Below are 56,885 nucleotides of genomic sequence, written 5' to 3'. Positions count from 1 at the left end.
GGTCTTCGGAACCCCTGCCTGCAGATCGAGAGGTATCAGGTGGGGTTGCTGAAACACGTCCTGTCCAAAGACGCAACCGGCATCGTGGTACGGAAGGCCGGAGTAATGGGTGTAGTTTTGATTGGGGGTGTCGTGCATGCCGGTGATGCGATTGCGATCGGAGTGCCGCCCGGACCGCCACACCCGCTGGGACCCGTCTAGTTCACATCGACCTGCGATGGCGCATTTGAGAGACGAGGAGGGACACGAAATGGCTGACACCGAGACGCGCACCGACTCCCGGGCTTCGGGCCCATCCGCCTTCGTCATGCTGGCTGTAGCGGCCGTAGTCATCGGTTTGGCCGGGTTCATCTTCCTGATGGCTCCGCGGTTGGAGTGGACGCTCGGTTGGATCTACGTGGGGATCATCGTGGCGACCTATATTGTCAACCTGGTGTGCGTGTTGCTCTGGAACCCCGAGCTGATCCGACGCCGTGCCCGCCTGGGTGCGGGCAAGGGGACGAAGTCCTGGGATGTGGTGTGGTTGTTGCTGTTCGGTCCCGCGGTGATCGCAGTCTATATCGTCGCAGTACAGGATCTGCGCAGTGGAGAGGCCAGCGCGCCAGGGGTCGAGTGGCTGCTGGGCCTCGCCTTCTTCGTCCCCGGATGGGCCCTGGCCATCTGGTCCATGGTCGTGAATCCGTTCTTTGAAAAGACGGTGCGCATCCAGACGGAACAAGGGCATCACGTGATCGACACCGGGCCCTACGCCTATATGCGCCACCCCGGCTACGTGGGTTTCGCGGCCTGGATGATCTCGACGCCGCTCATGCTCGGGTCGACCTCGTCTTTCGTTCCGGCCATGCTCGCGGTCCTCTTGCTCGTGATTCGCACGGCGCTCGAGGATCGCACGCTTCGTGCCGAACTCCCCGGCTACGCAGAGTACGCGGCCCGGGTTCGCTTCCGTTTGGTCCCAGGCGTCTGGTAGACGCTGTCGTGTCTCGGATTCCGCGGTGGGCGAATCCTGGACCGGCGAGCTACTTCCCCGTCTTCTCCCAGACCGAAACGTGGGATTTGCTCTCGTCGCTGGAAGGCTCGCGGTTCCAGTCGGCCCAGCGTTCTCGCAGAGTCAGGCCGGCGAGGCGCGCCATCAGGTCGAGTTCCGAGGGCCAGACGTAACGGTAGGGCGCCGAGAAGGTCCGGAGGGCGCCGTCGTCGACCCAGTAGTGGTGCGAGTACAGGATCTGGCCCGCGAAATCGGTGTACTCGTCGAAGCCGAGGTGGGTGCGACCCACATCGAACGCTCGCACGCGTTCTCCCGGCGGCACACGACGCAGTTCGGGGATGAAGACTTCGATGACGAAGCATCCGCCGGGTTCGAGGGAGTCGGCCGCGTTCTGGAAGCAGGCCACCTGCTCGTCCTGCGTGATCAGATTGGTGATCGTATTGAACGCCAGGTAGACGAGCTGGAAACTGCCTTCGACCCGTGTTCGTGCGATGTCCCCGGCCGTGACCGCGACCCGCTCCGAACCCGGTTTTGCGCGGAGCTGTTCGAGCATCGGCTCGGAGATGTCGATACCGTGCACGGGTACGCCGCGTTCGCTGAGCGGCAGAGCGATTCGTCCGGTGCCGACTCCGAACTCGAGAGCGGCACCGCCGCCGGCCAGTTCCTCGAGGAAGTCGACCGCCGGAGTGAGCACCTCGGGTCGGTACATATGGGGCGAGTCCTCGTCGTAGCGTGCAGCAATCTTTTCGTCGAACCGGACCTCGGTCACGCTTACATCCTTGTTTCGACCGCTTGGGTCGTCTGCCGGAACATCGATCTCGCCCGGAAGGCTAGCAGGATCGTCTCGCTGCACCATTCGCTGCTTTCATACTCCATCTGGTCCGCTACCGAATCGAGGCGGTCGACAGGGTATAGTGGATCGCCAGAAGTCAGGGGCGGTTCGACGAAGGGCCACCGATCGACGGGAACTCGGCAGAAAGGCGGCGAGAATTCATGATGTCCGTACACGAGACGGCCGGCCACGGCTCGCTGGCCATCTTCGTAGTGTTCGGTGTGATTCCGCTTCTCATCGTAGTGGCCGCGCTCACCTTCGACGGTCGTCCCCATCATCAGGAGATCGCCGTTGAAGCGCTCTCAGCTGGCAATCCACTCGGCGGTACCCCGTTGCGGATCCTCATCGATCAGGGCGCCACGTGCGATGGAGACGCGTACGATCTTACGGCCGACAGCAGAGGGGTCGCGGGAGTATCGCATGCCGCCAGACTCGGAGTTCTCACGGATCGCGAGCAATCGGTCTCGGTCTGCTTTCCCGATGAGGACGAGTGGGTCCTCGCGTGGTCGAGTCATCACGAGTCGGCGCGAGCGAACCTCTCGATTACATGTGATGTGATGGATGTGAGCGCTCCAAGGTGCGAAGCCAAGTTCGAGAAATGAGCGTCTTCGATTCCTGGGGATGATTCGCGCCGCTGCCTGCGCCTGATTGTCGCTCCGTTCGAACGCGATGAGTATTAGAACCGGTCAAACATCGTAGCGGAAGCAACTGGTCAGGTGATCGTTGACCAGTCCCATGGACTGCATATAGGCATAACAGATCGTCGAGCCCACGAACTTGAAGCCGCGCTTCTTCAGATCGCGGCTCATCTGTTCGCTCTGCTGGGTCTTGGCCGGAACATCGCCCTGGCGGCGGAAGCGGTTCTTCTTGGGTTCGCCGTCGACGAAGCGCCAGATGTACGCATCGAAACTCCCAAACTCTTTTTGGACCTTCAGGAACGCCCGCGCGTTCAGTACCGCGGATTCCACCTTCAGGCGGTTGCGCACGATTCCTTCGTTCAGCAGCAGCCTGGCGCGTCGTTCTTTGGAGAAGCGTGCGATCCTTGCGGGATCGAAGTCGGCGAAAGCCTTTCGGTAGTTCTCGCGCTTCTTCAAGATCGTGATCCAGGACAGTCCGGCCTGTGCTCCTTCGAGGATCAGGAACTCGAAGAGCGTGCGGTCATCGTGAGTCGGCACTCCCCATTCCCGGTCGTGGTAGTCCAGATAGAGCGGATCCGAACCCGCCCAGGCACAGCGCTTCTCGTCCTTCACGCCAGGCAGTTGCGCGCGAGTCGTTCGCAGTTGACGCGCGATCCGATGTGCGCGAGCAGCAGATAGCTGCCTGCGATCTTGCGGTGCACGAAGAGCAGTTCGGCGGGTGGCTGCGGGAGTCCGCGCTCCGTGTACGCCTGCAAGCCCAGTTCGCGGACGCGGCGTGGCAGATCCGAATCGCCGAAGTCGTAGATTCCCTTGCCCCGCAGGGGTTCGGCCACCTGTTCGCATAGATCGACGAAGGCCGCGCGCGCGTCGACGCCCTCGTCTCCGCGCAGGAAGCCGATCTGCTCGCCGATCTGAACTGCCTTTGGGCCGTCGCGTTCGATCGTCGCCAGGACCAGTTCGCGATAGGCGTCGGTGAATTCACTCGAGAGTCGGCGCACGGCGCCGAAGTCGAGCAGGGCCACGCGCTCGTGCTTGGGCTCGTACAGATAGTTGCCGAAATTCGGATCCGTCTGCATCAGGCGGAAATCGAAAAGCTCCTGGAAGACGAGACGCAGGAGTCGCTCGCCGATGCGATCGCGGCGTTCGCGCGTGTGCTCGGGGGAGCGCAGGTCTTCGATCGGCAGAGCGCGCACGCGTTCGCTGGTCAAGAGTCTCTGTGTCGACAGATCGGCGTGCACGCGCGGTACGAGTACGCTCGGATCGTCACCGACCAGCGCGCGATAGGCTTCGGTGTTCTCGGCCTCGCGCTTGTAGTCGGCCTCTTCTCTCAGGCCGCGTTTGAGTTCAGGAACCAGCGCATCCACGTCGATTGCAGCCGGAATCAGGCGCAGCATGCGCAGACTCAGCGCCAGGTTGTCGACGTCGCTGTCGATACTCTTCTCGACGCCGGGGTACTGCAGCTTCACGACTATGTCGCGGCCGTCCGCGGACTCGGCTGCGTGTACTTGTCCGATCGAAGCGGCCGCCAGGGGCTCGAAGTCGAACTCGGCGAAGTGTTTGTCCCAGTCGCGTCCGAGTTCGTTTACGAGTACCTCACGCACCTGTGTTTCTGGCATGAAGTGCGCCTGGTTTTGCAGACCTGCCAGGATCTCCTGCAGTCGCGCGGGCAATACATCGTCGCCCTGAAGCGAGAGGAGCTGGCCCAGCTTCATGGCGGCGCCCCGCAGATCGGCCAGGGTATCGACGAGTCGTTCGGCGTTCGCCTTGGTCAACAGGACGGAGGTGTCCTCTTCCCCGGATCCCGTCGCGCGGCGCAGGACTTCGAGTGCGGATTCGCCCGCCATGCCCGCGAGCATCGAACCCAGCTTCGCAATGCGCTCCGCACGTCCTTCGGGCACGCGAGCCGAGCGCCGCTTCCTGTCGTCCGTTGCGCCCATTCGTTCCGCTAGCGCCCCTTGAAGACCGGTGCGCGCTTTTCGAGGAGTGCCTGAATGCCCTCCTTGGAGTCCTCGGTCTCGATCGTGCGCGATTGTGCGTGTGCCTCGTGCTCGGCCGCAGTGCGCGGATCCCAATCGATGCCGCGGTACAGCGAGCGCTTGGTCCAGCGCACGGCGATCGGCGCCGCACTCGCGATCTCTCGCGCCAGTTCCCGCGACTTCTCGAGCACTTCGTCACCCGCTACGGCGTAGTTTGCAAGTCCCTGCTCGGCGGCTTCGCTGCCTTCGATGATGCGTCCGGCGAAGAGCAGTTCTGCAGCGCGCGGCAGGCCCACGAGTCGCGGCAGGATGTAGGTGCAGGCCATGCCCGGATGCAGACCCAGGCGGGTGAAGTTGGCGCCGTACTTGGAATCGCGGTTTGCCACACGGATATCGCAGACGATTGCGAGTCCGAGCCCACCGCCGATTGCGTGCCCCTGCATCGCGGCAATCGTGGGAACTTCGATGTCCAGGATCGAAAGGAAGGGGGAGTACATGGCGAAGGAGCGTTCATTGGGAGAGCGAAACTCCGCGGCGCTCCCGTCATCGCGTTGCACCCCGCTCTTGAAATCCGCACCGGCGCAGAAGCTCTTTCCTCGACCGGTGATGATCACGCAGCGCACATCGGGGTCCTGGCGAACTCGCTCGACGCTTTCGCGCAGACCTTCCAGGACGTCATTGGTCATGCTGTTGCGGTTTTCCGGCCGGTTCAGCGTGATCTCGGCGATATGGTCTTTGGCTTCGAAAAGGACGGCGGGTTCGCTCATCGGGCTTCCTTCGCTAGTTCGGTCAGCAGGTCCATGGTTCGCTCGCTGCGTCCGTTGATCGGAACGATGGCTGCATTCAGGTCGGTGACGCCGATATCGCGCAAATGCATCAAACGTGATCTGACCTGTTCGGCCGTGCCCATGATCGCGACGTCGGCAGGTCCCTGCGCGCCTTCGCGATCGAGCATGGCGCGGTAGGAGGGCAGTTGACCGTAGATCTGCAGTGTGCGGTTTACCGCTTCTCCCGCGGCGTCGACGTCATCGGTCACCACGACCGGGAAGCCCGCGACGATGCGCGGTCCGGGTCGGCCCGCTTCCTGGGCTGCCTTGGAAATCGTCGGGATGATGTGACTCTCGAGCGTCCGGGGTCCTGTCATCCAGGTGATCGTTCCGTCGGAGAGTCTCCCCGCCAGACGCAGCATCTGCGGTCCGAGCGCCGCGACCAGAAGCGATACCGCAGGTGCGTTTGCCACCTGAAGCGCCCCCGAAACCCGGTACTCCTCACCTTTGAACTGCACGCCTTCGCCGTGCAATAGCGGGGACAGGACTTCGAGGTACTCGCGCATATGGCGCGCCGGTCGCGCGTAGGACATGCCAAACATGTCTTCGATCACGATCTTGTGCGACAACCCGATGCCCAGAACGAAGCGTCCCCCCGAGGCGGCCTGCGCGGTCAGGGCCTGCTGGGCCATGGCCATCGGGTGGCGCGGGTAGGTCGGCACGACACCCGTGCCCAGTTCGATGTGGTTCGTCTCGTGTCCCGCCACGGTCAGGGCCCCAATCGCGTCGAGTCCGAAGATATTGGGCATCCAGAGTGCCTGGAAACCGTCGGCTTCCGCACGCCGGGCCTCTCCGAGAAGCAGATCGATTCGCCCGTCTGCGCCTGCGCCGATCCCGATTTTCATGCCTTCCTCCGCCCGGTTCCAGCCGGGTTCTCCGATCTTACTCCCCCAGCAGTCCGGGTGCCTGAGTCGGTTGCAAGTGTCTGAAAAAGCGCGTGATTCCCGACCTCTCGAGAGTCCTGGTTCTTGGGATATGACTGTCAGTATCATTTGTATACTGGTGTCGATTTCCGTAGAGTCGGTCTCGAAGTATGACTTCGAAACCCACCAAGACTCCTCCGGTTACGGAGGATGCCGACGGGCTGGAGGAATCGGGTCCGCTCTTCGACCCGGTCGGGCGCGCGCTCGACTTGATCGGTGAACGCTGGACCCTGGTTCTGGTGAGCCATCTTCTCGGGGGCGCGCGGGGCTTTCAGGAGTTGCGCGAACGCACCGGCATCGGCCCGCGCAGTCTCAGCACGCGCCTTCGTCAGCTCGCCGAGCGCGAGCTGGTGGAGTCGGTCCCCCAGGGCAATCGTTCCCTCTACGCCCTGACACCGCGCGGTCATTCACTGGAGCCGCTGATTCGCGAGATGGCGCTGTGGTGGGTGCAGAACTTCATGAAGGGCTCCGGTCCGTTTCGCGAGACCACGGCTGCGACCGTCGTCGAGTCTCTGCCTTTCCTGCTACGCGAGGAGCGCGCGCGGGACGCACGCATCACCTACGAGCTGCGCCTGAAAGGGAAGGGCGGCGGCGTCTGGACGGTGACGATCAATGACGGCGCCTGCCGGGTGAACGAGGGTTTCGCCGAGCGCGCGAACGTCCGCTACACGGCCGATGCGCGCGACTGGACGCTACTGGCCATTGGCTTGATCGATGACCGTGAAGCTTTCAGCGATGGCCGACTGACCAAGGATGGTCAGGGCGGTTCGATCGCATGGTATTTCCACCAACCCTATACGCCTTCGCGTAAACCAACAGGAGACTAGAAATGATCTCATTCGGACTAACGGAGGAGCAGGAGCTCATCCGAGACACCGTCCGCGAGTTCGCGCAGTCCGAGCTGCGCGAGATCGCGCGCGATTGCGACGAGAAATCCGAGCTGCCGCAGGACCTGCTCGACAAGACCTGGGAGCTGGGCCTGGTCAACGGCGGAATCCCCGAAGAGTTCGGTGGTGGCGGCATCGGCCGTTCCCCGATCACCAACGCATTGGTGCTCGAAGAACTGGGCTGGGGAGACGTTCCGCTGGCGACGGCTGCCATGGCACCGAGCCTGTTCATTCAGCCACTGATCGATTTCGGTACCGATGAGCAGAAGAAGGAATTCCTTCCGCTGTTCACGACCTCCGAATTCCACACGGCTTCACTGGCTCTGCACGAGCCGAACTTCACGTTCGACGTAACCAATATGCAGACGACCGCCGAGCCCAAGGGCGATACCTTCGTGCTCACCGGCAAGAAGCGCTTCGTTCCGTTGGGAGATCGCGCCAGCCACTTCCTGGTGGTTGCGCGCAGTGGACGCGAAGGGATTCAGGGTCTGGACGCCTTCATTGTTCCGCGCGATGCATCGGGCCTGACGATCAGCTGTGCTTCCGAGAAGACACTCGGATTCCAGGCCGTACCCATGGCCACGATCGAACTCGAAAAGGTCGAAGTGCCCAAGGGCCTGCGACTCGGTGGTGACGGCGGTATCGACGCCGCGCGCCTCGTGAACATGCTTCGCCTCGGCACTTCGGCGCTCGCGCTGGGTCTGGCTCGCGGCATGATGGAACTGGCGATCCCCTACGCCCAGGAGCGTGTTGCTTTCAGTCAGCCGATCGGCCAGAAGCAGGTCATTGCCTTCATGCTCGCCGATATGCACATCGAGGTGAACTCGATGCGCAATCTGATCTGGAAGGCGGCGAGTCAGCTCGAGCAGGGTGTCGATGCCACGCGTATGACGACGCTGGCACAGACCTACACCCGTCGAGAAGCCATGAAGGTGGCGGACAACGGTCTACAGGTCTTCGGCGGCCATGGGTTCATTCGCGACTACCCCGTCGAAATGTGGTATCGCAACGCGCGCGCGCTTACGGTCACCGAAGCCGTAACGGCGCTCTAGGTTCAGGAGAAAGAAAATGATTGATTTCTCACTTTCCAAAGCTGATCAGGCGGTTCTCGACGCAGTGCGCGAGCAGGCGCTGATCTGTCGCAAGTATGCACGCTATTACGACGATCACGAGGAAGAGTTCGCACCCGACGAACTCGAAGAAGCCAAGTCCACTTCTGACCCGTACTCCCTGTACGAGCATAATGACTACAACACCAGCCTGGGTTGCCTGGCGATGCTGGTTTCCGCGGGTCAGACCTGGGGCGACTACACCGTGCGCATGCGCCGGGGTAGCGGTGCGCTGGGCAACGCCGCCCTGCGGGCCTCGGGCACCGACGAGCAGCAGGCGCGTTGGAACGGTACGACCCTGGCAATGGCGATCACCGAGCCCGGTTGCGGCTCCGACTCGAAGGCGGTGCAGACCACCGCTGTGCTCGATGGTGACGAGTGGGTGCTCAACGGAGAGAAGATCTTCGTGACCACCGGTTGTCGTTGTGAGGGCGTGGTGGTCTGGGCGACGATCGACAAGAGCGCGGGCCGCGGCGGTATCAAGAGTTTCGTCGTCATGAAGGACACCCCGGGTTTCGAGGTGACCCACAAGGAGAAGAAGCTGGGCATCCGCGCCGATGACACGGCAGCCATGGTCTTCAAGGACTGTCGTATTCCTCGTGACTACCTTCTGGGTGGCAATGAGGACGTGGTGTCCAAGGGCGGTGGCGGCTTCAAGGGCGTCATGAAGACCTTCAACATGACGCGTCCCGGTGTTGCAGCGATCGGTCTGGGCATGGCTCAGGCGGCGCTCGATTTCACCAAGGACGTACTCGCGCAAGAGGACGTCGAGATCGACTGGGTTGCCGGCCAGCACTCGCGCTCCGCAATCCAGCAGGAGCTGATCGAGATCGAGGCCGACGTCGAGGTCGGCATGCTCAATACTCTGCAGGCGGTCTGGATGTCGGGTGAAGGCAAGGCAAACAACACCGAGGCGTCGATCTCCAAGGCCAAGGGTGGAGAGGTCTCGCGCACCGCGACTCAGCGTTGTCTCGAGATCCTGGGAAGCCTGGGCATCTCGCACGACTACCTGTTGGAGAAGTGGTTCCGCGATACGCGAATCACCGACATCTACGAGGGTACCGGTCAGATCCAGCGTCTGATCATCGCCCGCGAGATTCTGGGCTATTCCTCGGCCCAGCTCAGTTAGGACCGAACACCACAGGAACGCGAGACCCGGCGACGGCGCAAAATGCCGTTTCCGGGTCTCGTTATTTCAGCTGCTGATTGCCGGCGCGGTCGATCGACTGCGCAACCCGCCTCAGGCAGGTCAGGGTCGAAGCGCGAGCGGCCACAGGTAGTAAAAACCCGCTGACAGCCCGGTGGACTTCCAGGGCCACAGGTTCACATTCAGTTCTACGGGGCCTCCGGGAAGCCGGCTGTAGATATTGTCCTTGGTTCGATTCGCCCGGTGGTACATCACGACCTGCGATTCCTCGATACCGGCCAGCTCTTCCAGTGCCTCGACTGCGTCTTCCAGGTAGCCGATCTCGTCGATCAATCCGACGGCCAGCGCCTGGTTCGCCGTGTAGATGCGTCCGTCCGCCAGCTTTTCGACTTCGGCCCGATCGAGTTTGGGCCGGCCCGTATCCACGACCTCGGTGAAACGTCGGTACAGATCGTCGATCACGGCTTCGATCTGCGCGCGTTCATCGGCGCGCATGTTTCGCACACTCGATCCGGTGTCCTTGAAGGCACCGCTGGTGAACGACTGGTCCTTGACTCCGTAACGCGACATCAATTCCGAGAAATTGAGACCGGGCATGATCACGCCGATCGATCCCGTGATCGAGGTCGGATGTGCGATGACTTCATCTGTCGCCATGGCTACGTAGTAGCCCCCGGAAGCCGCCATGCCGTTGAAGTAGGCGACCAGCGGCTTCTCCGTCTCTCTGGCCCAACTCGTCAGCTCGTGGTAGACGGTCTCGCTCGCTGAGACGGTTCCGCCCGGACTGTTGATGCGCAGCAGCAGACCCGCCACATCGTCATCGTCTGCGGCGTAGTCGAGCCATGATCGCAGCTCCGAAACCGGACTCGGGGTAGGACGCAAGCCGATCGGGTTGCTGGTCGGCTGGTCGCTGATCAGCCCGGTCAGCTCGATCAATGCGAGCTTGGGCCCGTCCTCGCCGAGTACGGTCGATTCTTCGACTTCTCCGGCGGCGCCCAATGCGCCCAGGTCGACCGGTGCGTAGATGATGCAGCCGCTCAGCAGGAGTGCAGCCGATGAGATTGCGATCCGCCAGATGAGCATTGGAAACCTCCTGATAAATGACACCCGAAGTCTATCCACTCTCTCCGCCCCGCGCGAAGGTTCTGCTCGAAACGGAGCGGACGCTGTGGGCGGGACCGTCGCCAGAAGTTACCTTCGCCTACCATGCCGGTCGATTCCAGCGAGATGGTGCGCACGCTTTCCGCCGATGGCGGCGTGGCGATCCGCGCGCTGGTCGGTACACCGCTGGTCGCCGAGGCGGCGCGCCGCCACGGGACCGCTCCGACCGCGAGTGCAGCACTGGGGCGCGCTCTCATGGGCTCGGTGTTGCTCGCCGCTGCGGCGGAGGATGACGAAACCCTGCAGCTTCAGTTTCGCGGTGACGGACCTCTGGGCCAGACGACCGCGATCGCAGACAACCAGGGGCGGGCTCGCGGCTACGTGCACGATCCCTCGGCACATCCGCCTCCGCGCGGGGGCAAGCTCGATGTGGGGGCTGCGGTCGGGAAAGGCGTGCTGGCCGTGGTGCGTTACCACCCATCGTGGCGCGAGCCGTACACCGGTATCGTCCCGATCGTGTCGGGCGAGGTTGCGGAAGATCTCGTCCACTATCTGCGCGAGAGTGAGCAGGTCCAGGCAGCACTGGCGCTCGGAGTGTTCGTGGGTGCGACCCATGAGATCGAGGCGGCCGGTGGCTTTCTCGTGCAAGCGCTTCCCGGCGCATCGGACGAGACGCTCAGCATTCTGGAAAACACGATTCGCGAGTTGCCCAGCGCCAGTGAGCTGGTCGGGGCCGGCGCCAGTGCCGATGACATGGTCGATCGATTGCTGTTCGGTATCGGTTCGGGAGAACGGCAGCGCAGCGCGCCGGTCTTTCACTGCGCCTGTGACCGCGATCGCGTTCTGAGTGCGGTCGTGCTCCTGGGTGCGAGTGAAGTTCGGGAAATCGCCCTGCAGGAGGGTGACCTCGAAGTGCGTTGCGAGTTCTGTGCGGAAATCTACGCCATCGACCCAGACGAAATCGGGTCGCTGATTCTGGATTCCTAGTTTGGACCGGCGTGAGCCAGGAGGCGCAACAGTGAGTCACGAACGGGCATCGGCCTTTCCGATCGAGAATCTGATTCCCCTGCTCGCAGGATTGACCTGGATCGTCTGGAGCAGTGAATCGGGCGCGCTTCGACTTCTGCTCGGGATCCTGCCCGGTAGCTTGTTATTGGGCGGTGCAGTTTCGGTTTACCTGCTGCCGGGGGATTTGCGCGCTCCCCAGTTGATTTCGTCGGGTGCATTGCTCGGCTTTTTCTGTGCATTTCCGCTGATCCTGATCGACGGGATCGGGGATGCACTCGCGCTCTCGACACTGGCAGCTGCCAGCTTCGTAGCGGCGGGTTGGACGGCGCATCGACGAGAGCCGCTTTTCCCGGGGGTGCCCGAACCACCACTCGATCTCACACTGGCGACCAAGGTGGGTCTCGATCAACTGGCCCTGGCCAGTATGTTCGTGCGCCGACAGGATGCACTCGGCGTTCGGGTCCCGCAGCACGCGGCGGAGATCGAGGCGGCGATGAGTTTCTTCTCAGAGCAAGGCTGGCTCGACAAGCCCGAGCAATACCACCGAGAACCCGACGCGCTCGAATCTCCCCGCTTGATCTCGCGGGATCTCCGCTGGGGCTACAGCTTCGAGGAACTCAGCTTCGACAGCGGATACGAGGTGCAGGAGGGCGAACCGGGACGAGATCGCTGGGGGAGCTACCGGGAGAATCGCACGGCGTACGCGCGGGTACTGCGCTCTGATCGGCCCGGCCCCTGGCTGATCTGTGTGCACGGCTACGGTATGGGCACGCCGCGCATCGATCTCGGTGCGTTTGAAGCCGCCCGCCTGCAACGCGATCACGGCTTGAATCTGATCTTTCCGGTTCTGCCTCTGCACGGTCCGCGCAAGATGGCGTTGCGCAGTGGCGACGGATACCTGAACGGCGACTTCATGAACACGATCCACGCGCATGCACAGGCTGCTTGGGACATTCGAAGGTTGATGAGTTGGATACGCAGCCAGGGTGCTACAGCGATCGGTGCCTACGGACTCTCGCTCGGCGGCGGGGTGACCGCACTCCTGGCGAGTCTGGAACGCGACCTCTCCTGTGCCATCCTGGGAATTCCCGCTGTTGATCTCGCGCGTGCCGTGCGTCGTCAGGTGTCGCCTGCGGCGCTTCGCGAAATGGTCAATGCGGGACTCGAGTGGGCCGACATCTCCGCGGTCCTGGGTGTGGTCAGTCCGGCGGCTCTACAACCAAGGATTCCCACGGAGCGGTGTTCCATGTTCGCGGGAACGGCCGATCACTTGATTCCGCCCGATCAGGTGCGCGATCTCTGGCTCCACTGGGAACAGCCGCGTATCGCCTGGTATGCGGGCAGCCACATCAGTTTCAACCGAGAACCCGAGGTCCGCTCACTGATCGACGATGTCTTGCGCGGGATCAGCCGCGAGGAGTGAGCTTCAAACGCTTCGGGAATCGTCGCACAGCTACACTTTCTTGCGTTGTCGCTTCGCGAAGGCCTCGCGGATGAACTCGGCTTGTTGCTCTTCGTGGATGCGATAGGAGCCCGTGGCCGGACTGGCGGATTCCTGAGCGCCGGTGTAGCGGATGCGCTTGCCCTTAGGCAAGGCTCTCAGGAGGCGCTCGTGGACGAACGACCAGTACCCCATGTTCCAGGGTTCTTCCTGAACCCAGATGACGTCCCGCGCCGAATAACGCGACAGCACATGCTCAATTTCGTCGAACGGAAATGGATTGAGTTGCTCGACGCGTATGAGCGCGACGTCTTCGAAACCGGAATCTTCGCGTGCGGTCAGGAGTGAGTAGAACACCTTGCCGGTGCACAGGACCACGCGCCGTGTTTCCTGAGGGTCCCGTCCGCCCGGTTCGTACGCCGGGTCGTCGATCACACGACTGAAGCTTCCGTGAGTGAATTCCTCGGCTTTGGATGACGCGGCCGGGTGGCGCAGAAGACTCTTGGGAGACATTACGATCAGCGGTTTGCGAATGCTCCGATGAATCTGTCGGCGCAGCGCGTGGAAGTACTGTGCCGGTGTAGTCAGATTCACTACCTGGATATTGTCCTCTGCGCAGAGTTGCAGGAAGCGCTCGGGGCGCGCACTGGAGTGCTCCGGCCCCTGACCTTCGTATCCGTGTGGGAGCAGCATGACCAGTCCGCTGGAGCGACTCCACTTCTTTTCGCCACTCGCGATGAACTGATCGATGATGGGCTGCGCGGTATTCGCGAAGTCTCCGAACTGGGCTTCCCAGACGACGAGGCGGCCCGGGTCGACCGTGCTATAGCCGTATTCGAAACCGAGTACCGCCGCCTCGGAGAGCATGCTGTTGCAGATGATGAAGCGGGCCTTGTTCGCCGCCAGCTTCTTGATCGAGAGGTGGTGGTCGCCGTTTTCCACATCGTGTACGACTGCGTGACGGTGTCCGAAGGTTCCGCGCTCCGCATCCTGTCCGGTCAAACGGATGGTGGTGCCTTCCATCAGAAGCGAACCGAATGCCAGAGCCTCACCCGCTCCCCAATCGATTCCGCGGCCCGCTGCGATCGCTTCACTGCGCTGTAAGAGCATCTTCTTGATTTTTGGATGCGGAGTGAAACCCTCTGGAAAACTCGAAAGTGCCTTGCCCACCGAGTCGACGACTTCACGGGAAACCTGGGTGGGCCCTTCCACGGGTTCGGCATCCTGCTCCAGAGCAGACCAGAGACCGTGGTAACCCTCTGAACCCTCCAGTTGCACGTGGATTGAACTCTCCTCTTGAGCATTCTCGAGTCGCTGGTTCTGTTCTTCTTCCAGTTTCTCGACACTGCTCTGATCCACCACGCCATCCCGCATCAGGCGATCGGTGTAGGTCCTGGCGATCGTCGGGTGTTTCCTGATCTGCTGGTACAGAAGGGGCTGCGTGTACGAAGGATCGTCGCCTTCATTGTGTCCATGGCGCCGGTAGCAGACCATGTCGATGATCACGTCTTCGCGGAATCGCTGTCGGAATTCGATCGCCAGCTTGGCGGCATGCACACAGGCTTCCGGATCGTCGGCATTCACGTGGAAGACCGGTGCCTGAATCACCTTGGCCATGTCGGAGGGATGGCGGGTGAAACGGTAGTCTTCCGGGAGGGTCGTGAAGCCGATCTGGTTGTTCACGATCAAGTGGACCGTGCCACCGGTCCAGAAGTTGTCGAGTTCGGACAGGGCGAGCGTCTCGGGTACGATCCCCTGGCCCGTGAACGCGGAATCGCCGTGGATCTGGACCGGGATCACGCTCTTGCGCTCGGTATCGCCGCGGAAGTTCTGCTTCGCGCGGACCATCCCCTCGGCGACGGGATTGATCCATTCCAGGTGGCTCGGATTGGGACAAAGCGACAGGTGGATCCCGCGACCGCAGCGCGTGCGCCGATCGGTCGAGTAACTGCGGTGGTACTTCACGTCTCCCGCGCCCTGGGCGTTGGCCGGCATGAGAGAGGCCTGGAAGTCGGCCATGATCGCGCGATAAGGCATGCCCATGGTGTGGGCCATGACGTTGAGCCGGCCGCGATGCGCCATGGCAATGACGACTTCTTCGCAACCCAGCTCACAGCCGTCTTCGATGATCGTGTCGAGTACGGCAATCAGGGATTCTCCACCCTCCAGGGAGAAGCGCTTCTGCCCCAGGAACCGCTTGTGCAGGAATTGCTCGAAGCGCTCCGCGTTGACGACCTGGCTGAGCAGTCGACGTCGCTCCTCGTTCGAAAACGCGGGGTGATTCTGTGTGGGCTCCATGCGCTCCGCGAGCCAGTCGCGTCGCTCCTTTTCGCGCATCTCAGTGAACTCGACCGCGAAGGTGCCGCAGAAGGTGTGGCGCAGGGCTGAGAGCAACTCGCCGACCGTGCCGTCCTGCAGCCCGTGGAAGCCAGTGAAGCTCGTGGGCCGGTCCATCTGCTCATTGCTCAGGCCGAACTCCGCCGGGTCGAGCAGTGGGTGCTCGCTCTGGTTGCGGCGTCCGAGCGGATCCAGATCTGCAATCAGGTGGCCGTGAGTCCGATAGGCATTGACCAGCGCCACCACGCCCGTGTTCTGGTTGGGTGCGTCCGTTCTCGCGCTCTGCGCGCCGAGATCGGGATTCGTCTCGCCGTTGGGTGCGGTCCGGACGCTGCTATGTGAGACGCTGCCCGCTGGGCTCAGGGACTCGAAGACGAGCCGCCAGTTCTCGGGCACTTCCGCGCGGCCGAGAATGAAGTCCTCGTACAGGGCCTCGACCCAGGCACCGTTTTCGCCGCTGAACAGGCTCGCGGTGTCTTCAGAAAGAGCCTCGGTATCCGAGATATGGGCACCGGGAAGGTCAATCGTATGGCTCACCGTGGACTTCCTCCAGATTCAGCTTCCGCGACCGTCCGAAGGGTAACGAATGCGCTCTCCCGTCCATGAACGGGCCACCCTGGGTTTCGAGACGGAGCTGCCGACGGTGTTTGGTATCGACCGGCCAGCAGCCGCGGTGTAGCGGTATGGCCCGTGTTTCGAGAGCTGGGTGGCGGCTCCAGGCGCGACGGACTGCTACGATCCGGCACATGCGTTTCAAGGCTCTGAGCGGCTTCCGGGACTTCTTTCCCGATGATCTTGCGGTGCGACGCTGGATCGAGTCGGCCTGGCACCGCTCTGCGCGCAGTGCAGGATTCCAGGAGATCGACGGACCCGTGCTCGAGTCGCTGGAACTGTTCACCGCGAAGTCGGGCGATGAAATTGCCGGCCAGTTGTACACCTTCGAAGACAAGGGTGGACGTCCGGTCGCTCTGCGACCCGAGATGACCCCGACACTCGCGCGCATGGTGGCGGCGCGTGCGGGCGGTCTGCCGAAGCCGATCAAGTGGTACTGCGCGCCGGATTTCTTCCGCTACGAAAAGCCCCAGCGCGGCCGGTCGCGGGCGTTTCAGCAGTGGAACATCGATGTGGTTGGCAGCAGTGAACCGGCCGCGGACGCCGAGGTCATTTCGGTTGCGGTGGATGCCCTGCGCATCCTGGGTCTCCAGGATGACGATTTTGGCGTGCGCATCAACGATCGCCGCTTCCTCTCGCGCATGCTCGGCTCACTCGAGATCGGCCCGGATGAGGAGGCCGATGTCCTGGCCATCATCGACAAGCTCGAACGCGACCCGAAAGCGGAAGGACGACTACAAGACAAGCTCGGAGAGTCGCGAGCTCGCGAACTCCTGCGCTGGTGCGAGAGCTTTCCACTGGATCGGGCCGAAGAACTGCTGCCGGTGCTCGAAGCGTGTCGCGATTTCGGCATTGGTGACTGCATGCAACCCGATTTCCGCATCGTGCGCGGACTTGCCTACTACACCGGTCCAGTCTGGGAGATCTTCGACCGCAATCGCAGTCTTCGAGCTGTTGCGGGCGGGGGGCGCTACGACGGCCTGATCAAGTCGTTGGGGGGACCCGATCTACCTGCGCTGGGTTTCGGCATGGGTGATGTCGTGCTTACCGAGTTGCTCCGAGAGAAGGGCCTGATTCCGGAAACTCCGCCGCGACTCGATGTCTACGTGATCCCGATCGGTGTCGATATGCTGGGCCCGGCGCGCCAGGTCGTGCGTCAGTTGCGCGCGCGCGGGATTGCCAGTGAATCGCCCTATGTGGCCCGGAATCCGGGAAAAGTCCTGCGCCAGGCAGATGCCACCGGTGCCCGACGCGCGGTGCTGGTCGGACCCGACGAATGGGCCGATGGCAAGGTCGTGGTCAAGGACCTGTCCTCCGGAGATGAGCAGAGACTGCGCGTCGACGAGATCGTCTGACGCGACCGGATGGACTACACGTCGGGACTCACGCCAATCGTGTGGAAGCCCTTGTCGACGTAGACCGTGGTTCCCGTGATGCCACTCGCCAGCGGACTCGAAAGGAAGGCCGCGGTCGTTCCCACCTCGTCCGCCTGCAGCGGGTCCTGAATTGGCGCAGCCTTGCGCACGTAATCGACCATGGTTGCGATGAAGCCGATCGCGGAGGCTGCACGCGAAGCCCAGGGACCCGCGGAGATGCAGTTCACCCGCGCACCTTGTCGCCGTCCCGCTTCGTAGGCGAGTACGCGTGTGTCGGATTCGAGCGAGGCCTTGGCCGAAGACATGCCGCCGCCGTAGCCCGGTACGACGCGTTCAGAAGCCATGAAGCTCAGGCAGAGGAATGACCCATCGGATCGCATGAGGGGCAGGAAACGCTGCACCAGCGAGACGAATGAAAAGCTGCTTTGACTGATCGCGGACAGGTAACCCTCGCGTGAGGTTTCCAGCAGCGGGTTCTTGACTTCCGGACCGTTCGCCAGACTGTGCACCACGATATCGAGCGGCTCATTCCCGAAGTCGGCGACGAAGCGATCGGCTACACCCTGGATCGAGAAGTCCGCGTGCGATTTGTAGCGACGATTCTCACGTACCTCGATCGGTGCCTGCTCCAGCGTGTCGTATTCGGCATCCAGCGCATAGATGCGTTCAAAGACCAGCGTCTCGCCGTTTGGGAGCTTCATCGACTCTGCCATCTTCTGGCGTTCCAGGAGCTTTGTGAAGATCCCATACGCCGGGGGCCAGGTTCCGACGCACACCGAGGCGCCCGCTTCGGCCAGCCTCTTTGCGATGGCGAATCCGAATCCGCCGTCATCTGCGACCCCGGCCACGAAGGCCCGCTTCCCGGTTAGATCTATGCTCAGCATGTCACCCAGGGAACCACTTCGACGCCCGCCTCGCAAGCTGCTTCTGCGGCCAGGGGGCGGAGCGGGTAAGATGGCTCTCCAGCAAACGGAGGAATGCCATGTCGCGCCGCGATCAGATCCGCATGACCGACGACGAGATCCGCAAATATCTCGAGAACCAACACACGATCACCGTCGTGTCGAACGGAGTGGGTGGATTTCCTCATCCGGTGCCCATGTGGTTCGGGCTCGACGATGATCTTTCGATTCGCATGGCGACCTACCGCACCAGTCAGAAGATCCTGAATATCGAGCGCGACCCACGCGTGAGTCTCCTGTCGGAGTCGGGTAACCAGTACGAGGAGCTCAGTGGTGTCGTGCTCTACGGGCATGCCGAGCTGATCCACGATATCGAACTGGCTATCGACACCTTGATCGACGCCTCCGGCGGCCTTGGAATGCCAGATGATGCGAAGACGAACCCGGACGTGCGCAAGGCGATGATCGGTCGCGCCGAAAAGCGTGTCGTGATTCGCGTCAAACCCGAGCGCATCGTCTCCTGGGATCACTCGAAACTGGGCGGAACCTACTGACGCGGATGTACTACCAGGCGGTCCAGCCGCCGTCGACCGGAACGATCGCGCCGGTCACGAAGCTCGATGCCGGGGCCGCAAGGAAGATCAGGGCAGTGTCCAACTCGCCCTCTCGCCCCAGGCGCCCCATCGGAGTGAATACGTGCATGCGGTCCTTCTGGTCCTGCGCCACGTCGCCGACTTTCGGATCGACGGTCATCTCGGTCGGGAAATAGGACGGAGCCACAGCGTTCACAGCGATGTCGTGGCGCGCCCACTCGATCGCGAGATGGCGAACCAGATTGTCGAGACCGCCTTTGCTTGCCGCATAACCCACGGTCCTGTGCACTGGGTTTCCGCCCGAGCCGATGGCCGACGAGATGTGAATGATGCGCCCGCCGCTGCCTCGTTCGATCAAGCGGTTTGCGATCAGCTGGGAGAGTTCGAAGGCGGCAGTCAGGTTGAGGCCGATCGCCGCATCCCACTTCTGCCTGGTGTGCTTCTCGGCGCGACCCACCGGTGCCACGCCCGCCCCGTTGACCAGGATGTCGATGGGGCCGAGTTCGGCTTCGATCCGATCAAACGCCACTGCGGCCTGCTCCGCATCCGTAATATCAGCCGCCGCTGCGCACGCGCGTATGCCTGTCGTCTCTAGCTGACCTGCAAGCTCTTCCAATCGCTCCACGCGTCGAGCGATCAATCCTACTGCGGCCCCTCCGCTTGCCATGGCGCGCGCGGCTTGCTGCCCAAGACCACTCGAAGCGCCCGTTACGGCGGCGACTTTCCCTTCCAGGGAGAACAATCGTTTCAGATCGGCGTCACTCATCGCAGGATTGTGGCAGATTCAGGAGGCAACAAGGGGAGGGCGAGGACGTGCCGGAAGAATCCGAGACAGAAGCGCTCGAGCGCAACCAGGAGAAGGGCCGACGGCAAGGTGCGTTCCGCCAATTGCGGCGAATCGGAATTTCAACTCTGGTTCCGGTCGAGGTCTGGAAACGAGATCGGCCGTGGAACCTGGACCTGGTGCGCTGGTTCATGTTCTTCACGCTTTTCCCCTTGTTCATGATCAGCTGGGCATCACTGGCCGATCCCGAATTGCGCGATGTCGCGTTCATCTTCGGGATCTATTTCGCGACGATCTGGGGAGTCGTCATCTACTTCTTCATCCGGCCAGAACGTATCAGCGTGGTCGATCTGGTGCGTGTTTCGTTCTTTACCGCGTTCGCAGGTCTGTTTTTCGTCACGCTCGTCTCACGCTTGCCTGGGGTGAGTTCGATCTACGCGACCACCCAGTCTGCGACGCTGGCCGGTCGGGTCGTCGGCTATGTGTTCGGTGTCGGATTGGTCGAGGAATTGGCAAAGGCCTTGCCGATCCTGTGGATCTTCGTTCGGAATCGCGAACCCGGAAGTGCGCAGGAGATCACCTTTCTCGGTTGCGTTTCGGGATTTGCCTTTGGCGTTTCGGAAGCCATGGCCTATTCGGTGGGCTACGCCGAGAACGTCGGTCGCGGCAGCTTCGGGTTTGAGGACTACATCGTCGTCCAGTTCACCCGTTTGATCACCCTTCCGCTCCTGCATGCGATGTTCTCGGGCATCGTCGCCAGCTTCATCGCGCTAGGCGTGGCGAATCCCGGATCGCGGCGCGGCTTGATGCTTCTGGGATTCGCAATTGGCGCGGTCCTTCACGGCTTGTACAACACCTTCGCCGCATCTCCGGGTGGTTTCATCATTGCGTTCGCAGCGGTCCTCTTGTTCATCCTCTACGTGCGGAGTGCCCAGGCGATGCAGGAGGCGATTCGAGGCGTTCACGAGCCGGATTTTCCCGACGAGTCATAACCTGGATGTTGGATGGAGGAAGACGCTCAAGCGTGGCAGTCCCTCGCCGACCTATGACTACTAGACGACGGTTCAACAGGACTAGAGACGGATGGTAGGGATGGGTGAATGGCCTGCAAGCTGATCGAAGATCTCAAGAAGACCGAGCAGCTCCCCACGGCGCCCGGTGTCGCCATGCGAATTGTCGAGCTGAACCAGTGCGAAGAAGTCGATATCGACGAACTCGCCGAAGTGCTCAGTCAGGATCCCGCTCTCGTCGCCAAGCTCTTGAAGACCGCAAATTCAAGCATGTTCGGCCTGCCGCGAGAGATCTCCAGCGTTCGACAAGCAGTGATGACCCTCGGGCTGCGCAGCGTCAATCTCCTGGCCCTCTCGTTCTCGGTCCTGGGTGTTTCGTCCGGCGGTTCGCCGGATGCCTTTGACTATCGCCGCTACTGGACGGAGACCACGGCCACCGCGCTCGGGGCCCGCGTCCTGGCGGAGCGAGTCAACAGGCATCTTTGCGACGAGGCCTTCCTGGCGGGACTGCTCGCGGGCTTTGGCCGACTGATTCTCGCGGAGTGTGCAACGGATCGGTATATGCCAGTCCTGCAGAAATGGCGGGAGTCCACTCAACTGCTCACCGAGATCGAGAAGCAGGAACTCGGCGTCACCAGCGTGCAGGTGGGGGGGGAATTGCTCAAGACCTGGGGTCTTCCCGAAGTGGTCTGCGACGCGATTGCGATCCACGACGATCCATCCGCTGCTCCGGACGCCGATTCGAAGACGATTCATCTGGCGCAGATGCTGCATATCTCATCGATCTGTGGTCGCCTGCTCTCTGGAGGACATCTCGAGGCGGGGGTCGATACCCTGACCGAGTTCGGGGGGCGCTACTTCGACTTCGACGGCGCGGTCTGCTCCGAGTTGCTACAGGAGATCCAGCAACAATTGCCCGACGCCGCGAAGGCGCTCGACCTCGAAATGAATGACATGGGCACACTGATCGGGATTGCGACACAGGCCGCCCAGCTTCTGGTTCGCGAGAGCCTGGCACTCAATGAGCAAGTCCACGCCGTGACCAGCGAGAACCAGGCCCTGGAAGCGGAGAAGGACGACCTGACGCTAAAGGCTTCTACGGATCCGCTCACCGGGTTGCGCAATCGCGGCTTTTTCGACGAAGCGTTGGAAGAAGAAGCGCTGCGCTGCAAGAACTCTGGATCGACTCTCGGGGTCCTGGTCATCGATCTGGATCACTTCAAGGCGGTCAATGACACGTACGGGCACCAGATGGGCGATGAGGTGCTGCGCGAGGTTGCGCAGACGATCGCAGGGGCGGTCGAGGAAAAGGACTGGCCATGCCGCTACGGCGGTGAGGAGTTCGCGGTCGTCTGTCCAGACGTGACGACCACCGAACTGGAGGCGCGCGGCGATGCGATCCGTGCGGCGCTCTCGAAGCTGGAGTTCACGACCAATCAAGGTCCTCTTCAGGTCACCGCTTCAGTCGGGGCCAGCATCTGTGAGTGCGGGAAGTGTCTGGAAAGCTGCACGGAGCTGTTTGAAGCTGCCGATCAGGAGCTGTATCGGGCAAAGCTGGACGGGCGCAACTGTACTCGCATCTCCTCGATCAACTAAGGTCCCGGCGAAGACCGCCTTCGGCCACGAAAGGGCGCACTCTTGTGTGCCTCTTTTCTCGAGACCTTACGACGGATTGTGGCTAGCGCGCAGGAAAGAGACTCCGAAGAACTCGTTCTCGTCCGTCCAGGTTTCTTCCACCTGCAATCCCGCTTCGTTGGCCAGTGCGGCGAAGTCCTCTGGTGAGAACTTGTGCGAGCACTCGGTGAGGATGCGCTCGCCGTGTTCCAGGCGGATCTCGGTCCCACCGACGCGGACCGTCTGCGCTTCGCGACTGACCAGATACATCTCGATCCGTCGCAGGGACTCGTTGTAGAACGAAAGGTATTCGAAGCGTTCCAGAGCGAATTCCGCACTGAACTCGCGATTGATGTGCTCCAGGACGTTCATTTCGAACTCGGCCGTGACTCCCGAAGCGTCGTTATAGGCCGCTTCGAGAATCCGAGCGTCCTTGTGAAGATCCGTTCCGATCAGGATCCTGCCGTTCTCGCCAGCCTGCAGTTTCATGTGCCTCAGGAAGTCCAGCGCATCCTGCGGCTCCAGATTGCCGATGGTCGAGCCCGGGAAGTAGATCAGGCGTCGCTTCGCGGTTCTCGGTGTGCTCGGGATTGAATAGCTCGCAGTGTAGTCGGCACACACCGGCAGAATAGGCAGTGTGGGGAAACGTGTTGCCAGATCCCGCGCGGGTGCTTCGAGTGCGCTGATGGAGATGTCAATCGGTACGTACCCGACGGGCTCGAGCAGTTCCTTCAGAAGAATGCGTGTCTTCAGGCCGCTGCCGCTGCCGTATTCGATCAGCAGGCAGTCATGGCCTGCGGCCTGCGCGATCTTCGCGCCGTGCTTGTGCATGATGCTCAGTTCGGTGCGCGTCGGATAGTATTCCTCGAGCGTACATATCTGCTCGAATAGCTCTGATCCGCGCTTGTCGTACAGAAGCTTCGGCGGCAGGCGCTTTTGCGGCGCCGAGAGGCCCTCCAGGATTTCTCGCAGGGTGTGATCTCGCGCCGGTGTGTGGTCGCGGATCTGAGAGCCGAGACGACTGTTCATTCGGGAATCTCTCCAATCGGAAGAATAGGGGCGCGGATATTCGGAGCTGAGCGCCGTGCTGTCAAGCCAAACCTGCTCAGGGGCTCGCCAGGCGACCTAGGAGCTCGCGCCCGACGTCTGTTGGTGTACGACCATCGCCGTCGACACTCAGATTGAGTTGCCGCATTGCGTCTGCGTCGATCGTTCCCTCCAGGCGTGCGAGTGCAGTTGTGAGCTCGGGGTGTTCGCGTGCGGCGTGCGGGCCGATCAGCACGATCGCATCATAGGGTGGGATCACCGCCTGATCGTCTCGTAGCACGCTCAGATTGAACGCCGCAATGCGACCGTCGGTCGAGAATGCGCTGATCACATCGACTTCGGATTCTGCGACGGCCTGGTACATGAGCGATGAATCCATGCTCCGATTCTTTGCGAATTCAAAGGAGTAGGTGTCCACGAGAGCTTTCCATTCCGCGCGCACGAAGAACTCGTAATCTCCACCAATCTCCATTTGCTTCGCTGCGGGTGCCAGGTCGCTCAGGGTCTCGATGCCCCTTCGTTTCGCATCATCGGACCGCATGGCCAGGGCGTAGGTGTTTTCGAAGCCGAGTGCTGCGGCCAGAACGATTCCGTGTTCGTCGGCGAGGTAGTTGCGGACTTCTTCGAGAACATCTTCACGCGCCCCCGGCCGTCCTTCGCCTTTCATGACGGTGGCCCAGATCGTCCCCGAATAGTCCACGTAGATGTCGATGTCGCCGCTGAGCAGTGCATCGAAGAGCACCGTCGAACCCAGTGATTGAACGGTGCGCGCTTCGAGTCCGGTCTTGTTCTCGACCCAGCCCACCAGCAACTCGCTCAGAATGTACTGCTCCGTAAAGGTCTTCGAGCCGATTGCGATGCTCGGTCTAGAGGTGCTGATCGCTCCCTGAAGCAATGATCCGGCGGTGAGCGCGTACAGGGCGGCCAGGACGGTGACTGAAGTCAGGATGAATGGGCGTCTGCGAAGTCTGACGCCGGACTCCAACAAGCGGATTGTTTGATCGAGTACGAGGGCAAGTGCTGCAGCTGCGGCGCAGCCGACGAGCACAGCGGTGAAGTTTCGCGTTTGTAGACCTGAGAAGATGTAGTTTCCGAGGCTTGCTGCACCCACGGGTGTCGACAGAGTTGCAGTTCCCACGACCCAGACCGTTGCCGTGCGTAATCCCGCCACGATCACGGGCAGAGCGAGTGGAAGTTCCACGCGCCGGAGCCTCTGGCGATCGGTCATGCCAACTCCGCGGGCGGCCTCTATCAGCGATGGGTCGATACCATCGATTCCGGCGACCGTGGTCTGGAGAACCGGTAGGATGCTGTACAGCGTCAGCGCGACCACCGCCGGCAGGTAGCCGATGCTGCGGATTTCGAAGCCGAGTTCGGATGCGGTGAAACCGCTGAGCAATGCAAGCGCCGGAACCATGAGCGCGAGCAGTGCCAGACTCGGGATCGTCTGGATCACGCCGACCAGACCCAGAATTCCCTGCGCGACAGACTTGCGTCGCGTGATCCAGATTCCCAGCGGCACACTGATCGATGTGCCGATCAGCAAGGCGACCAGCGAAAGCTCCAGGTGCGCCATCAGGTAACCGGGCAGGAGTTCGAGTTGCTCAGCCATCGACGGGTCGGTCTCGGCGTAGCAGCGATTCTACGCGCTCAGCTTGATGTCGCGGAGTGTCCATCATTCGGGACACTTCCTCGTCCGCGGGTGCGTTCAAGAGTTCCTGCGGGGTTCCCACCTGAACCAGTCTTCCGGCGTTCATCACTGCGATGCGGTCGCCCAGGATCAGGGCTTCGACCATATCGTGTGTTACGAAAACCGTCGTGATTCCCAGATCCGAGCGGATGCTCTGCAGGGCGCGCTGTAGAGTGTCGCGCGTCAGTGGGTCGAGTGCGCCAAATGGTTCGTCCATCAACAGGAGTTCCGGTCGGCCTGCCAGGGCGCGGGCAATTCCGACGCGTTGTTGCTGTCCGCCGGACAACTCATCGGGGAAGCGCGTCCGGAACACATCGGGTTCGAGTTCGACGAGTTCGAGCAGTTCCGAAACGCGTTTGCTCGTGCGCTGCTCGTCCCAGCCAAGCAGTCCCGGCGTCAGAGCGATGTTCTCACCGGCGGTCATATGCGGAAACAGGCCGATCTGTTGAAAGCAATAACCGATTCGCAGCCGGAGTTGGGCGGGTTCGATAGTCGCCGTGTCTTCACCGGCAATGTACACACGCCCCGAACTCGGCTCGACCAGGCGATTGATCATCTTCAGCGTGGTCGTCTTGCCGCAGCCTGAACTGCCCAGAAGAACCAGCAGTTCTCCCTCAGGAATCTCGAGGGAAAGCTCCTTTACAACGTCGACGTCTCCGTAACGCCTGGTCAGTCTTTCGAGTCGAATCAATGCCAGTGTCCTGTCCAGGAGACCTAAGAGACCCGCCTCATGGTCTTGACCGTCTTTTCGGAATCCGACACTAGAGATATCGGCCAGTCGACACCGGCAATCCGCGCTGAACGATCTTCGTGCGGTCCACTTCGTCTAGCAGGTTTTGTGTCGTGATGAGACCTGATTCCTCGCCGGTGGCTTCGCGACGCGCCTTGCTGCGCAAAACGGCGTGTAGCATGCGGACCCATTCGCCTATCGAGGCATCGGTGTTCTGCTCGACCACCTTCGGCCAGTCGGGGTTCTCGAAGAGAGTGCGGCCAGCATTCGACTCTACATAACCGGCGTGCAGGTGAAGTGCCTCGATCACGTCGTCGGGGTAGATGGGCTGTACGCTGACCACGCGTTCGAATCGGCCCGGTGCGTAGAAATCCCTGGCGATCCCATCGGGCCGGCTCGTCGACGCCAGGGTCAGCGTCTTCTCGATCGAGATCGTCATATCGATCAATTCGATCAGGAAATCCGCAATCCCCGCCATCGGAAGATCCGGTCGGGGGCGGCCTGCGGTGATCCCGTGCGCGAAGTCGAGTTCCTCGAAGAGCACGGTCACGCGCGGCATCTCCTGGAGGGTTTCGCCCCAGGTCGTCATGAGGGCGCCCACCTGGGATCCCGCGTGCACCGCCAGCGACATCAAACGCGGTACGTCGACTTTCAGGAAGGGCATCTGACTGCGCACGGCGAGCGCTTCGGCCAGAAGTGTTTTTCCCGAACCCGACGGCCCGATCAAGAGCAGGCCCGAGGGTGGCGCCGTTCCCCAGCGCTTGTAGACCTCGGGATCAGTGATGGCGCAGGCGTAGGTCTGGATCTCGTCTTTCGGTTCAGCCAGCCCACCGATGTTTCTGAAATCGATTGTCGGATTCGCCCAGATGTGGCACGCCTTGGCGATCGGCGGGAACTTGCGGGCGAAGGGCTCCCATAGGTTGGCCGCTCGTTGTCTCTCGACCTCTTTCATGACCCACCCGAAGCGATCTGCGTGCCCGATAGATTACTACAGGTAGGGCAAAAAGAGTGACGCTGGGGCGAGCGACGATCGTTCGACCGCTCGGCACATCACCCGCGCCTGCTCAGTTCCTGTGCGAGTTGCTCCACGCGATGGTGTAGTTGCGACATCTCTTCCCGCAGTCGCACGATCACGGCAACTCCCGCGAGATTCACGTCGAGATCCCTCACCAGGTTTTGAGCAACTCGTGCGCGTTCCAGCATGCGCTCAGAGAAATCTCCAGTAGCGTCGGGTGGGGCATCCTGAGCGATGATCTCTTCGCTCTCGAGGGAAAGCAGGAAGCCATCGTCGATTTCGAGAACTTCGATGACCTGCTTGCGGCTGTAAAAACTCATCTTCCCACCTTCAGCCGCTGGCGTACGTCGTCGTCGCCGTAGAGCGGCTCCATTTCCTTGGCCAGTTTCTCCATTGCTTCGTCCTGCGAATCGGGCAGTTTCGCGACCAGCCGCACATACAGGTCGCCGCGCCCATCGGAACCGCGGCGCACCGCGCCCTTGCCGCGAAGCCGCAGACGCTGGCCATTTGAGGAAGCCTTCGGGATCGTCATCTTCGCCGGTCCATCCGGGGTCGGCACATCGATCGACGCACCGAGGATCAGTTCAGGTAGTGTCACGGGCACGTCCAGCGAGAGATCGGCGCCGTCGCGCGTGAAGAACGGGTGAGGGCGCACGCGCAGTGTCAGATACAGATCTCCGGACGCCCCCCCGGGACCGGGCTCGCCCTGTCCCTTGAGCCGCACCTTCGTGCCGCTATCGGAGCCCGCGGGTACGCGTACGCGAAGAGCACCCTTGCCGGCGAACTGTACCCGCACCTCTCCGCCCCGCACGGCATCGAGGAAATCGATCGTAATCTCACCTTCCGCGTCTTGTCCGCGGATGGGTGCCGAGGCTCGCCCGCCGAACATTCCCGAAAGCAGGTCTTCCAGATTGACTCCAGAGCTGTCGCGTTCCCACTGTGGACTGCGATGCGCGCCGCGCGACCAGCGTTCGTACGCGCGGGCCTGGTTTGCATCGAAACCCTCGGACAGCCCCTGCATGCCGAACTCGTCGTAACGGCGCCGCTTGTCCTTGTCGGAGAGCACCTCGTAGGCGAAGGAGATCTCCTTGAAGCGCTCTTCTGCCTTCGAGTCATTCGGGTTGACGTCTGGATGATGCTCGCGCGCGAGTTTCCGGTAGGTCTTGCGCAGCTCGTCATCGCTGACGCTGCGCGAAACCCCGAGTACTGCGTACAGATCCTTGTCCATACCCAGATAGTAGCCGAGGCCGGCGCTGTGCACGATCCTCGCCGTCCGGATCCACGACTCGCCCCGACGGCGCGGTTGGGGCAAACTCAGCGTTGTGTTCGAACCGGTCGTCGCGTTTTTCTCAGAGCATTTCCCGACACTGATCGAGATTGCCGTGGCGGGGCCGCCCTCTCTCGTCTGGGCTGCGGTCTCGCTGTACCTGTCGGGCTGGCTCAAGCGTATGCGCGGCTGGAAGACCGGCTACACGCGCAAGGTCTTCCACTTCCTGATCCTTGTGAACGCCGCTGTCGTACAGGCGTTCTGGGGTTTGAGCGTTCTCTTCGTGTTCGGTGCGGCGACCTCGCTGGTGGTCTTTTTCGCGCTTCTGCAAGGAGAAGGCGGTCTGCTCTACGAGGCGATCGCGCGTGAGTCGGATCGACCCCATCGCAGTCGTTTCGTGCTGGTTCCATACTTCGCCACGCTACTCGGCGGATTGCTGAGCAACCTCTTCTTCGGACCCAGTGCGATTGCGGGATACCTGGTGACCGGACTCGCCGATGCGATCGCCGAACCCGTTGGAACGCGTTTCGGCCGCCATCGCTATCGCGTGCCCAGCTTCGGGGGCCTCGAGGCGCAGCGCAGCATCGAAGGTTCTCTGGCCGTATTCGTTGCAAGCGTCGCCGCACTCGCACTAGCGGCGTGGCTCGGTCCAGAACTCCTCGCCGGTTTGAAGCCGGCCGCGTGGTTCGGAGCGCTGGTGGGGATCGCGTGCCTGTGCACCCTGGTCGAGGCCGTGTCGCCGCACGGCTGGGACAACGCCAGTCTGCAGCTCGTCGCGTCGGGTACTTTCTGGATTCTCTCCGGAACAGGCTCGTTCGGATCTCCCTAGGGTGCGGGAACCTTTTCGAGCAGCGTGAATTCGATCGTTCTTTCGCCAATGCGAAAGCGCTCCCCGTCGCGCAGTTTGCGCGAAGTGCGACCCAGGAGCGCAGATTGCGCGAAACGGGAGGGACTCAACGAGAAACCCTGCCCGTTGAATTCGATTGCTGCGGATTCCCCGAGCAGGCTCGCGTCGTCGAGTGCCAGATCTACGCCCGGACCGTGCCCGAGGGTGGTTCGCTCCTGGTCGATAGGTACGCGTATTCCGGCTGCGGGCCCGTCGAGCATCAGTAGTCCGGCGCGATAGGTCGCCAGGAACTGACCGAGCGAAAATGCACCCAGTGAAGCAAAGGGTTTACGCTGGGGAGTTTCGTGCTCTTGAATCTGCTGTCGTTCGACTCGAAGCGCCGTTTTCACGCGTTTTCTCCCGAGGTTTTGTCCTCGGGAAGAAGATGAAGCAGAATCCGTGCCAGTTGCCGCTAGCCGCGCCAGTATCCCGGTGTCAGGAGTACCAGCACCGAGAATATCTCGAGTCGGCCCAGGATCATGAGCGCACTCATCACCAGCTTGGCGCCCGGTTCGAAGTTCGCGTAGGTCTGCGATGGACCGACCTCACCAAATCCAGGTCCGATGTTTCCCAAGGTGACCGCTGCAGCGGAAAAGCTAGTGGTTACCTCGTGACCGAAAGCCGAGATCATCATCGTGCCCGCGAGTACGAGGATGAGCCACATACCGATGAAACCCAGCACGCCCAGGACGATCTGATCGTCGAGAGCCTTGTCACCGAGCCTCACCACGGCCACGCCGCGCGGATGCACCAGTCGAAAGAACTGTGAGGCGGCCAGACGAGCCAGAATCACCACGCGGATCACCTTGACGCCGCCGGCTGTCGAACCCGCCATGCCGCCGACGAAAAACAGTGCGAGGATGACCGAGTGCGAGAGCGAGGGCCAGAGATCGAAGTCACGCGTCGCCAGGCCGGTCGTCGTGGTGACCGCAGCGGCCTGAAACAGAGCGTGTTCGAGCGCTTTAGTCGCACTCCCGAACTCCTCCGGCATATTGAGTCGCAGATCGAATGAGATCAGAAGCACACCCGCTGTGACGATGCCCACGTAAGCTCGCAGCTCGGGATAGGCGCGCCACTGAATGCCCTGAGTCAGTGCGCGATGCGAGATCGCAAAGCTCATTCCGCAGACTAACATGAAGATCGATGTCACTACGTTGATGAACGAGGAATCGAAGTAGGCGATCGATCTGTCGTGAGTCGAGAAACCGCCGGTCGAAACGGTCGACATCGAGTGGCAGATCGCGTCGAAGAACGACATTCCGCCGACCAGGAAGAGCCCGATCAGCGCGGCGGTAAGACCGAAGTACAGCACCCAGAGGATCTTCGCGGTTTCAGCGATGCGCGGAGTCAGCTTGTCCTTGGTCGGACCCGGGGCCTCCGCCCGGAACAACTGCATGCCGCCGAGTCCGAGAATCGGGAAAATCGCGACGCCGAGCAGAACCATGCCCATGCCACCCAGCCAATGCATCAGGGAGCGCCAGAGCAGGATCGAGCGTGGCATTGTATCGAGACCGCTCAACACGGTGGCGCCAGTCGTCGTGAAGCCGGAAGCAGATTCGAAGAATGCATCGATTGCGCTCAGAGGCGCCGCCGGGTTCATCACCAGAGGTACGGCGCCCAGTACGCAGGAGGAGATCCATGCGACTGAGACCGCGAGGATGGCGGCGCGGTGATCGAGTTCGAGCCCCTCGCGGTTCGTGGAAAGCCGCAGGCCGAGCGCTATGGCACCGCCGAGTCCGATCGAAATCGCAAACCCCTCCCACGCTTCACCGAGCGCAAGCGCGAGCAGGAGTGCGGGAGTTTCCGCCAGCGCAACGGCGGCGAGCACCACTCCCACGAGCCAGAATACCGTACGCACATTCATGCGGCCGGGATTGTAGCCAGCGCCCCGGCTTCGCGCCCCATGCGCGACTTCCGGATCATCCCGGACGGCATGCTAAGTTGCTCGTGTTCGCCGGATACTCCGGTGAATTCGGGAGGACGTATGAGCGAGATTCGCCTGACGCAGCTCGTTCCCGCTGGGGGCTGAGCCCGCAAGCTGGGAGCCGAGGACCTGGTTCAGGTCCTGAGCAAGGTCACAGGATTCGATCATCCGTGGGTAGATCCCGACGTCGGGCCCATGGAGGATGCGGCACTCCTTCGCCCCGAAACCGGTTCGCCGCTCGTGTTCACGGTCGATTTCATCACGCCGATCGTCGACAGCCCCGAGGCTTTCGGTGCGATTGCGGCGGCCAACTCTCTGTCTGACGTGTACGCAATGGGGGGCGAGCCCCAGGTTGCTCTGGCGATCTGCGGCTTTCCCGATGATCGCATCGACAAGTCGATCCTCTCTCGCATCTTTCAGGGCGGGCGCGACAAAGCCGCCGAGGCGGGTTGCGCGATCGCCGGTGGCCACACCGTTCTCGACCCCGAATTGAAGTACGGTCTCTGTGTGATCGGCAAGGTCGAAGCCGAAAACGTGCTCTCGCAGACCGGTGCGCGCGCGGGGGATCGTCTCGTACTGACCAAGCCAATCGGTATGGGAATAGCGGCGCAGGCCATCAAGGGCGACAAGCTTTCGAGTGAAGATCTGGACGACGTGGTCCGCATCATGTCGACGCTGAATCGCGACGCACGCGATGCCGCGCTCGCGGCCGGCGCTACCGCCGCAACTGACGTCACGGGCTTTGGCCTGCTGGGGCATCTGCACAACCTGGCGCTCGGATCCGGTTTGGGTGCGAGGCTCAACAGTCAGGCGGTACCGTTGCTCTCATTCGCGCGATCTCTCGCCGATCAAGGTCTCGTTCCGGGGGGGAGCAAGCGCAACCTGGAATACGTCTCTCCCCACACTCGCTGGGACGATGCGTTGAGCGAAGTCGAGCAGTTGTTGATGTGCGATGCCCAGACCTCTGGTGGGCTGCTGCTCAGTATTGCGCCCGAGAACGAATCCCTGCTCAGGGACGAGCTTGCGCGACGGGGCACGCCCTGTGTGGCGAGCATCGGAGAGATGATATCGGCTGATCCGGGTCATCTCGAGGTGACCCGGACGGGATCTGAGTGATGGCGTTTGAAGGGAACGCGTCGGAGGTTGCTCGTCGGACGCAGCGTCGGGTGCACGTGTTCGTGTCCGGACGCGTGCAGGGTGTCTTCTATCGCGGTTCGACGGAGCGCGAAGCTCGTCGCCTCGGTGTAACCGGCTGGGTGCGCAACCTGCCCGACGGACGTGTCGAGGTGTTGATCGAGGGTCTGGCCGGTGCAGTCGAAGAGGCGCTCGGCTTTGTGCGCAGAGGCTCGCAGTTTTCGCGCGTGGATCGCGTGGAGGTGGTCGAGGAAATTCCCCAAGATGAGTTTTCGGACTTCAGTGTGTGGAATTGAGCATGAGTTTTTCAGAGCGCATCGCGATCAGCGGTTCGAGTGGACTGATCGGTACGGCTCTGAGCGAATCCTTTGCGTCGGAGCCCGTGCAGATTCAGCGGCTCGTGCGCGACAAGAGTCACGCCCGGGATCCTGACGTCTACTGGGATCCCGAAAAGGGCGAGATCGATGCGGCGGCACTCGAGGGGGTCGATGCCGTCGTGCACCTCGCCGGGGAGTCCATCGCCGGCGGACGCTGGAACCAGGCCCGCAAGTCGCGCATTCTCGAAAGCCGAAGGCGCGGTACGAGGCTGATTTGCGAAACGCTAGCCGGCCTGGAACGCAAACCCCGCGTACTCGTCTCGGCTTCGGCGATCGGCTACTACGGCGATCGCCAGTCGAACTGGATGGACGAAGATTGTTCACCTGGCAGCGGTTTCTTGCCCGAGGTCTGTATCGCCTGGGAGGCCGAAACCCGGCCGGCCCGAGACGCGGGAATTCGCGTCGTCAATCTGCGCATCGGCCTGGTGCTGTCGCGCAAGGGAGGGTTGCTGGCGAACCTGCGCATCCCGTTCGGCCTGGGACTCGGTGGCAAGCTAGGTGGCGGCCAGCAGTACATGAGCTGGATTCATCTGGACGACGTCGTGGGATTGCTGCGGCACGCGCTATCGACCGAAGAGCTGTCGGGTCCGCTCAATGCGGTAGCTCCCGAACCCGTATCGAATGCGGAGTTCACACGAGTCCTGGGCGCCGTGTTGCGTCGCCCTACGCTCTTCAGTGTGCCTGCATTCGCGATTCGTGCGCTGGCCGGTGAGATGGGGCCCGCGTTGATGCTCGGGGGCGTTCGAGTCGCGGCGAAACGCGCCCGGGATAGCGGCCATCACTTCCACTTCTCCGACCTCGAATCGGCCTTGCGCAAAGAGCTCCAGCGCGCCTGATTTCAGTGCACGCCCTGCCCGGGAAAGAGCGACCCCGGGTCCACGCCGATCGACGCCAGTGCGGATTCCCACATGACGTCGGGTTCGGTCTCGAAGATCAGTTCGCGGGTTGCTTTGATCGCGAGCCACGCGCCTTCTACCAGTTCGGCACTGAGTTGACCGGCTCCCCAGCCTGCGTACCCCATCAGGAAGCGAACGTGGGCCGGCGGTTGCTGCGCCAGAAATTGCAGATTTTCCGGCGATGTCGTCAGCGAGATTCCCGCCAGGAGTTCCAGGGTGCCATCGCCCGGGGGGACGTTTTTGCTCCGGGTGTGCAGGAGCCAACCAGTTTCGGGCATGACGGGACCTCCTTCCCAGACAAGATCATCCGTATCTCCCCTCCAGGGGATGCCCATCGCACCGAGTATCTCGGTGACCGTCGTTTCAGACGGCCGATTCAAGATCAGCCCCAGACTCATCTCGCTGTCGTGCTGCACCATCAGCACGACGCTGCGTTGGAAATTCGGATCCTGGAGTTGCGGCATGGCCAGGAGCAGTCCCGGCGCGATCTTCTGTTCGCTCATCGAGGTCAGTCTACTCTTGCGCGCCAGCGACTGCCCGGTCGATGGCGCGGTGTACAGCGTCGGATAGCGCGCGGACCGAGCGTATGCCGAGCCGGGATTCGCTCAGGCCGTTCGCCAGAATGCAGCACGCCAGATCCCTGCCGGGATCGGCCCAACTGGTGTTGACCAGAAAGTGGCCGCCGTGGCCGAACGTTCCGGGAGTCGCAAGCGTGCCGCAGTCATCGAGAGACGGTCTCACGTGTTTGAGATGAAAGCCCAGTCCCCAGGGGACGTCTCGCAGGAAAGTACGATCGGGGATGCCGACCGCGTGAGGGAACGTGGCGAGCCGCACGGTTTCGGATTTCAGGATTCGGGACTTCGCGCCCTGGCCGCCGTCCAGAAGCGCGCGGTAGAATTTCACCAGATCGCGGGCTCGGGCGATTCCGCCACCTCCGGGGATCACCGCGGCGTGGGTGAGCGGGTCGTTGAAGTAGTCGGCTTCGCTCTGGCGCGGAGCTCCGCGTTCGTCCCGGGTATGCACCGTCATCGGCGCTGCCAGGAGCTTCTCGGGTTCCCCCAGGCAGAAGCCGTCTTCCGAAATACCCAGCGGATCGAGAACACGCTCGCGCAAGGAGTGGGGCAGTTCACGTCCATCCAGGCGTCGGATGAGCTCACCAACTACGAACCAGCCCGACATCGGGTGGTAGCCACGATCGCTGCCCGGCTTCCAGGCCGCTTTCATCTTGCAGACGAAGTCGAGTGCCGCGTTCCAGTCGCGCGCGTGCTTCCAGAGTTCTCGGCGCACACTCGGAGAGTTGTCCGGGAATCCACCGCGATGGGAGAGCAGGTGCACGAGCGTGGCGCGCTCTTTTCCGTTCTGACCGAACTCCGGGATTGTCCGGTCGATGCGATCATCCAGGTCGACAGCTCCTTCTTCCACGAGCTGAAGGAGTGCGATCGCGATCAACGGCTTGGTCGCACTCCAGAGCAGATAGCTCGACTCCGGGGTCGCACCCTCACCGCAGGCTTCATCGAAAACCAGTTTCCCCCGCCAGTTGACGGCCACCTGGACCGACGGGCGGATTCCCTCTGAGACCTGTCGCTGGATCTCCTGGCGCAGTTCTGTGAAGTTCGGATCCACAGGGGGAGAATGCTGTATTCTGGCCGTAGAATCACAATCGGGGGTGACCAATGCGAATTCCGTTCTATTTCGACTACGCGTGCCCCTGGGCCTATATCGGCAGCTGTCGAGTGGAGGCGCATTTCCAGGACCTTGGAGCAGAGATCGACTTTCGCCCCGTGCATCTCGTTTCGCTCGCCGAGCCCGGAGCGGGAAAATACCCGGAGCTGGGGGGGCGCAAGCAGGACAACGCCCGGAACGACATCCGGCACTGGGCCGAATTAGTGGGCGCCGAGATTTCGCCCGACGCCGCCAGGTTGCGCCGGACCTCGACGAGACTCGCCCTCAAGATCGCTCTCGTGGCCCAGGACATGGGACGTTTTCGCGAGTTCCATTATCCGACCTATCGCGCCCGCTGGGCCGAAGCCCGCGATCTTTCCGATGAAACCGTACTGCAGGAATTGATTCGCTCAGCCGATCTCGACGTGGACACCGTCATGCAGCGGGCGACTTCGGACGCTCTGACCGATCGCCTCGAACGGGAGACGAACGACGCCATTCGAAAGGGAGTGTTTGGCGTACCGACGATCTTTGTCGGTGGCGAGATGTTCTGGGGAAACGATCGCTTCGAACTGGTGCGGCACTACCTTCAGAAAGCTTAGCGGGCCTGGTGGAAAGGCTCAGATCTTGCGGTCCTTGCCCCAGTAGCGTTCTTTCAGGCGTCGCTTTGCCATCTTGCCGGTCTCGGTGCGCGGTACTTCGGTTGCGAAGTCGATGGTGCGCGGGCACTTGTAATGCGCGATCGAATCGCGGCAGAACTTGATCAACTCGGCTTCCAGGGCCGGTCCGGTCTTGCTGCCGGAAACGGGTACGACGACGGCCTTGACCTCTTCGCCCATTTCTTCGCTAGGCACACCGATCACGGCCACGTCGTCGACTTTGGGGTGCATGATCAGGTGGTTTTCCGTTTCCTGCGGGTAGATGTTCACTCCACCCGAGATGATCATGTTCGACTGGCGGTCGGTCAGGTACAGATAGCCGTCCGCATCCACGTAGCCGATGTCTCCGATTGTGAACAGGTCGCCGCGATAGGTCTTGTCGGTCTTTTCCGGATCCTTGTGATATCGAAAACGAGCCTCGGCTACGGCGGGGGCTTCGAAGTAGATTGCACCCTCTGTGTCGGGTTTCAGGATTTCCCCGCCGTCCTCATCGAGTAGGTGGATGGTACCGCCCGACCAGTGCCGCCCGACCGATCCCTTGTGTTCGAGCCACTCGTCGGAGCGGATCAGCGTGCCGCCACCCTCGGTACCCGCGTAGTACTCCACGATCACTTCACCCCACCACTTGATCATTTCCAGTTTAATCGGGACAGGGCAGGGGGCTGCAGCGTGAACTGCGACCTTCAAGCTCGAAACGTCGTACTTGTTTCGCGTTTCCTCGGGAAGCTGAAGCAAGCGCCGGAAATGCGTCGGAACCCACTGCGACGCGCTGATTTTCTGCTCCTGGATGAGCTGAAGCGCTTCTTCGGGGTCGAAACGGCGCATGATGACGGCCGTTGCGCCCAGTCGATGTTGTGCCGCCGAAAACGCGAGCGGCGCCGCGTGATAGAGCGGGGCCGGTGACAGATAGCGGTCATCTTCGCTGATGCCGAACATGCCCATCATCCCGATTGCGGCGATGTTCGTCGCTGGATCACCTGCCGGGACCCTCGGGAGCGCACGGCGAACGCCCTTTGGCTTGCCCGTTGTTCCCGAGGAATACAACATGACCGAGCCTTCGAGTTCTTCGGCGAGGGGTTCGTCTTCGGGAGCACCGGAGACGAAGGATTCCAGGGTTTCGAAGCCTTCGATCTCACCGCCGACAGAGATGAGGATCTTCGCCCGCGGAACACGCTGCGCGACCCGGCTGGCGATCTGCGCGAATTCTGCACTGGCGATCAATACGTCTGCATCGCAGTTGTCGACAATGTACTGGATCTCATCTTCTTGCAGATGCCAGTTGACGGGTGTGAAGTACAGCCCCGTGCGGTGGCAGGCCCAGTACACATCGAAGAACTCGTTGCAGTTTCCGATCAACGCAGCAATGCAGTCCCCGTGCGAGAGGCCGGCGGAACTCAAGGCGTGGGCGATTCGCCGCGAGCGCTGTTCGAGTTCCCGATAGGTCTCTGTGAACTCTCCGTTGCCGAAGATCACTGCGGGTCGGTCTGGAAACTTCTCGGCGCTGGTCGCAATCGTGGTCATGTTTGTCCCTCCCTGTCACTTCCGGAGCATTGCATACGGCTCCGAAGCCATTCTACCCCGGACGCTGCCGGGCGAGTAAACGAGCCTCTCGCTACGTTCTGAGCCATGTCTGCCCTCGTAAGCGATCTGCTCGACTTCATCGATGCGTCCCCCACGCCCTTTCACGCGGTGCTGGAGTCGCTTCGCCGGCTCGAAGCCGAAGGCTATCGAGCTGCCAGTGAGGCGGATCTCTGGACGCTCTCCCCCGGAGATCGTCGCTACGTAGTGCGCAATGGCGGCAGTCTGATGGCGGTGCAGATTGGCAGCGAATCTCCAGCGGAAGCCGGTTTTCGCATCGTGGGCGCACACACCGATTCGCCAAATCTGCGCTTGCGCCCACGGCCCGATGTGAATGCTCACGGCTATAGCCAGTTTGCGGTCGAAACCTACGGAGGACTGCTCCTGCACACCTGGCTGGATCGGGACCTGTCGATCGCCGGGCGTGTCACCCTTCAGGCTTCCGATGGACCGCACGCGGTGTCGATCGACTTCGGTAGACCGCTGGTGCGGATTCCCAATCTGGCGATCCATTTGAATCGGGAGATTCGCGATCAGGGGCTCAAGCTCAACTCGCAGAAACACAGCCTGCCGATCAGCGGACTCGAGGGTGCACCGGGACTGGCCGAACTCGTCGTTCGGGAACTTCGCGCACAGGAGATCGCCGATGCCCACGTCGACGATATCCTGGCGTTCGATCTCATGCTCTACGACACACAGGCCGCGTCGCTGGCGGGGATCGACGAGAGCTTCATCCATGCACCGAGGCTCGACAATCTGGCTTCGTGCCATGCTGCCCTTTCAGCGTTGCTTTCGGGCAAGAGCAACGCGGCGTCGACCTCGATGATCATCCTCTACGATCACGAGGAGGTCGGGAGTCGCAGTGCGCAAGGCGCTGCCGGGACTTTCCTGCTCGATTCGATGGAGCGTTGCGTGACGGGTTTCAAGCGGGATGCGCAACAAGGTCTGGCGCGCGCCCGCGCGCGTTCGCTCTTGATCTCGGCCGATATGGCGCACGCCGTACACCCGAACTACGCCGACAAGCACGAACCGGGACACCGGCCCGTGATCGGACGGGGGCCTGTCATCAAGACCAACGTCGACCAGGCCTATGCCACCGATTCCGCCACCGCGGGTGTGTTCGCTTCGCTGTGCAAGAACGAGGGAATCGAGCCCCAGGATTTCACAAGTCGCAACGATATGCCGTGCGGCTCGACGATCGGCCCGATCAGCGCGGCTCGCGTTGGAATTCCGGCCGTCGACGTCGGCAATCCCATGCTCTCCATGCACTCCTGCCGGGAAATGGCGGGAGCCGCGGACGTCGAACCCATGGTTCGAGTTCTGCGCAGCTTCTTCGCCGGATCATGAACCCAAAGAGGACACCTACGCCATGACTCAATTGCCGCTCCAGCTCATCCTCCTGGCTGCGCTTGCCGCAGTGCTCGCCTGTGGACCCAGCCTGTACACAGCGAAAGAGCAGATGAAGCACGGCAACGTCGATGAAGCCGCCAAGGTGCTCGAGGATCTCAAGGTCAAGAATCCGGACAATGTCGACGTACGCCTGGAACTTGCCGCGGCCTACTACCGCAAGGCGCGTTCGGCGATCGACGAGGGCGATCAGCTCGCCTACACGGAGAACCTGAATCGCGCCCAGGAAGAGTTGATTGTCGCGACCGAGAAGGATCCCGAGTCCCACCTCCCGCACACGTGGTTTGGCATCATCAAAGCGTACCAGGGCGATATGGACGCCTCGCTGGAGAGTTTTCGGACCGCTCTGCGCCTGGCCAAACGCGGTCCACGGGAGCGCATGGATCCCCACCTCTATACCAACCTCGCCCATATTTACGTCTACATGGGTCGGTTGAGCGACGCGCGACGTCTGGTCGACCGAGGCCGAAAAATGGGGGCGACTCACTCGGAGATCGAGCGCATCGAGCTTCTAGCCGCCTGGAAGAGCGGGGATATGGTGGAAGCGCGCGATATCTTCGACATGGCCGCAGAGCTGACGCCCGGCTTCGCGGATACCTGGGATACGGCGAAGCTGCCCAAGCCGATGGAGAGTCTCGAGGACTTCGCAGCAGTGTGCTGCGCCAATCCGACCTGCGGCCCTCACATGGTCGGAGCTTGCAAGAAGATGCGGCGCGAGGTTGCAACGCGTGAACTCGACCAGGACACGGTTCGAAAACAGCTCCAGCTCGAGATGGAGCGGCGTCGCGAGTTGAAGAAGATCTACGACGAACGCAAGGATCTCGAGATCAAGATCGAAGATCCCGACCCGTCGGAATAGGCCGGAATCATCACCGGGTCGCTGCTGCGACCCGGTGTATATCCGACCGGCCCGTGAGTCCTATAGCTCTCTCAGAGATCCAATGACCGACTCCACCATCGATTTCGCATCTCCGAATAGCATCATCGTCTGATCCAGTCCGTAGAGTGGATTGTCGATGCCGGCAAAGCCGGGATTCATGCTGCGTTTACAGACCATGACGGTCTTTGCACGGTCGACTTCGAGGATCGGCATTCCGTAGATCGGGCTACTGGTGTTCTCGCGCGCGTCGGGATTGGTGACGTCGTTCGCTCCGATCACCAGCGCCACATCGGTGCGCGGGAAGGACGGGTTGATTTCCTCCATTTCCACTAATTGCTCGTAGGGAACGTCGGCCTCGGCGAGCAGAACGTTCATATGCCCGGGCATGCGACCGGCGACTGGGTGGATTGCGTACTTCACGTCGACGCCGCGTTCGGTGAGGGCGTCGGAGAGTTCGCGCACGACGTGCTGGGCCTGTGCGACCGCAAGCCCGTAGCCCGGAACCACGATGACCGAGCGTGCGGCGTCCAGGATCACGGCGGCGTCGTCTGCGGAGCCGCTCTTGACCGCGCCGCCCGAGGCCGTGACCTGCGCCGGGGCTCCCTCGGCTGCTGCGCCAAAGGCTCCGAAGATCACATTGGCCAGAGAGCGATTCATGGCCTTGCACATGATATTGGTCAGGATGATTCCCGATGCGCCGACCAGCGAGCCGCTGATGATCAATACCTGATTCTCGAGCACGAAACCGGTCGCGCACGCGGCTAGACCCGAGTACGAGTTGAGCAGAGAGATCACCACGGGCATGTCCGCTCCGCCGATCGGAATCACCAGCAGCACGCCGAGCAATAGCGACAGCCCCGCCAGCAGCCAGAACGAGTCTCCGGCGACCGGATCCATGACGACCATCACCCCGAGAGCCGCGATGGCAATACCAATCGCAGCGTTGACGAGTTGCTGCGCCGGGAAGACGATCGGCTGTCCCGACATCAGTTCCTGGAGCTTTGCAAAGGCGATGAAGCTACCCGTGAGCGTCACGGCGCCGATCAGCGTGCCCAGAACGATGGGAATCGAGATCTCCAGAACAGGAGAGACGCCGTCGTTTCCGAGCCGGATCAATTCGGCGGCGGCCACCAATCCGGACGCAGCGCCGCCCAGTCCGTTGAATACGGCGACCATCTGCGGCATGGCCGTCATCTGTACACGTGTGGCTGCGATGACGCCGAAGATCGCTCCGACCGCGACTCCTAACGTGATTCCCGCGTAGCTGACGACTTCCTGGTGCAACAGGGTTGCGACGATCGCGATGCCCATGCCGACGGCCGCGAGCAGGTTTCCTGTGGATGCGGTCTTCGGCGAACTCAGGCGTTGAATCCCGACGATGAACAGTATCGACGCGGCCAGGTACGCAAGCGAGATGAGGGTTGGCATTAGGCGTCCCTCTCTTTCTTGCTGCGGAACATCTTGAGCATGCGATTGGTTACGAGGAATCCGCCCACCACGTTCACCGTAGCGAGTGCAACGGCGACGACGCCGAGGACGGACGCCAGATTCGTCTTCTCCGCGCCGGCTGCGAGCAGCGCGCCGATGATCGCGATTCCAGAGATCGCATTCGAGCCCGACATCAGCGGCGTGTGTAGCGTGGGCGGAACCTTGGTGATCAGTTCAAAGCCGACGAACAGGGCCAGCACGAAAACCGTGATGACCAGAATGAAATCGCCTTCCATCATGCCTCCAGAGCAGCGCGCACACCGTCGTGTACGACCTTGCCGCCTCGGGTTACGAGGGGTCCGCTGGTGAGTTCGTCTTCCAGGTCGAGCTTCAGCTGTCCCTCTTCGACGAGATGCGTGAGATAGTTCTGGAAATTCCGGCCGAGCATCTGGCTCGCATGCACCGGTGTGTCGCTGGCTACATTGACGGGGCCGTGTACCCGAACACCGTTCGAGTCCACGATCTCGCCTGCTTCGGTCAATTCACAATTCCCGCCCTGTTCGGCGGCCAGATCGATGACCAGTGAGCCTGGGCTCATGCGCTGCACCTGCTCGGTCGTCAAGAGGATCGGGGCGCGACGGCCAGGTACCAACGCGGTGCAGATCACGACGTCGGAGTTTGCGATGTGCTTGCTCAGGACCTCGCGCTGCTTCGCCTGTTGTTCTTCGGTCTGCTCTCGGGCATAACCGCCCTTGTCTTCGGCGTCGCCACCGATCGCTTCTTGCGCGACGAATCGCGCTCCGAGACTCTCGACCTGTTCCTTGACCGCGGCCCGGATGTCAAATGCTTCGACCACGGCACCCAGCCGTCGTGCCGTAGCGATGGCCTGCAACCCTGCGACACCCGCACCCAATACGAGGACGCGTGCCGGTTTAAGCGTTCCGGCAGCGGTCATCATCATTGGCATGAGTTTCGGCAGTGCCAGAGCCGCAAGCAGCACAGCGCGATAGCCGGTGATGGTGCTCATGGAACTCAGAACGTCCATGCTCTGTCCTCGCGTTATGCGCGGCATGAGGTCCATGGCAAACGTCGTGACTCCGCGATCGGCCAGCGCGCGCACGATTTCCAGGTTCGCGTATGGATTGAGGATGCACAGAAGGGTGCTGCCTTCGCGCATCATCTCGACTTCACGAGAGTCGGTCGCCTGCACCTTCGCGATCAGATCGGCTGCGCCGTAGAGTTCGGCAGCGGAGCCGACCAGTTTTGCACCGGCCTTCTCGTAAGCAGCGTCTTCGAAAGCGGGACGGTGCTCGCCCGCGACTTCGACGTGTACGTCGAGTCCGAGTCCGATCAATTTCTTTGCTGAATCGGGAGTGATCGCGATGCGGTTCTCTCCCGGGGCGATTTCTCGAGGTGCGCCAATGATCAAGGTTCTTCCTCTCACGGCATGAGTTCAGATTGCGGTTTTTCCGACATCCCGATAGGGATGCCCGGTGCCGATGCCCTTGCCGGACTTCCGGCACAGGACACTAGCTCGTAAATCCAGTTCTGGCCGATGAAAACGTGCATCGAATAGCCCTGTTTGGGCGGAATTTTGCACTATTTGTCGATTGACGCACGACCGGGGTATCCAGTGGACGGCCTTGTTCCCCCGCGCGTGTTGTTGCCCAACGGCTCCCCGGTGGCTCCGGCCTGGCGGCCCGAAAATTGCGGACAGGTGCGACGGCTTTTTCCGGGTTGAGACATCTGCGACAACAATCGCGCTCATCACGGAAGCATTCCCAAAACGCGCTTGCGGCGTCTGCGGGCATAGCACATACGGTTGATCCACGAACTCGTTGACTTCACCTGGGTAGCATGCAGACATCGAACCAGAACCACTCGCGAACAGATTCAGAAGACCTGCCGGGTCGCGTCGCGCACGCGATCGGCACGCCGCTCTCGGCCCTGATCGGTACAGCACAGATGTGCGTCGAGGATGCGAATGGTAGCGATCCCCGTCTCGATCGCATCCTGCGCTTGAGCCGCAGGGTCGCCGCGATCGTGCGTGGCATGCTCGACCTCTCGCGCACTCAAACTCTCGACTGGTCGAAGAACTCGGCCCGCGGGTTGTTGGGCGAAGCGGCGGCCGAGTTGAGCGACCGCTGTGAGAAATCTGGCATCGATATAAGTACGAGAGTGCGGCCAGATGTCCCGATTTTTGATGCCGACAAGATATTGCTGGTGACCGCTCTGGTCAGCCTGGCGGAAAACTCTGTCGATGAGATGGAGGAAACCGGTGGCGAGCTGCAGTTCGAAGCCGAGTATCGGCCTGGCGAGGGTCCGGGATCGGTCGTGCTCAGCGTGACCGACACCGGGCGCGGGATTCCCGCCGATCTTCGCGAGGAGGTATTCGAGCCCTTCGTCACATCGAGGCACAGCGGTGCCGGGCTCGGTCTTCCGATTGCCCGACAGATCGTAGAAGGCCATTCCGGCACGCTCCGTTTGAGCGATCCCTCCTGTACCGGTACTCGCATGACGCTCGAGATCCCCGTTTCGCGCGCGGGTCTGCGGGGGGATCAGTAGAAAACACTGCGCGCCCGATGCCGGGGACGGGCTTTGTAATGGGAGCCGCCCCCTCGTGTCCAGAGCCAGTGGTCCAGATCCGCAGCCCTGAGTCCGCTCAGCGATGCGAGCCGCTCGACCGCATGTACTCCGCAGGCCCGGATCTCGGTTTCCTCGGAAGATCCGCTCTCGAGCCGCTCTTCTCGTTCGATGCGCGCCAGTAATTCCCGATCGTAGATCAGAACTCCGTCCATGCGCAGTACGTGTGGGACCAGGTTGTCGGCGAATATCGTCAACTCGTCCAGATCTTCGAAACGGCCCAGGCCTCCGGGCAAGGCCAGCGCCAGATCGGCCGAGGCGATCTGCGCGCGCTTGAAGAAAGGCACGTCGAAATCCTCATATCGGGCGATGTCGCGGTACAGAGGCATCTCGATCAGGATGCGCAAGAGTTGTGCCGCGCTCCGATCGGCCGCTTCGACCAGGTTGGAGAAGCACCCGTCGAAACGCGTTGCAACCAGAAGTCCCAGTGAGCGAAACGCTCTTGCGAATAGATCCATCAACTCGGCGATGGGTTCCGCGTCCAGGTCCTGTTCAAACAAGTCCGCCGCGTCTTTCGCGCGAAAGCCCGCAAGCTCTTCTGGGCTCAGGGCCCCTTTCTCTTCGAAGCGGGCAAGCAGTCTGGCTTCCACGGTGCGATAGCCCGACTTGCCCGGAAGCTTGCGCAGATGGGGAAAGTAGCCCGAACCGAAGTTCACAGAGTCCAGTTGCAACACGAAGGCGGTGAGCGTCTCGGGGTCGTCCAGCGCTGGCAATGAGGTGACGCCCGGGGTGCGAACCTCTTCAAGCGGTAGCTGGGCGGTGTATCTGCTCAGCGCGCTCTCATCGATGTGTACGAAGCGCGCTCTTTCCGCGACCCGCGCGCAGCGCGAGCGGATTGCCTCGAACGGTCTTGCGGCTATGTCCGCGGGTACAACGCGTCGCATTTTGCCGCGAACACGAAGTCGGCCTCTCGCAATCCGTTGACCGTGTGCGTCCAGATCTCGATTGCCGCCTTGCCCCAGGCCAGGTGGATATCCGGGTGGTGGTCCTGCGCGTCGGCCATCTCACCCACCCGGTTGGTGAACGCGAGAGCCTCCGCGAAGTTCTCGAAACGGAACTCCCGGCGCAGGAGCTGGTCGTCGACGGCCTGCCAATCTTCGTCGATCTGCCCGAGCAGGGGTCGGATCTGTTCCGCTCCCAGTGGGTTTGCATCGGGAGGGCTGGGCTCGCAATCGCGCTCGGCAAGCTTCGACATCAGCGGCCTCCAGAGTTGGGAATCCATTGACGCAGTTCCCGCACTGCTCTGCGTCGCAGATTCGCGTTCAGATCGAAGCGTTCGAGCGCCTGCTTGAGCGCGCGTTTCGTCGTGGGCAGCTTCTGTGCGTTGAAGAACTCGGCGACCTCCTTCTTGTAGGCCGGAGTCTGGAGGGCCGAGGTTGCCGTTACGAGACGGGGCGCGAGTCCAGGGGAGACGCGAGGTGCAAGCTGAGTCCAGCGCTTGCGGATGAAGGCCCAGGTTGTTTCGCGCGCTCTGGGATTTGCGAGTAGTCGCATGAGTAGTGGTACGACGTCCTGCATCGGTACGTCGTCGCTCAGAGAGAGAGTGAGCGTGCGTTCGACCAGTGCGGGATCGCGGAAACTCGCAAGCGCCATCTCGAAACGGGTGCGCTCTTGGGGAGTGCGCGCTTTCTTCATTTGCCGCAGGTACTTGTCGTACAAGGTCTTGTTGCCGGAACGCGCTGCGAGATCGACTACGGGCCCGGCGAGATTCGCATCCAGAGTCGAACGCTCCTTCAGATACGGACCGATGCACTTCTGTACCTGGGCCAGTATGTCTTTGTCCTCGGCGAGTCCGCCGAGAAAGCCGAGCAGGGTCGCACGGCGCTGGCGCAGAGCATCGGTCTCTCCCCGTCGGGGTCGCCAGCCGAGCGCGTCGAAGGCAGCGCGGAAAATCCTCCCCGTCCACTCGCGATGCTCGGCTGCCGTGGAGGCGCTCAGTTCCGGCAAGGCCTGACCGTCGAGCCAGGAAAGCGGTGTACCGATTGCCGCCAGTACGTCGGGCTCTTCTTCATCGCCGAGACGTTCGATGAGTGACAGGATGCTCGCGAAATCGCCGCGATCGGCGCACACGCAGGCCCACTGGTGGCCTAGCAAACCCATGCGCTCGACCGCGCTCAAGCGTTTCAGCTCAGCACCGATGTCCTGCAGTAGATCCGGGTGGTGGACCGGATGATAGAAACCGGCCTCGTCCGCGTTCGCGTACACCCATTTGACCTCGTTCGCAGCGCCTACGTCGATTTCATTGCGTGTGCGGTCCAGGAGTCCTTGCGCCAGCTTCGTACGGCCGCGCACCGGTCTCACCCGCAACACCACGGGAATGGGGCGAGTGCTACGGCGTGCGCTCTCTGGGCGGCGAGGGTCTGCGAGAAAGAGTTCCTGGTGGGTCTTGAGGACGGCGCGTCCGCGGCGTTCGCCGAGGCGGACGCTCACGAGCGGGAAGCCGGATTCCTTGACCCAGGCACCGACGATCTTCTCGACGTTCTCGCCGGAGGCCTCTTCGAGCGCGCGCCACAGATCTGCGGCCTGGGCGTTGTCTTCCCTGTGCCGCCGGATGTAGGTACGCACGCCTTTGCGAAAGGCTACAGACCCGAGCCAGCGTTCGACCATGCGCACGACCGACGCGCCTTTCTCGTAAGTGATCAGGTCGAAGTTCTCGGTAGCTTCGTCCGGTGTGCTCACGTCTACGTAGATCGGATGCGTGTTCTTCATGGCATCCATCGTGTAAGCCGGTCCGCGGTGTTGCTCGAAATCGAGCCACATATTCCATTCGGGCATCCAGTCGTCCACGACGTAGAACGCCATCCAGGTGGCGAAGGCTTCGTTCAACCAGAGGTCGTCCCACCAGGCCATGGTCACGAGGTCCCCGTACCACATATGCGCGAGTTCGTGAGCGATCACCTCGGCCACGCGTTTCTTCTCGGCGAGCGTGATGGTCTTGGAGTCGACCAGGAGCAGGCTCTCCCGGAAAGTCACCGCCCCGGCGTTCTCCATCGCACCGAATTCGAAGTCGGGTACCGCGATCAGATCGAGCTTGTCGTAGGGGTACTTCAGGCCGAAGAACTTCTCGAGTCGAACCAGGCTTTCGAAGGCGGCATTCAGGGCGAAGCCCGCCAGGTGCTTCTTGCCCGGCACGCTCCAGACGCGGATCGGCGTGTCGCCACACATCTTGCTGCGCGAAGCTTCCATTTCACCCACGACCAGTGCGATCAGGTAGGTCGACAGGCGGGGAGTCTCGCCGAAGGTGACGGTCTTGAGCTTGCCGTGGCGTTGGGTCTTGATCGCGGGACCGTTGGAGACGATCGAGTTCTTCTGCGGGGTGGTTACCCGGATGCGGAAGCGCGCCTTCTTGTCGGGTTCGTCGAAACACGGGAAAAAGCGCCGCGCGTCAGCGGCCTCGAGTTGGGTCGCCGCGTAGCGCCGGCTCCCGGAGAGCGCCAGGTACAGACCGCGGAGGTCGGATCGAAGCGGGCCCTCGAAGGCGATGTGGATGCTGGCATCGTCGCTCTCGATGGCGCGGGAGAGCTTCAGAGTGCTGGTTTCGCGCTTCTCGTCCGTCTTGACCGCAGTGACCGGAATCGGGCCCTGCTGGTCCTCTACCTGGGTCTGGTCGAAGTCGAGGTCGACGGCGTGCAGCTCGATCGAGCGCAGCCCGGCCGCTCCCGAGAGGGTGATTCCGACGACTCCATCGAAACGGTCTCGGCGGGGGTCGACGGTGACGTGAAGATCATAGGATTCGGGCCGAGGGAGCGGATTGAGGCGCATGGTTTCGCGCATTGTAGGGGCCGTTTCCACAGCGGGCAAAACCCGCACTTGCGCTGACTCAGAGTCCGCTGTTCTATAGGCGAAAGCTCTGGAACTCGCGCCGCGTGCCGATTCCCAGGGCAGGTCCGTAGTCGTGTCACCGACCCGACCCCGAGGAGTTTCATGTCTGCTGCCCAGGGATTTTCCACGCTCGATCGCGACCGCGTGTTCCAGGAACTGGAGACGCGGGTTTTCGATCTGGCGATCATCGGCGGCGGGATTACCGCCGCGGGACTCGCGCGTGAGGCCGCGCTCCGGGGTCTTGCGGTCGCATTGCTGGAATCCGCGGATTTCGCCTCCGGTACATCGAGTCGCTCTTCGAAGCTGATCCACGGAGGCTTGCGCTACCTGGCGATGGGTGATGTGGCTCTGGTGCGAGAAACCGCCCTGGAGCGAAAGGTCATCTTCCGCATGGCCCCCCATCTTGCAGAGCGGCGTTGGATGGTCCTGCCGACGCGATCGTACGCGGGCATGATCAAGTTTCGCGCGGCGGTCACTGCCTACGAGAAACTCGGCGCAGTCGAGGGTGACGATCTGCATCAGAACTGGCAGAAAGAGGATCTCGCGCGAGAAGAACCTCTGCTCAATACCGAGCGTTACCCCAATGCGGTCGCGTATCGCGAGTACCTGACCGACGATGCGCGCCTGGTGATCGCGAACCTGCGCTCGGCTGCGGCGGCGGGTGCGTGCCTGCTCAATCACGCCGAGGTCGACGGTATTCGCGTCGAGGGTGGCAGAGCTTCCGGGATCGAGGCCACGGATCGTATCGGCGGACAGAAGATTGCCGTGCGCGCGCGTTGCGTCGTCAATGCCGCAGGGCCGTGGGTGGAAGCCGTCCGCAAGCTGGAAGAACCGGACGCGCCTTCCGTTTTGCATCTGTCCAAGGGCGTGCACGTGTCACTGCCCGCACAACGCCTGCCTTTGAACCATATGCTGGTGCTGAACCAGAAGGACGGGCGCTCGATATTCGCGATTCGCCAGGGTGAAGTCGTCTTCCTGGGAACGACGGATACGAGCTACGAGCACGAGCCGAGCCTGTGGCCGGAAATCGGGATCGAAGATGTCGAGTATCTGCTGCGACCGCTGGCTTCCTATTTCTCGGTCGACCCGCCTCAGCCCGGTGACGTGACGGCCGCCTGGGCCGGCTTGCGGCCACTGGTTGCGCAACCCGGCAAGAAGGCCAAGGACATGTCGCGCAAAGACGAGATCATGGTGAGTCGCGGCGGTGTGGTCACCGTGGCGGGCGGTAAGCTGACGGGCTATCGGCGCACCGTTGAGAGAATTCTGGACAGTGCCGGGGATGTTCTGGGGGGGAAGATTGCCGACGTCGAGGAGGGGCCTCTGCCCGGGGGCGACTTCGACGGTGATCTCGAACGGCTTTCCGCCGGACTCGCGGCGGAATTCGGTATCAGCGAACTCGCCGCCGCACGCATGTCTCGCCTGTACGGCTGCGAGGCGCGCGAAGTCGTCGGACTCGGCCCCGAGCCGATCGTGGACGATGTGCCGATCCTGGTCGGGGAAGTGGACTGGGCCGTGTCGATCGAAGGCGCTGCAAAGGTAGAAGACGTCGTGTACCGTCGCACTCGTGCGGCGCTCTATTCACCCGAGGCGAGCCATCGCATCGTCGAGCCGGTGGCGCGTCGCATGGCCGAGTTGCTCGGCTGGAACACTCAACAGGTGAGCGAGCAGGTGGAGCAGACGCGAAAACAGCTTGCTGTGGATCTGAGCTTCTCTGGAGGTCGGTCGTGAGCGATATCGTTGCGAAGTTGCGAGATTCGTTAGGGGACCTCGTCTGTACCGATGACGAGGTTCTCGACGCCCATCGGCGTGACTACTGGGCACTGGCCGAGTTGAACGATGCGATCGGCAAGGGCCCGCCCCGTCCGTGCTGCGTCGTGCTCGCATCTTGTACCGAAGATGTGGTGCGAACCCTGCGCACGTGTCGGGAGAGCGGTGTTCCCGTGATTCCGTTTGGCGGGGCTTCCGGAGTCTGTGGTGCAATCGAAGCATCTCCGGAATCCGTCGTGCTCTCGACGCGCGATATCGAGGGGCTGGTCCGAATCGACGACCAGAATCTTACGGCCACCTTCCGCGCCGGGACGATGGGTATCGACGCGGAACGGCGCGTGCAACAGGATGGCCTGACGATCGGAAACTGGCCGCAATCGGTCGAACTCTCGACGGTCGGGGGATGGGTCGCCACGCGAGCCGCAGGCCAGTACTCGACAGCCTACGGCTCGATCGAAGATCTCGTGCTCGCCCTCGAAGTCGTCTTGCCCGACGGTTCCATCGTGCGAACCCGCGAAACTCCCCGCGCTGCAGCGGGTCCCGATCTTCGCAATCTCTTCATGGGCAGCGAGGGAATCCTCGGTGTTGTCACCGAGGTCACCTTCTCGTTGCGGCCTCTTCCCGAAGCTACGAAAGAGCAGGCGTTTCACTTTCCCTCGCTCGAAAGTGGAATCGAAGCGATTCGTCGCTTCATGCGCGCGGGCTGGCGCCCTCCGGTCGTCCGCCTCTACGATGCGCATGAATCACAGCGCATCTTCAGCGACTACACGCCCGAAGACCGAAACCTGCTGATCCTGCTTCACGACGGTCCGGTTTCCGCGGTCGAGGCACAGTTCGAAGGAGTGGCCGAGTTATGCCAGGCTGCGGGCGGCGCGGAAGCTGACTCCGCCTGTGTCAGCGAATGGCTGGGGCACCGCAACAAGGTGCCGGGTTTCAAGGAACTGAACGATCGCGGGTTGGTGGTTGATACGATCGAAGTCGCGAGCACCTGGTCACGTGTCGCCGATCTCTACGAACGCGTCACCAGGGCGCTTCGCGAGATGCCCGAGGTCCTGATCGCTTCGGCGCATTCGAGCCATTCCTATCGCTCGGGTACGAACCTCTACTTCACCTTCGTAGCGCGCGCTGAAGACCGCGCTCGCATGCCCGAAATCTACAGCGAGTGTTGGGACCGCACCATGCAAGCAACGGTCGAAGCGGGTGCCGGAGTGGCCCATCACCACGGCATTGGCCGTGTGCGTCGCGGCAGACTCGTGGATGAGGTCGGCGAGAGCGGGGTTGCGCTCTTGCGCAAGATCAAATCTGCCCTCGATCCGCAGGGCCTTCTGAATCCCGGTGCCCTGCTTCCGCCGGAGAAGGGCGAGTGAGTTCCTCTCCCGTCCTTTCCCTGGATCTGGGGACGACGGGTGTGCGCGCGCTGGTGATCGATCCCGATGGCCGGGTTTGTTCGCGCATCTACGCGCCTTTGGCGGTCTCGTATCCGTCGCCTGGTCGCGTGGAGCAGGATGCTCTCGATATGTGGGAGCGCAGCCTCGAAGTGATGCGCGGTGCGCTCGACGAAGCGGGGATCGGAGCGCAAGAGATTTCTGCGATCGGTGTGGTCAATCAGCGCGGGCCGACGATCGCGTGGGATGCCAGGAGTCTGGAACCACTCGCGCCGGTGATTGGCTGGCAAGACCAGCGAACCGAGGAGCGCGTGGCGGAGTTTCACGCCATGGGAATCCCGCTCACCACCATGGCGTCACTCACCAAGTACGAATGGTGGATGAAAAACGACGAGACCATTCGCGCTTCAGCGGCGGCTGGCAGTCTGCGAATTGGAACACCCGACACCTGGCTGACTGCAAAGCTGACCGGCGGAACGGCGCACATAACGGATCCGAGCAACGCATCGTGCACGGGTCTGCTCGACAATGCCGTCGGGGAGTGGTCGGCTCCTCTGGTCGAACTCTTCTCGGTACCGGCAGATGCATTGGCCGAGGTCGTGGCCACCAGTGAGGTCGTCGGTGAAACCCCGAAGTCCATGCTCGGGGCGGCGATCCCGGTAGCCGCGCGCGCCGGAGATCAGCAGGCCGCGAGTTTTGGCCAAGGAGTCCATCGCGCCGGAGAAGCCAAGCTGACGCTGGGGACCAGCGCAATGCTGGATCTGCACACCGGCGACGTCGTCGTCGAGCCTCCCCGCGGGGCGTTTCCGCTCTCGCTCTGGCGTCTTTCGAGCGGCGAACGCGCGTTCTGTGTCGAAGGTACGGTCAAGACCGCCGGGTCGGCGATCGAGTGGTTCGTCGAACTCGGACTGGCCCCTGATGCTGCTGCGGCAAGTGCGCTCGCGGCCAGTGTCGATTCCTCCGAAGGTGTCTGTTTCATACCCGCTCTTCAGGGACTGGGCACGCCATACGGCGATGACAATGTGCGTGCGATCTTTACCGGTATGACGCGAGGCTCTGGGCGGGCACAACTCGCTCGCGCTCTCTTCGAGGGGATCGCCTTTCGTTGTGTCGAACTGGCGACGGCTCTGGATCTCGACGATACGCCACTGCGAGTCGATGGAAACCTGGCGCGCAGCGAGTTGCTGTTACAACTGATTGCCGATCACGCTGACCGCGATGTGCTGCGGGCTGCCGAGTTCGAGTCGACTGCCTTGGGTGCGGCCTTCCTGGCCGGACTCGCGGTCGGAGTCTTCGAAAATCCCGCGCATTGCGCCTCGCTGCTCGCCCAGCCGAAGCGCTTTGCACCTGCGCTAGACGAGAGCGAGCGCCAGGCGGCCCGTGCACGCTGGAAGCGAGCGATCGAGCGCATTCTGGAGCCGAACTGATGTCCCGCGTCGGGTTTTCGGATCTCCCTGGGGAACTCCGGGTGCATTCAGGTTGATGGAGGAGTTTGAAATGAGTCTTAGTCGCCGACATACAACGACCCGCCAACTCTTGGTCGGGCTCTTGACCGGTCTGCTCTTCGCCTGTGGAGGCGATGCACAGACGACGAAGGAAGTTCTTCCCGCCGAGCCCGCCATACCGAATATCGATGAGGCCTCGACTGCAAAGGTTCCAGTCTCTCATTCGGTTTCGCTACCGGAAAACTACCCGGCGGATGTTCCGGCGATCGGTGGGCTCCAGCCCAGTAAGGTCGAATTCTTGAACCAGGGGAGCCATAGGCTGGAGTTTGTGGGCGACGGGGATCCCGCCCGTCTGCGACTGGCGTTCGGGAAATCACTCGCGGAGGCCGGGTGGGAGGTCGTAATCTCTGAGGCGTTGAGCAACGGAAGACAGCAAGCGATTCTCGCTACCAAGGGCACTCGCTCGCTCAGCCTGAAGCTCGAATCTCACGGCGAGGGAGTTCGTGCCGAGCTGACCGTTGATCCTGAAGCGGGTTAGTCCGCGTCCGATGCTTCGGCGATTGGCAGAGTGAAGCTGAACGTGGAGCCCTTTCCGACTTCGCTCGTGAGATGAATCTGGCCGTCCATCGCGCGAACCAGATGCCTGACGATTGAAAGGCCGAGTCCGGTGCTTCCCAGTGCGCGCGATCGGGCTGCGTCAACTCGATAAAAGCGCTCGAAGATCCGCTCGCGATCCCCCTCTGGGATTCCGATCCCTGTATCGGCGACGCGAATCTCCAGGCGGATACCGCGCTGCTCGCAGTAGACGTCGACCCTGGATCCGGGATTGGAGTAGCGTGCAGCATTGCTGAGAAGATTGGACAGAATCTGTTCCAGCGCGCCGCGATTCGCGTAGCACCGAGGAACCTGATTCGCGTGGAGCTTCAGTTCGATGGCCGCTTCCTGAAAACGCGGCCCGAAGTCTGCGACAACGGATTCGATTATGGGCGGTACGTCTAGTGCATTGAACTCGAGTGTCGTCGTGCCGCTCTCGATTCGAGACAAGGTGAGAAGATCGTCGATCAGGTTCGACATGCGCTGAGCGTTGCGCACGATTACGTCGAGGTAGTGCGAGAGCTCTTCAGGACTGACTTCTGTGCCCGGGCCGGAAAGAGAATGGGCGAAACCCTGGATGGCCGTCAGCGGTGTGCGCAGTTCGTGGGACGCGTTGGCGATGAAATCCCGTCGTACTTCGTCGACACGTCGCAGTTCTGAAACGTCGTGGAATACGGCGACCGTACCTGAGCGAGGACTCGTCGCGGGAAAACCCGAGGCGTGCATCAACAACACTCTGTTCTTCTCCGCCTGGACTTCCAGCTCTCGAACAACAATTTCATTGCCGGTCGCGGCATCGTGCAAGGCCTGGATGATCTCGGGCGAGCGGATGATCTCGGGCACGGGACGGCCGTGAAACTTGCCCCAGACGGAGAGCATCTCTCTCGCGCGCGGGTTGACGAGCAACACCTTTCCCTCGCGGTCGATCACGATCACGCCTTCCACCATGCTCGAGACGACGGCTTCGAGCTGTACTCTTTCTCGCAGTACCTCGTCCGTGCTGGCGCGCATCTGCCGTGCCAGGAGATTGATCGAGGCGGCGATCTCGCCCCGCTCGTCCTTACTAGCCCAGTTCAAACGACTTCCGAGCTTGCCCTCAGCGATGTCTGCCACCACTTCGCGGAGTTCGCGAATCGGTCGCAGGCTGAGAAGGGAGAGAGCGTATGAAAGCCCGAGCGCTGCGACGAGGCCGACCAAGCTTGCGACGATCAGTTCTTTGCGCAGCTCCGCAATAGCTGCTTCGAGTTGATCGAGGAAGACGGACAGACGGACGACGCCGTAGACTTTCCCGGAATCCTCATCCGGTACGCGAACTGCGACGTACAGGAGAGATCGTTTCAGCGTATCGCTTCGTCGAATGCTGTGTCCGACACCCGTGTGCAGGGCTGCGACGATTTCGGGGCGATCGGAGTGGTTCGTGAGCCCGGAGATCTCGGCCAGGGAAACTTCGGAGTCTGCGAGTACGAGGCCGGATGGATCGATCAGAGTGATTCGCGCACCGATCGAAGCGGATCCCTCGAATGCAATCCCCTGGAGTCGCTCGGCATGGACTGGGTCGAATCCGACTCTCTGGACCAGCTGAGCCACCAGATTGGCCTGGTGCTCGAGGTTGGCCTCCATATTGCTCGTAGTGCGTTCTCGAAACGTTCTCTCGGCCAGGAAGCCACTGGAACTGATGACGACGACGATGAGTAGCGCAAGCGCACCCATGATCTTGAGCTGGATTCTCGACATGACGGCTCCGGGATCGTCTCAGGGCTTCATTCCATTTTCACCGAGCGCGGGAGCGGGCATCAGTCAGTGAACCGATAACCCACGCCACGAACAGTATGGATATAGCCACCGGCGTTGCCGAGTTTTTCCCGCAGTCGCATCAAATGCGTGTCCACCGTACGGTGGGTCACGGTGATGTCTGATCCCCAGAGTTCATCCAGGAGTTTCTCCCTGGACAGTACTCGCCCCGGTCGGCTCATCAACGCACTCAAGAGGCCGAACTCCTTTGCGGTCAGGTAGATCTCCTTTTCTTCGACCGTACAGCGATGGCGCTCGAGGTCCAGCAGGAGGAATCCGTGTTCCAGGTAGCGGGCTGCAGATGAAGAGGATTCCGGACGGCGCAATACGGCTTTGACCCGCAACGCGAGTTCGCGTGGGCTGAAGGGCTTGGTCACATAATCGTCGGCTCCGAGTTCGAACCCCACGATACGGTCCACTTCTTCGGCGCGAGCCGTGAGCATGATCACGGGAAGCTGGGCTGTCTCTTTCCGACTCCGGAGTTCCCGACACACATCGGTTCCCGGCATATCCGGCAGCATCAGGTCGAGCAGGACGAGGTCCGGCAGGCGCCCGGCGACACATTCGAGCCCCTCTTTGGCCGTAGCGGCCGTCTCCACTGAAAAGCCCTCCTGTTTCAGGCCGAAGCTCACCAGTTCCAGGATGTCGGGCTCATCGTCAATGACGAGGACTCTCTTGTTCACGGAATCCCTTCCTCCTCGGACTCGAGATCGGATTCAAGCAGTAGCGCAGCCGTGTTACGAGCCGGTGACGATGGCATGGCGAGGATGTGAATCCCCTGGCAACCGCAGTCTACCCCCGGCCGTGGGAGCCTGCCCAATTCTCACACGGCGGAAATCTCCGGAACGGCTGATACTATTTGACCCATGGAGCAGTTACCGAGTCTTGAGTCTCGTCTAGTTCGGGCATTGGGCGGAATCGCTGCGGTCGCGATCGTCGGCGTGCTTGCGATTCTTCCCTATCGCATGTACGAGCGGGACATCCGCCACGCGCGCGTCGAGGCGCATCGCCTTGGCAGCGTGATTCACGTCGGGGTCAGCGAGGCGGTCAGTCGCGGTGAAGATATTCGCAGCCTGGTCAACCGACTGCAAAACGTCGGCGGCGTCGAGATGGCCTTGCGCACTCTCCAGCCCGGAGAAGAGTTGCCTATGGATCGTCGACGCGGAGCGCTGACACGCGTTCTCGGAACTGACTTCAGCTACGTGGCTCCGGCCGTGCTCGCTCCTGATGGGCAGACCTGGCTAACGGAGATGCACTTCGATCTGGCACCCGTGCGCCGGGAGTCGATTCGAATCATCCTGGACCTCGTGATCGCGGTGGTGCTCGGTTCGCTCGTATTCTCCGCAGTGATCTACCTGCTTGTTCGAAGGGGTCTGCTGGTCCCGCTTCGAGCCGTCACCGAGCACATCGTGCGCCTGGAGGGGGGTGGGAGCGATTCTGCCCTGCCGCGCTTCCAGACCCGCGAGATCCGCGATCTGGCGGAAACCGCTGAGCGCGCCTGTCGGCGTTCCTAGGCTGCTCAACACTCCGCGATCAGGGCAGATCACCGCGACGAAAGGCCAGGAAACCTGCGATTGCCGCGAGTGAGCCGAGTGTGACGGGATACAGGGCGGCCCACGCCAGATACGCTTCGTGACCGAAGGTATCAAAGATCACGAATGCCGTCGGTCCGAGTACGATCAGCTCCGGATCGAATAGCATCATCGCACCGGTCCGGAAGACCTGAAGCGGGTTGGCCAGTGCCAGACCGATCGCGGTATCGGCTTCGATGCCGCCCTGAATCAACAGGCCGAGCAGGATCAGATCCAGAAAGAGCAACAAGCCGAGCCAGAGTACGAAGGCCGCTCCCTGGGCTACGTCGACAGAGCGCGCCAGCGTCGAGATCAGCATCCCCAGGCCGAGAAAGCACCAGATCAGGCCCGCGAGCAGCCCGGAGTAGATGGCGAAGAGACGCCACGGAACGTGGGCCTCACTCCAACTCGCCCAGCCCGCAGCCGCCGCCATTGCCAGGAAAACGGGCAGGAATACAACCGCAAAGCGTCCCAGGAGTTTTCCCCAGTACCAGGCCCAGAGAGGGATGGGCAGGGCGAGCAGATACTCGTTGATGCCCGCCTCGCGATCGCCAGCTACGGAGCGCACGGTCGTCAACAGGACGAAGATCGGCAGGATGGCCATGCACAGCTGGATGTAGGTGGCGAGGAAACGCGATAGCCCGATCAGGCCGAGTACGCGCGACTCCGTAAGCCCTAGAGCGAATAGCAGAGCGACCGCACCGCCGAAGACCAGCGAGTAGACCAGGAACCAGCGTGCGCGTAGCGATTCGCTCACGTCAAGGTGGGCAGTGGCGAGGAGTGCACTCATCGTCTGACGCTCCCATGGGCACTTCGTTCTTCACTGCGAACGCGAGCGCGCACTTGCTCGAAACTCAGGTGTTTCTCGCCCGGATCGCTCGTTGCTCCCCAGCCGAAGTCCATGGGTGTGCCCCGCGCCGGTTCGTAGTACGCCTGCCGAGCATCCAGCCAGACGCTCGTGCGGTGGTCCCGAATCCAGATTTCCGAATACCGCGCTTCGGATTCATCCAGCCAGAGTACTGCGCAGCCCAGATCGTCGAAGTCGCGGACCTGGCCCGAGTCCGAGAGTCGGATCTGCGCTGCGAAACGCGGATCTGAAATGGTCATGCGACAACGCTCGCAAGTGTCCCGATCCCAGCGGATCGGCGTCGGCCCGGTGCTCGGCTCAGAGCAGGCGCATAGCAA

General features: G+C 62.0%; 55 protein-coding genes (2 of these 55 cut by a window edge). 25 read left to right on the top strand and 30 right to left on the bottom strand.

Going from position 1 to position 56,885, the window contains the following annotated elements:
* Together GY725_26660 and GY725_26655 are read left to right on the top strand one after the other, a co-directional pair.
* On the top strand, window positions 1–201 hold the 3' end of the coding sequence (locus tag GY725_26660; GenBank protein ID MCP4007780.1) for an MOSC domain-containing protein. 345 nt of this gene lie to the left of the window's left edge; only the last 201 of its 546 coding nucleotides appear in the window; its start codon lies beyond the left edge, outside the window; its stop codon occupies window positions 199–201.
* Between the two features lie 49 nt (window positions 202–250).
* A complete protein-coding gene (locus tag GY725_26655; protein ID MCP4007779.1) occupies window positions 251–967 on the top strand; it encodes an isoprenylcysteine carboxylmethyltransferase family protein in 717 nt (238 codons plus the stop codon).
* 49 nt (window positions 968–1,016) lie between these two features.
* Here the strand turns inward: GY725_26655 and GY725_26650 are convergent, their stop codons facing one another.
* Window positions 1,017–1,841: a class I SAM-dependent methyltransferase gene (locus GY725_26650; protein ID MCP4007778.1), complete on the bottom strand. Its 825-nt coding sequence runs from the start codon at window positions 1,839–1,841 to the stop codon at window positions 1,017–1,019.
* Between the two features lie 137 nt (window positions 1,842–1,978).
* Here GY725_26650 and GY725_26645 point away from each other — a divergent pair, with 137 nt between their 5' ends.
* A complete protein-coding gene (locus GY725_26645; protein MCP4007777.1) occupies window positions 1,979–2,419 on the top strand; it encodes a hypothetical protein in 441 nt (146 codons plus the stop codon).
* Window positions 2,420–2,503: 84 nt separating this feature from the next.
* Here GY725_26645 and GY725_26640 read toward each other — a convergent pair whose 3' ends face one another.
* The 4 genes from GY725_26640 to GY725_26625 are packed head-to-tail and all read right to left on the bottom strand — an operon-like array spanning window position 2,504 to window position 6,103.
* Window positions 2,504–3,067 carry a DNA-3-methyladenine glycosylase I gene (locus GY725_26640; GenBank protein MCP4007776.1) on the bottom strand — a complete coding sequence of 188 codons (564 nt, stop codon included), beginning with the start codon at window positions 3,065–3,067 and terminating at the stop codon, window positions 2,504–2,506.
* Window positions 3,064–4,392: an AarF/ABC1/UbiB kinase family protein gene (locus GY725_26635; GenBank protein ID MCP4007775.1), complete on the bottom strand. Its 1,329-nt coding sequence runs from the start codon at window positions 4,390–4,392 to the stop codon at window positions 3,064–3,066. The genes GY725_26640 and GY725_26635 overlap by 4 nt, the downstream gene beginning before the upstream one ends.
* A gap of 8 nt (window positions 4,393–4,400) precedes the next feature.
* Window positions 4,401–5,198, bottom strand: coding sequence for an enoyl-CoA hydratase/isomerase family protein (locus GY725_26630; GenBank protein MCP4007774.1), 798 nt, complete (start codon window positions 5,196–5,198; stop codon window positions 4,401–4,403).
* On the bottom strand, window positions 5,195–6,103 hold the full coding sequence (locus GY725_26625) for an LLM class F420-dependent oxidoreductase (protein MCP4007773.1): 909 nt from the start codon (window positions 6,101–6,103) through the stop codon (window positions 5,195–5,197). The genes GY725_26630 and GY725_26625 overlap by 4 nt, the downstream gene beginning before the upstream one ends.
* 188 nt (window positions 6,104–6,291) lie before the next feature.
* Between GY725_26625 and GY725_26620 the strand changes: the two genes are divergently transcribed.
* From GY725_26620 to GY725_26610, 3 genes are read left to right on the top strand one after another with little or no spacing between them, the layout of a single operon-like run.
* Complete coding sequence (locus GY725_26620; GenBank protein ID MCP4007772.1) at window positions 6,292–7,008, top strand: hypothetical protein; 717 nt, start codon at window positions 6,292–6,294, stop codon at window positions 7,006–7,008.
* A gap of 2 nt (window positions 7,009–7,010) precedes the next feature.
* Window positions 7,011–8,120 (top strand): acyl-CoA dehydrogenase, encoded by a 1,110-nt coding sequence (locus GY725_26615; GenBank protein ID MCP4007771.1) that lies wholly within the window; start codon window positions 7,011–7,013, stop codon window positions 8,118–8,120.
* Between the two features lie 16 nt (window positions 8,121–8,136).
* Window positions 8,137–9,306 carry an acyl-CoA dehydrogenase gene (locus tag GY725_26610; protein ID MCP4007770.1) on the top strand — a complete coding sequence of 390 codons (1,170 nt, stop codon included), beginning with the start codon at window positions 8,137–8,139 and terminating at the stop codon, window positions 9,304–9,306.
* 120 nt (window positions 9,307–9,426) lie between these two features.
* On the opposite strand, the gene sppA is transcribed toward GY725_26610, so the two are convergent.
* Entirely contained in the window at window positions 9,427–10,407 is a 981-nt protein-coding gene (gene sppA / locus GY725_26605; protein ID MCP4007769.1) for a signal peptide peptidase SppA, read from the bottom strand.
* A 123-nt stretch (window positions 10,408–10,530) separates the two neighbouring features.
* Here sppA and hslO point away from each other — a divergent pair, with 123 nt between their 5' ends.
* Window positions 10,531–11,412, top strand: a complete 882-nt coding sequence (gene hslO / locus GY725_26600) for an Hsp33 family molecular chaperone HslO (protein ID MCP4007768.1) — start codon at window positions 10,531–10,533, stop codon at window positions 11,410–11,412.
* A gap of 31 nt (window positions 11,413–11,443) precedes the next feature.
* Window positions 11,444–12,856 (top strand): hypothetical protein, encoded by a 1,413-nt coding sequence (locus GY725_26595; GenBank protein ID MCP4007767.1) that lies wholly within the window; start codon window positions 11,444–11,446, stop codon window positions 12,854–12,856.
* A 30-nt stretch (window positions 12,857–12,886) separates the two neighbouring features.
* Here GY725_26595 and GY725_26590 read toward each other — a convergent pair whose 3' ends face one another.
* Entirely contained in the window at window positions 12,887–15,715 is a 2,829-nt protein-coding gene (locus GY725_26590; protein MCP4007766.1) for a 2-oxoglutarate dehydrogenase E1 component, read from the bottom strand.
* Between the two features lie 242 nt (window positions 15,716–15,957).
* Between GY725_26590 and GY725_26585 the strand changes: the two genes are divergently transcribed.
* Window positions 15,958–17,178 carry a histidine--tRNA ligase gene (locus GY725_26585; GenBank protein ID MCP4007765.1) on the top strand — a complete coding sequence of 407 codons (1,221 nt, stop codon included), beginning with the start codon at window positions 15,958–15,960 and terminating at the stop codon, window positions 17,176–17,178.
* 14 nt (window positions 17,179–17,192) lie between these two features.
* Here GY725_26585 and GY725_26580 read toward each other — a convergent pair whose 3' ends face one another.
* Window positions 17,193–18,083 (bottom strand): enoyl-[acyl-carrier-protein] reductase, encoded by an 891-nt coding sequence (locus tag GY725_26580; GenBank protein MCP4007764.1) that lies wholly within the window; start codon window positions 18,081–18,083, stop codon window positions 17,193–17,195.
* A gap of 98 nt (window positions 18,084–18,181) precedes the next feature.
* On the opposite strand from GY725_26580, the gene GY725_26575 reads away from it, so the two are divergent.
* Entirely contained in the window at window positions 18,182–18,655 is a 474-nt protein-coding gene (locus tag GY725_26575; protein ID MCP4007763.1) for a pyridoxamine 5'-phosphate oxidase, read from the top strand.
* Between the two features lie 10 nt (window positions 18,656–18,665).
* Here the strand turns inward: GY725_26575 and GY725_26570 are convergent, their stop codons facing one another.
* The gene (locus GY725_26570) at window positions 18,666–19,460 is read right to left on the bottom strand and encodes an SDR family NAD(P)-dependent oxidoreductase (protein ID MCP4007762.1); all 795 of its coding nucleotides are present in this window, start codon (window positions 19,458–19,460) and stop codon (window positions 18,666–18,668) included.
* Window positions 19,461–19,507: 47 nt separating this feature from the next.
* On the opposite strand from GY725_26570, the gene GY725_26565 reads away from it, so the two are divergent.
* Both GY725_26565 and GY725_26560 read left to right on the top strand, forming a co-directional pair.
* Window positions 19,508–20,470 carry a PrsW family intramembrane metalloprotease gene (locus GY725_26565; protein ID MCP4007761.1) on the top strand — a complete coding sequence of 321 codons (963 nt, stop codon included), beginning with the start codon at window positions 19,508–19,510 and terminating at the stop codon, window positions 20,468–20,470.
* Between the two features lie 108 nt (window positions 20,471–20,578).
* Window positions 20,579–22,084 carry a GGDEF domain-containing protein gene (locus GY725_26560; protein MCP4007760.1) on the top strand — a complete coding sequence of 502 codons (1,506 nt, stop codon included), beginning with the start codon at window positions 20,579–20,581 and terminating at the stop codon, window positions 22,082–22,084.
* Between the two features lie 66 nt (window positions 22,085–22,150).
* On the opposite strand, the gene egtD is transcribed toward GY725_26560, so the two are convergent.
* The 6 genes from egtD to GY725_26530 all read right to left on the bottom strand — a co-directional run bounded on the left by egtD (window position 22,151) and on the right by GY725_26530 (window position 27,845).
* The gene (gene egtD / locus GY725_26555) at window positions 22,151–23,131 is read right to left on the bottom strand and encodes an L-histidine N(alpha)-methyltransferase (protein MCP4007759.1); all 981 of its coding nucleotides are present in this window, start codon (window positions 23,129–23,131) and stop codon (window positions 22,151–22,153) included.
* A 76-nt stretch (window positions 23,132–23,207) separates the two neighbouring features.
* A complete protein-coding gene (locus tag GY725_26550; protein ID MCP4007758.1) occupies window positions 23,208–24,761 on the bottom strand; it encodes an ABC transporter permease subunit in 1,554 nt (517 codons plus the stop codon).
* Window positions 24,754–25,530: an ABC transporter ATP-binding protein gene (locus GY725_26545; GenBank protein MCP4007757.1), complete on the bottom strand. Its 777-nt coding sequence runs from the start codon at window positions 25,528–25,530 to the stop codon at window positions 24,754–24,756. The genes GY725_26550 and GY725_26545 overlap by 8 nt, the downstream gene beginning before the upstream one ends.
* Before the next feature lie 70 nt (window positions 25,531–25,600).
* Window positions 25,601–26,521 carry an AAA family ATPase gene (locus GY725_26540; protein ID MCP4007756.1) on the bottom strand — a complete coding sequence of 307 codons (921 nt, stop codon included), beginning with the start codon at window positions 26,519–26,521 and terminating at the stop codon, window positions 25,601–25,603.
* Between the two features lie 98 nt (window positions 26,522–26,619).
* Entirely contained in the window at window positions 26,620–26,904 is a 285-nt protein-coding gene (locus GY725_26535) for a hypothetical protein (protein ID MCP4007755.1), read from the bottom strand.
* Window positions 26,901–27,845: a DnaJ domain-containing protein gene (locus tag GY725_26530; GenBank protein ID MCP4007754.1), complete on the bottom strand. Its 945-nt coding sequence runs from the start codon at window positions 27,843–27,845 to the stop codon at window positions 26,901–26,903. Before GY725_26530 ends, GY725_26535 begins: the two co-directional genes overlap by 4 nt.
* A gap of 187 nt (window positions 27,846–28,032) precedes the next feature.
* Between GY725_26530 and GY725_26525 the strand changes: the two genes are divergently transcribed.
* Window positions 28,033–28,680 carry a hypothetical protein gene (locus GY725_26525; protein ID MCP4007753.1) on the top strand — a complete coding sequence of 216 codons (648 nt, stop codon included), beginning with the start codon at window positions 28,033–28,035 and terminating at the stop codon, window positions 28,678–28,680.
* On the opposite strand, the gene GY725_26520 is transcribed toward GY725_26525, so the two are convergent.
* Window positions 28,677–29,087 (bottom strand): FHA domain-containing protein, encoded by a 411-nt coding sequence (locus tag GY725_26520; GenBank protein ID MCP4007752.1) that lies wholly within the window; start codon window positions 29,085–29,087, stop codon window positions 28,677–28,679. The genes GY725_26525 and GY725_26520 overlap by 4 nt on opposite strands.
* 62 nt (window positions 29,088–29,149) lie before the next feature.
* Window positions 29,150–30,601 carry a TrkH family potassium uptake protein gene (locus tag GY725_26515; protein ID MCP4007751.1) on the bottom strand — a complete coding sequence of 484 codons (1,452 nt, stop codon included), beginning with the start codon at window positions 30,599–30,601 and terminating at the stop codon, window positions 29,150–29,152.
* A gap of 174 nt (window positions 30,602–30,775) precedes the next feature.
* Between GY725_26515 and selD the strand changes: the two genes are divergently transcribed.
* The 3 genes from selD to GY725_26500 are packed head-to-tail and all read left to right on the top strand — an operon-like array spanning window position 30,776 to window position 33,008.
* Window positions 30,776–31,777: a selenide, water dikinase SelD gene (gene selD / locus GY725_26510; protein ID MCP4007750.1), complete on the top strand. Its 1,002-nt coding sequence runs from the start codon at window positions 30,776–30,778 to the stop codon at window positions 31,775–31,777.
* Window positions 31,777–32,091: an acylphosphatase gene (locus GY725_26505; protein MCP4007749.1), complete on the top strand. Its 315-nt coding sequence runs from the start codon at window positions 31,777–31,779 to the stop codon at window positions 32,089–32,091. Before selD ends, GY725_26505 begins: the two co-directional genes overlap by 1 nt.
* Before the next feature lie 2 nt (window positions 32,092–32,093).
* A complete protein-coding gene (locus GY725_26500; protein ID MCP4007748.1) occupies window positions 32,094–33,008 on the top strand; it encodes a TIGR01777 family protein in 915 nt (304 codons plus the stop codon).
* 2 nt (window positions 33,009–33,010) lie between these two features.
* Here the strand turns inward: GY725_26500 and GY725_26495 are convergent, their stop codons facing one another.
* Complete coding sequence (locus GY725_26495) at window positions 33,011–33,571, bottom strand: YqgE/AlgH family protein (GenBank protein MCP4007747.1); 561 nt, start codon at window positions 33,569–33,571, stop codon at window positions 33,011–33,013.
* 10 nt (window positions 33,572–33,581) lie between these two features.
* The gene (locus tag GY725_26490) at window positions 33,582–34,691 is read right to left on the bottom strand and encodes a beta-lactamase family protein (protein MCP4007746.1); all 1,110 of its coding nucleotides are present in this window, start codon (window positions 34,689–34,691) and stop codon (window positions 33,582–33,584) included.
* Between the two features lie 50 nt (window positions 34,692–34,741).
* On the opposite strand from GY725_26490, the gene GY725_26485 reads away from it, so the two are divergent.
* On the top strand, window positions 34,742–35,332 hold the full coding sequence (locus GY725_26485) for a thioredoxin domain-containing protein (GenBank protein MCP4007745.1): 591 nt from the start codon (window positions 34,742–34,744) through the stop codon (window positions 35,330–35,332).
* Between the two features lie 18 nt (window positions 35,333–35,350).
* Here the strand turns inward: GY725_26485 and GY725_26480 are convergent, their stop codons facing one another.
* The gene (locus GY725_26480; protein ID MCP4007744.1) at window positions 35,351–36,910 is read right to left on the bottom strand and encodes an acyl-CoA synthetase; all 1,560 of its coding nucleotides are present in this window, start codon (window positions 36,908–36,910) and stop codon (window positions 35,351–35,353) included.
* A gap of 105 nt (window positions 36,911–37,015) precedes the next feature.
* Between GY725_26480 and GY725_26475 the strand changes: the two genes are divergently transcribed.
* Entirely contained in the window at window positions 37,016–38,314 is a 1,299-nt protein-coding gene (locus GY725_26475; GenBank protein ID MCP4007743.1) for a M18 family aminopeptidase, read from the top strand.
* Between the two features lie 22 nt (window positions 38,315–38,336).
* Complete coding sequence (locus tag GY725_26470; GenBank protein ID MCP4007742.1) at window positions 38,337–39,233, top strand: tetratricopeptide repeat protein; 897 nt, start codon at window positions 38,337–38,339, stop codon at window positions 39,231–39,233.
* A gap of 60 nt (window positions 39,234–39,293) precedes the next feature.
* Here GY725_26470 and GY725_26465 read toward each other — a convergent pair whose 3' ends face one another.
* From GY725_26465 to GY725_26455, 3 genes are read right to left on the bottom strand one after another with little or no spacing between them, the layout of a single operon-like run.
* Complete coding sequence (locus tag GY725_26465) at window positions 39,294–40,682, bottom strand: NAD(P)(+) transhydrogenase (Re/Si-specific) subunit beta (protein MCP4007741.1); 1,389 nt, start codon at window positions 40,680–40,682, stop codon at window positions 39,294–39,296.
* Complete coding sequence (locus tag GY725_26460) at window positions 40,682–40,978, bottom strand: NAD(P) transhydrogenase subunit alpha (protein MCP4007740.1); 297 nt, start codon at window positions 40,976–40,978, stop codon at window positions 40,682–40,684. The genes GY725_26465 and GY725_26460 overlap by 1 nt, the downstream gene beginning before the upstream one ends.
* Entirely contained in the window at window positions 40,978–42,111 is a 1,134-nt protein-coding gene (locus GY725_26455) for a Re/Si-specific NAD(P)(+) transhydrogenase subunit alpha (protein ID MCP4007739.1), read from the bottom strand. Before GY725_26455 ends, GY725_26460 begins: the two co-directional genes overlap by 1 nt.
* A gap of 428 nt (window positions 42,112–42,539) precedes the next feature.
* Between GY725_26455 and GY725_26450 the strand changes: the two genes are divergently transcribed.
* Window positions 42,540–43,247 (top strand): HAMP domain-containing histidine kinase, encoded by a 708-nt coding sequence (locus GY725_26450; protein MCP4007738.1) that lies wholly within the window; start codon window positions 42,540–42,542, stop codon window positions 43,245–43,247.
* On the opposite strand, the gene GY725_26445 is transcribed toward GY725_26450, so the two are convergent.
* From GY725_26445 to GY725_26435, 3 genes are read right to left on the bottom strand one after another with little or no spacing between them, the layout of a single operon-like run.
* A complete protein-coding gene (locus GY725_26445) occupies window positions 43,241–44,209 on the bottom strand; it encodes a hypothetical protein (protein MCP4007737.1) in 969 nt (322 codons plus the stop codon). The genes GY725_26450 and GY725_26445 overlap by 7 nt on opposite strands.
* Window positions 44,182–44,520: a 4a-hydroxytetrahydrobiopterin dehydratase gene (locus GY725_26440; GenBank protein ID MCP4007736.1), complete on the bottom strand. Its 339-nt coding sequence runs from the start codon at window positions 44,518–44,520 to the stop codon at window positions 44,182–44,184. Before GY725_26440 ends, GY725_26445 begins: the two co-directional genes overlap by 28 nt.
* Window positions 44,520–47,099 (bottom strand): M1 family metallopeptidase, encoded by a 2,580-nt coding sequence (locus tag GY725_26435; GenBank protein MCP4007735.1) that lies wholly within the window; start codon window positions 47,097–47,099, stop codon window positions 44,520–44,522. Before GY725_26435 ends, GY725_26440 begins: the two co-directional genes overlap by 1 nt.
* A gap of 150 nt (window positions 47,100–47,249) precedes the next feature.
* Here GY725_26435 and GY725_26430 point away from each other — a divergent pair, with 150 nt between their 5' ends.
* The 4 genes from GY725_26430 to GY725_26415 all read left to right on the top strand — a co-directional run bounded on the left by GY725_26430 (window position 47,250) and on the right by GY725_26415 (window position 52,282).
* Complete coding sequence (locus tag GY725_26430) at window positions 47,250–48,875, top strand: glycerol-3-phosphate dehydrogenase/oxidase (GenBank protein MCP4007734.1); 1,626 nt, start codon at window positions 47,250–47,252, stop codon at window positions 48,873–48,875.
* Window positions 48,872–50,281, top strand: coding sequence for an FAD-binding oxidoreductase (locus GY725_26425; protein ID MCP4007733.1), 1,410 nt, complete (start codon window positions 48,872–48,874; stop codon window positions 50,279–50,281). The genes GY725_26430 and GY725_26425 overlap by 4 nt, the downstream gene beginning before the upstream one ends.
* Window positions 50,278–51,726, top strand: a complete 1,449-nt coding sequence (locus tag GY725_26420) for a glycerol kinase (GenBank protein MCP4007732.1) — start codon at window positions 50,278–50,280, stop codon at window positions 51,724–51,726. Before GY725_26425 ends, GY725_26420 begins: the two co-directional genes overlap by 4 nt.
* A gap of 70 nt (window positions 51,727–51,796) precedes the next feature.
* The gene (locus tag GY725_26415; protein MCP4007731.1) at window positions 51,797–52,282 is read left to right on the top strand and encodes a hypothetical protein; all 486 of its coding nucleotides are present in this window, start codon (window positions 51,797–51,799) and stop codon (window positions 52,280–52,282) included.
* Here GY725_26415 and GY725_26410 read toward each other — a convergent pair.
* Window positions 52,279–54,072 (bottom strand): HAMP domain-containing protein, encoded by a 1,794-nt coding sequence (locus GY725_26410; protein ID MCP4007730.1) that lies wholly within the window; start codon window positions 54,070–54,072, stop codon window positions 52,279–52,281. The genes GY725_26415 and GY725_26410 overlap by 4 nt on opposite strands.
* 59 nt (window positions 54,073–54,131) lie before the next feature.
* Window positions 54,132–54,812: a response regulator transcription factor gene (locus GY725_26405; GenBank protein MCP4007729.1), complete on the bottom strand. Its 681-nt coding sequence runs from the start codon at window positions 54,810–54,812 to the stop codon at window positions 54,132–54,134.
* 225 nt (window positions 54,813–55,037) lie between these two features.
* Between GY725_26405 and GY725_26400 the strand changes: the two genes are divergently transcribed.
* Window positions 55,038–55,643 carry a hypothetical protein gene (locus tag GY725_26400; protein MCP4007728.1) on the top strand — a complete coding sequence of 202 codons (606 nt, stop codon included), beginning with the start codon at window positions 55,038–55,040 and terminating at the stop codon, window positions 55,641–55,643.
* 19 nt (window positions 55,644–55,662) lie between these two features.
* Here GY725_26400 and GY725_26395 read toward each other — a convergent pair whose 3' ends face one another.
* Complete coding sequence (locus GY725_26395) at window positions 55,663–56,490, bottom strand: ABC transporter permease subunit (GenBank protein ID MCP4007727.1); 828 nt, start codon at window positions 56,488–56,490, stop codon at window positions 55,663–55,665.
* Window positions 56,487–56,885, bottom strand: partial view of a protein NosL gene (locus GY725_26390; GenBank protein MCP4007726.1) — the 3' portion only. The gene runs 30 nt beyond the window's last position; 399 of the gene's 429 nt are visible here — the last part of the coding sequence; the start codon falls outside the window, past its right edge; it ends in the stop codon at window positions 56,487–56,489. Before GY725_26390 ends, GY725_26395 begins: the two co-directional genes overlap by 4 nt.

This window comes from bacterium, assembly GCA_024226335.1.
In the GTDB taxonomy this organism is placed as follows: Bacteria; Myxococcota_A; UBA9160; order SZUA-336; family SZUA-336; genus JAAELY01.
This window is presented reverse-complemented; position numbering and strand designations above follow the sequence as displayed.

Coding starts and splice junctions, on each gene's coding strand:
- GY725_26655 (MCP4007779.1), top strand. CDS start 251: ATGGCTGACACCGAGACGCGCACCGACTCCCGGGCTTCGGGCCCATCC.
- GY725_26650 (MCP4007778.1), bottom strand. CDS start 1,841: ATGGTGCAGCGAGACGATCCTGCTAGCCTTCCGGGCGAGATCGATGTT.
- GY725_26645 (MCP4007777.1), top strand. CDS start 1,979: ATGATGTCCGTACACGAGACGGCCGGCCACGGCTCGCTGGCCATCTTC.
- GY725_26635 (MCP4007775.1), bottom strand. CDS start 4,392: ATGGGCGCAACGGACGACAGGAAGCGGCGCTCGGCTCGCGTGCCCGAA.
- GY725_26630 (MCP4007774.1), bottom strand. CDS start 5,198: ATGAGCGAACCCGCCGTCCTTTTCGAAGCCAAAGACCATATCGCCGAG.
- GY725_26625 (MCP4007773.1), bottom strand. CDS start 6,103: ATGAAAATCGGGATCGGCGCAGGCGCAGACGGGCGAATCGATCTGCTT.
- GY725_26620 (MCP4007772.1), top strand. CDS start 6,292: ATGACTTCGAAACCCACCAAGACTCCTCCGGTTACGGAGGATGCCGAC.
- GY725_26615 (MCP4007771.1), top strand. CDS start 7,011: ATGATCTCATTCGGACTAACGGAGGAGCAGGAGCTCATCCGAGACACC.
- GY725_26610 (MCP4007770.1), top strand. CDS start 8,137: ATGATTGATTTCTCACTTTCCAAAGCTGATCAGGCGGTTCTCGACGCA.
- sppA (MCP4007769.1), bottom strand. CDS start 10,407: ATGCTCATCTGGCGGATCGCAATCTCATCGGCTGCACTCCTGCTGAGC.
- hslO (MCP4007768.1), top strand. CDS start 10,531: ATGCCGGTCGATTCCAGCGAGATGGTGCGCACGCTTTCCGCCGATGGC.
- GY725_26585 (MCP4007765.1), top strand. CDS start 15,958: ATGCGTTTCAAGGCTCTGAGCGGCTTCCGGGACTTCTTTCCCGATGAT.
- GY725_26580 (MCP4007764.1), bottom strand. CDS start 18,083: ATGCTGAGCATAGATCTAACCGGGAAGCGGGCCTTCGTGGCCGGGGTC.
- GY725_26575 (MCP4007763.1), top strand. CDS start 18,182: ATGTCGCGCCGCGATCAGATCCGCATGACCGACGACGAGATCCGCAAA.
- GY725_26570 (MCP4007762.1), bottom strand. CDS start 19,460: ATGAGTGACGCCGATCTGAAACGATTGTTCTCCCTGGAAGGGAAAGTC.
- GY725_26560 (MCP4007760.1), top strand. CDS start 20,579: ATGGCCTGCAAGCTGATCGAAGATCTCAAGAAGACCGAGCAGCTCCCC.
- egtD (MCP4007759.1), bottom strand. CDS start 23,131: ATGAACAGTCGTCTCGGCTCTCAGATCCGCGACCACACACCGGCGCGA.
- GY725_26550 (MCP4007758.1), bottom strand. CDS start 24,761: ATGGCTGAGCAACTCGAACTCCTGCCCGGTTACCTGATGGCGCACCTG.
- GY725_26540 (MCP4007756.1), bottom strand. CDS start 26,521: ATGAAAGAGGTCGAGAGACAACGAGCGGCCAACCTATGGGAGCCCTTC.
- GY725_26535 (MCP4007755.1), bottom strand. CDS start 26,904: ATGAGTTTTTACAGCCGCAAGCAGGTCATCGAAGTTCTCGAAATCGAC.
- GY725_26525 (MCP4007753.1), top strand. CDS start 28,033: ATGCGCGGCTGGAAGACCGGCTACACGCGCAAGGTCTTCCACTTCCTG.
- GY725_26515 (MCP4007751.1), bottom strand. CDS start 30,601: ATGAATGTGCGTACGGTATTCTGGCTCGTGGGAGTGGTGCTCGCCGCC.
- GY725_26505 (MCP4007749.1), top strand. CDS start 31,777: ATGGCGTTTGAAGGGAACGCGTCGGAGGTTGCTCGTCGGACGCAGCGT.
- GY725_26500 (MCP4007748.1), top strand. CDS start 32,094: ATGAGTTTTTCAGAGCGCATCGCGATCAGCGGTTCGAGTGGACTGATC.
- GY725_26495 (MCP4007747.1), bottom strand. CDS start 33,571: ATGAGCGAACAGAAGATCGCGCCGGGACTGCTCCTGGCCATGCCGCAA.
- GY725_26485 (MCP4007745.1), top strand. CDS start 34,742: ATGCGAATTCCGTTCTATTTCGACTACGCGTGCCCCTGGGCCTATATC.
- GY725_26480 (MCP4007744.1), bottom strand. CDS start 36,910: ATGACCACGATTGCGACCAGCGCCGAGAAGTTTCCAGACCGACCCGCA.
- GY725_26475 (MCP4007743.1), top strand. CDS start 37,016: ATGTCTGCCCTCGTAAGCGATCTGCTCGACTTCATCGATGCGTCCCCC.
- GY725_26470 (MCP4007742.1), top strand. CDS start 38,337: ATGACTCAATTGCCGCTCCAGCTCATCCTCCTGGCTGCGCTTGCCGCA.
- GY725_26465 (MCP4007741.1), bottom strand. CDS start 40,682: ATGCCAACCCTCATCTCGCTTGCGTACCTGGCCGCGTCGATACTGTTC.
- GY725_26460 (MCP4007740.1), bottom strand. CDS start 40,978: ATGGAAGGCGATTTCATTCTGGTCATCACGGTTTTCGTGCTGGCCCTG.
- GY725_26450 (MCP4007738.1), top strand. CDS start 42,540: ATGCAGACATCGAACCAGAACCACTCGCGAACAGATTCAGAAGACCTG.
- GY725_26445 (MCP4007737.1), bottom strand. CDS start 44,209: ATGCGACGCGTTGTACCCGCGGACATAGCCGCAAGACCGTTCGAGGCA.
- GY725_26440 (MCP4007736.1), bottom strand. CDS start 44,520: ATGTCGAAGCTTGCCGAGCGCGATTGCGAGCCCAGCCCTCCCGATGCA.
- GY725_26435 (MCP4007735.1), bottom strand. CDS start 47,099: ATGCGCGAAACCATGCGCCTCAATCCGCTCCCTCGGCCCGAATCCTAT.
- GY725_26430 (MCP4007734.1), top strand. CDS start 47,250: ATGTCTGCTGCCCAGGGATTTTCCACGCTCGATCGCGACCGCGTGTTC.
- GY725_26415 (MCP4007731.1), top strand. CDS start 51,797: ATGAGTCTTAGTCGCCGACATACAACGACCCGCCAACTCTTGGTCGGG.
- GY725_26410 (MCP4007730.1), bottom strand. CDS start 54,072: ATGTCGAGAATCCAGCTCAAGATCATGGGTGCGCTTGCGCTACTCATC.
- GY725_26395 (MCP4007727.1), bottom strand. CDS start 56,490: ATGAGTGCACTCCTCGCCACTGCCCACCTTGACGTGAGCGAATCGCTA.